Raw genomic sequence first — 56,676 nt, 5'->3', positions numbered from 1 at the left:
GTCTCCGGGATCGGCGTCGGCGAGTTGACGCAGGTGGAGGCGCCGGGCAGGGAAGTGGTGATCGTGCCCGTGCATGATGCGGGCGAAGCGGTGCACCGCACCGTGCAGCTGGTCGCGGACTCGATCCCGAGGGCGATCGGCGTGCCCGCCGCGCAGACCCAGGTGATCACCGCGGGCCACGGCGGCGCCGCCGGTACGCGGTCGCTCAACGCGGTGTTGAAGGAACGTCTCAATCCCGGCCCTGGCCGGTTCGCGGGCTTCGACCCCGGCGACCGGGTGGTGTACGAAGCGGCGGCCGGCCGGGCCGTGCCCGGCGTCGTGGTCTCCGCCGAGGCCGGGGGGCTGCGCCTGGAGTGCGAGGGCGCCGCGGTGCTGGTGCCCCGTGACCGAGTGGCCACGGCCGTGCGGCACGGGTGGGCGGTGACGGCCCAGCAGGCCGTCGGCAGGCGGTGGCGCGCCGTGGTCGTGGTGCTGCCGGGGGACGCCGCCGCTGGCCTGACCCGCAGTTGGGTCTACACCGCATTCGGCCGCGGCGAGCGTCATCTGTCGGTCGTGCACGGCGTGGAGCAGGCGCTGCCTGGCGTCGTGGCCGAAGTGCCGGCCAAGGAGCGCACGACCCGCCTGCGGACGATCCTGCGGGATCAGGCCGAAGGGATATGAGCGGCGTGGCCGCCGGGCCGCTCAGCTCTCCCGGCTGATCCGGCCGGTCACGTCGTCGGCATCGCTGTCCCCACCGCCCTCGTCGTCGTCCGCTTCGCCTTCCTCGTCCTCGTCGTCGTAGACGGCGCTGATGTCGAAGCGGCAGACGGTGAGTTCGGGGTCCGCCTGGTCGAAGGGGGCGGCGAGCCACTCGCCCGGCTCGGCGGGATCGGCAGCCTGCACCCACAACGTGGAGTCGCCTTCCTCGAGACCGAACTCCTTGTGACGGGAGGCGATTTCGTCCGGCTCGTATTCGCCGAACAGGGCTCCGATCGCGGCGCCGACGCCCGTACCGGCTCCGGTGACCTCGTCGGCGACCCGCGCGGCCTGGGCGATCAGCCGCTGCGGCTCGGCGACGGCGTAGTCGCGGCGGATCAGCACGCTGATCGCACCCGGTTCCGCGGGGCCTCCGTAGGCGGGAAGCGAGTCGCCTGCGGGCACCTCGAAGGGCGTCACCTCGTCATAGGCGTCGTAGAGCAGCTCGTCGTACGCCTCGGCCGCCGAGGCGAGGGCGTCGAAAGCGGCGTAGACGGCGGGGTCGTCCTCGCCCGTGCGGTTCTCGATCGCAGCAAGGTGGCGGTCGATCGCTGCTTTGACCGCCTCGGCGGCCGCTCGCACCTCGGCCACGGGGGGCTGTACGACATCAGACATGGAGCAGACGCTATCCGTACCGGCCCGTCTCCCGCACAATAGATGCGATGCCGGAATACGAATTTCAAGACGTGTATGTGCCGCGTGGGGTCTCCCGCAACGCGACACGGCGCATGCTGACCGATCATGCCGAGTACGGCCACTGGGAGCTCGACCGCCTGCGCCTGTATCCGGACGGCAGCCGCAAGGTGCGGTTGCGAAGACGGATCATCCGCCAGGTCAGGGCGACCTGGTAAGCAGATGTGGGGCCCTGCGACCGCAGGACCCCACATCCGTTATGCCGTGCTCGTCGAGCTTTTCCTGCTCTGCGACCTCAGCCGCGAGCAGCGCTGCGACGGCCCCGGCGGTAGAGCAGGACGCCGCCGATGAGCAGACCCGCGCTGGCCGGGATGGCGGCCAGGCCGAGCATGTCCGTACCGGTGTGCGCCAGCTCCGGGCCGCCGTGCCACACATGGTGGTCATGGTGGTACGGCGGGATCCACGGCACGGTCTCCGACGGCCGGTGGTGCCGACGCGGGATGTGGCGGAGCGGCGTGTGGGAGCGAGGCGTGTACCCGGGGGACGACTCGTTCTGGCAGTCGTCGCCGAAGGCGGGGTTGAGCGCCCCGATCACATCCACCGAGTTGCCGCACGCGTTCACCGGCACATGCACCGGAACCTGCACGTTGTTGCCAGACCCGACGCCCGGCGATCCCTTCGCCACGCCCTCGGCGTCGGCCTCGCTCCGGGCGCTGCCCTTGCGGTGGCTGGAGGAGTTGACACAGTGGTTGCCGAAGGTGGGGTTGAGCGCCCCGATGACATCCACCGTGTTGCCGCACGCGTTCACCGGCACGTGCACCGGGATCTGCACCTGATTCCCGGACAAAACGCCCGGCGAGTCGGATGCTACCCCCTGCGCACCAGCGTCGGCGTACGCCAGTCCGCTGGTCACGGCGAGCACGCCGCTCGTCGCGACCATCGTCATCAGGCCCTTCTTCGCGACCTGTCTCATCAATTTCCCTGCCTTCTGGTTCTGCGGGATTGTTCGCGGACATTTGCCGCACGCGGACGTGTGCCGCAATGAGGAACAGACGAAATTCCGATTTCCTGCGCGGTTCCCCGAGTATCGCCAGTGGCCCCGGAGCGCTTTGCGCTCACTCCGGGGCCTACCGGAGTCAGACCTCAGCGGGCCTGACGCGACGTCACTTATCGACGCAAGGGTTGCCGAAGGCGGGGTTGAGCAGCGCGATGACGTTCACCGTGTTGCCACAGACGTTGATCGGCACGTGAACCGGGACCTGGACCAGGTTGCCGGACAGGGCGCCGGGGGAGCCGGGAGCGGCACCCTGCGCACCGGCGTTGGCGGCGGCCACGCCCGCACCAGCGAGCAGCAGACCGCTGGTGGCAGCCGCGGCGGCGACGACCTTCTTGATCATTATTCCTCCTTGTTGGCAGTGCGGTCCCAGCCGCGGACCGCACACCACCCAACGAGGAGAGAAGGGGCAAGCTACGTCCCCGATGATTCATTCACTCTTTCGGCTTGGCGAAGACACCCGCCCTGCCCAGCAGTGTCGTTTCGCCATCCAGGGCCCTCACCGACCTGTTCAGCTGTTTTTCCGCCAGTTCTTCGGTCGGCTCATCACTCAGCACTGGTCGAGAAAACGATCGAGCACACGTACGCCGAATTTCAGCCCGTCAATCGGCACCCGCTCGTCCAGACCGTGGAACATTCCGGCGAAGTCGAGCTCCGGCGGCAGCTGCAGCGGCGCGAAGCCGAAGCAGCGGATGCCGAGATCCGAGAACGACTTGGCGTCCGTGCCGGCCGACAGGCAGTACGGGACCGCCCGCGCGATCGGGTCCTCGGCGCGCAGCGCCGACTGCATCGCCTCCACCAGCGCACCATCGAAGCTGGTCTCCAAGGCCTTGTCGGAGTGGACGTCCTCGCGCTTCACACGCGGACCGAGCACTGTGTCGAGCTCGGCGAGGAACTCCTCCTCCAGCCCCGGCAGGAACCGTCCGTCCACGTGAGCGGTGGCCTGACCCGGGATGACGTTCACCTTGTAGCCGGCGCCGAGCATCGTGGGGGCCGCGGTGTTGCGCAGCGTCGCGCCGATGAGCCGGGCGATGCCGCCCAGCTTGGCGAGGGTCGCGTCCATGTCCTCCGGGTCGAGCTCCACCCCGAGCGCGTCGGAGAGCTCGTCGAGGAAGGACCGCACGGTCTTGGTCACCCGCACCGGGAATTTGTGGCGCCCGAGCCGGGCCACGGCCTCGCACAGCTCGGTGATCGCATTGTCGGTATTGGTCATGGAGCCGTGCCCCGCCGTGCCGTCGACGGTGAGCCGCATCCAGTGCATGCCCTTCTCGGCGGTCTCGACGAGGTAGAGCCGCAGGTTCTCGTTGACGGTGAACGAGAACCCGCCGACCTCGCCGATCGCCTCCGTCACGCCCTCGAACAGGTCGGGATGGTTGTCGACCAGATGCCGGGCGCCGAAGACGCCGCCCGCCTCCTCGTCCGCCAGGAAGGCGAGAACCACGTCGCGAGGAGGTTTGCGGCCGCTGCGCAGCCTGTCCCGGACGACGGCGAGCGTCATCGCGTCCATGTCCTTCATGTCGACCGCGCCGCGCCCCCACACGCATCCGTCGGCGATCTCGCCGGAGAACGGGTTGTGCGTCCAGTCGTCGGCGTTGGCCGGTACGACATCGGTGTGCCCGTGGATCAGCAGCGCCGGCCGGGATGGGTCCTCCCCCGCGATCCGGGCGACGGTCGACGCCCGTCCCGTGTGCGATTCGAAGATCTGCGGTTCGAGGCCGGCCTCGGCGAGCTTCTCGGCAACGTACTCGGCAGCCGCGCGCTCCCCCGGACCGGAGTGGTCGCCGTAGTTGCTGGTGTCGATGCGGATCAGCTCACGGCACAGATCGACGACCTCGTCCTCACCAGTGACCGTCCGTGCCGGATTCGACTCGCTCACGCTGCCTCCTCGTTCGTACCGCACTCATCCCCGCCCGGCCGCGCCCGGCCGAACGGGACTCGTCCCGCCATCCTCCCCCGCGGGACGCGGGAGTCCCAAGGCCCCTCCCGGCCGTCACACGCTCGTCACAGGACGAGCCCCGCCGGGCCGCCGACGGGGTGATCGGGGACGTCCAGATCTTTGCTATCGTTTACCCCGTCGCCGCGGCAGCCGCCCCGAACAGGGCAGGCACATCCGAGGCGGCAACCCGGTCCGGGTGGCGGAATGGCAGACGCGCTAGCTTGAGGTGCTAGTGCCCTTTATCGGGCGTGGGGGTTCAAGTCCCCCCTCGGACACGTACCTTTCACCAACGGAATGCGGGTCGGGAGCGATCTCGACCCGCATTTTGCGTTGCGCACGGTTGTACGGCTGCGACGGGCCGGCGGTCTTCCTGCCCGCGTTCCCTCAGGGGGCTTCTCGGGGTGGCAGCCGTGTCGCGCTTCCCTGCCGATCAGCGAAGGAGAGGACCACGCCACGCCAGTGGCTGGTCTCTGGTACCACCGTCGCACGACACAGCGGGAAGCAAGCTGCGGACCTTCACGAGGTGATGCGGGAGGAGGCTGGCCAGCTGCGGCGGACGGGGAGGCATCCGACGGCTGCCGCAGAGAACTCCGGGAGACTCACACAAGCCGTCGCTCAAGGGATCCGCCATGCCGAACGCGCTCAGGACTCCTGCCGAAGCAGGTACTTCTGGATCTTGCCGGTGGAGGTCTTGGGCAGGGGACCGAAGACGACCGTTTTCGGCGCCTTGAACCGGGCAAGCCGTTCCCGGACGAACGCGATCAGCTCGCCCTCGGTCACGACGGCCCCGTCGTGCAGCGTCACATAGGCCGCGGGTACCTCGCCCCAGCGTTCGTCGGGCCTTGCGACGACCGCCACCTCGAGCACCGCAGGGTGTTCGGCGATCACTTGCTCCACCTCCACGGAGGCGATGTTCTCTCCACCGGAGATGATCACGTCCTTGCTCCGGTCCCGCAGCTCGACGTAACCGTCGGAATGGACCACCCCGAGATCACCCGTGCGGAACCAGCCGTCCAGCACGGCACGCCGGGTGGCGATCTCGTCCTTGAAGTAGCCGAGCATGACGTTGTTCCCTCGCAACGTGATCTCGCCGAGGGTCCGCCCGTCGGCGGGAACCTCCGAGCCGTCTTCGGCCACCACGCGGGCCTGGCACGAGATCATGTTCCCGACCCCCTGCCTCGCCTTGAGCCGGGCCTGCGTGTTTGCGTCGAGGTTGTTCCACTCCGGACGCCAGTCACAGATCATCGCGGGGCCGAACGTCTCGGTCAGCCCATACAGATGCGTCACCTCGAAGCCGAGTTCCCGCATCCGGCGCAGTATTGCCGGGCTGGGCGGTGAACCTCCCGTCGCCACCCGCACGGTCGTCCCGACGGGTTCGGCCTCCGGCGCATACGCCAGCATGGAAAGGACGGTCGGAGCGGCGTTGAGGTGGGTGACCCCCTCTTCGTGGATCAGCCGCCACACCTCGGCGGGCTCCGGTTTCGGCAGGCACACATGAGTGGCGGCGGCCGCCGTCACCGCCCACGGGAAACACCAGCCGTTGCAGTGGAACATCGGCAGCGTCCACAGATGCACCGCCGACGGCGACAACCCGGTGTGCCCCACCATCGCCAGCGCCTGGAGGTAGGCACCACGGTGGTGATACATCACGCCCTTCGGCATGCCGGTGGTGCCCGAGGTGTAGTTGATGGACAGCAGGGACCGCTCGTCGTCGGCCCTCGCCTGACGAGGAGCGGCGCCGGCGAGCAGCTCCTCGTACTCCGCCCCCGCATTGATCGTGAGTGGCGCCGTGTTCGCCCGTGCGAGCGCAGGGCCGACCAGCGGCTCGAACGCCGGGTCGTAGACGAGTACGGCGGCCCCCGAATGGCCGAGGATGTAACCGATTTCGCCCGCGGACAGGCGGGTGTTCATCGCGACCAGTGGTACCCCCGCCCAGGGCACGCCGAAATGCGCCTCGAGCAGTACGTGTGTGTTGGGAGCGAGCACGGCGACCGGGCGGCCGCCGGTGAGCGGGTGGAGCGCACCCGCCAGCTGTCGGCAGCGGCGGTGCAGCTCTGCGTATGTCCAGCGCTGGTCGCCGTCGATCACCGCGACCCGATCACCATGCGCGGCTGCCGCCCTTTCGAGGTATGCGGTCGGGGTCAGTGGCTCGAACGACAGGGCAGCCAATCCGGCGTCGAGATCGGCTCGCATGGATGGCCTCCTTGACCTGTTGACGGACGGAACGACGCCCGGCGCCTCGGACGGCTGCCGGGTGGGTGTGGTCAACCCAGTGCAAACAGCTCCAGCTGGATGGTGTCGGGGTCTCGGAACACCAGGACCGAATAACGGAACGGCTCGGTCATATCGGTGATGGGCGAGTGATCGACGCCCAGCTCGTCCAGCCAGTTCACCCACGAGGTCAGCTCGTCCCGGCCGGCCACGGAGAACGCGATGTGGTCGAGCCCTGTGCGTCGCTCGTCGAAGCGTTCGCCGGCGTTCTCGTCGTGATGGTGCAACCCGATGGCGATTTTGGAGTGCGGGTCGGTCAACAAGACGGCGTACCCCGCGTTCTCGTCCTCGTAATGCGGGAATTTTACCGGAACACGTTCGAGGCCGAAGACGCGCTGATACCACTCGATGCTGCGGTCGATGTCGGTGACGGTCGGCGAAAAGTGGTGCACGCCCTCGATCTTCGGGCGGTTCTCGATGCTCATCGATACCTCGTCATCTCCCGGGGCCGCATACGGGTCAACCTCGATCGAGGACGGTGGCGGCCCTTACCGCGGAAGGACACTAGCCGTCGGGCTGCTTCACGGCTATGCGGAATCCTGCTGCGAATGTGCCCATTCGATGCGAGAACGCGGGCCGGGCGGAGAGCCGGTCGCCGATATCGCCAGGTGCGCACCTCGTGGCGGCCCCGACAAATCCGAATGGGTTGGGGGCCGTGGTTATCACTACGCCCCCGGTCGGTCCCGGTGTTCGCACAACAACTCGGCGCGGGCCCGCGACGGACGGCCCCGGTGGGGCGGCTCGGGGCGGGACGTCCGACCGGGGCGTTCGCTAGCGGTTGGTGCTGCGTCGTGCAACGCCGGTGGAACCCGCAGTATTTCAGCGGTAACCGGCATCGTCACAGCCGCCGCGTTGTCGTAGCTTCTGAGTCATCTGCCGTTACGGGTAGCGCGAACGCCCTCCTCGAGGCCGGGGTCGTACCCGTCGATGACGTCGGAGGAACGCGACCGTGACTGATGCGCTTCACCTGCTCGACGAGACCCACACATCCGGAGACCTGCTCGCGGAGATCCGCACCCGGACCCCGGAGATCGGCGGCAACCTGGGCGGATGGCCGGGGCTGACCCTCTACCGGTTCACACAGCCGACCGCGCCTCACTGGGACGAGGTGAAGTCGTTGTCGTTGTGCATCGTCGCGCAGGGCCGGAAGTGCGTCGTGGTCGACGACCGGGAGTATGTCTACGACGCGTTCAACTACCTCGTGCTGAGCAACAGCCGTCACTTCACCGCCGAGATCCTCGAAGCCACCCAGGCGAAGCCGTTCCTGTCGCTGGTGCTGCAGATCGATCCCAACCTGGTACGGCGCATCTCGGCCGACATCTTCGACCGGCGTACGACGACCTTCGGCCGGCCGCCGCAGGGAAAACCCGAGAGCACGTTCGTCACCCCGCTCGACCGCAGCCTCGTGGGCGCGATGGTCCGGTTCCTCCGCGCCACCGACACCGGAGCGGACCGGCGCGTGCTGGCCCCGGTGTACCTCCAGGAGATGGTGTACCGGGTACTGCAGGCCGAGCAGTATTCCCGGCTCCTGGAAGTGGCGGCCACGGAGGTGGCGAGCAATCCGCTCAGCGAGGTCATCTCCTACGTGCAGGAGAATATGTCACAGCCGCTGACGGTCAGTGACCTCGCGGAGCGGGTGGCGCTGAGTCCGTCGGCGTTCTCCCATCTGTTCCGCGACGTGACGGGGAAGTCGCCGTACCGGTTCGTGAAGGAGATGCGGCTCAACCGTGCGCGAGAGCTGCTGCTCGAGGGCGAGCTGAGCGTCACGCAGGTGTCCCGCGCCGTCGGCTACTCGAGCACTTCGCATTTCATCAACGAGTTCCGCGACCGGTTCGGCGCCAGCCCGCGTGCGTACTGCGACTTCGATTCGCTCAGGAGGGACCTGCGCGTGCGGAAAGCGTGAGCGCGCCGGGCGGGGTGCCCGGAGAAAGGGCACCCCGGCGCTGCCAGTGCCCCGGCAGGCAGCGTTCTCCCCGCCCAGCTCTGCCCCAAGCTGCTTCGAGCAGGGGCCGCACTCGCCGCACCCGCCGAAAGCCCAAGTACGTCCAGTACGAGGACTTCCGGCCGGCACGCCGAGAGCACGCACCGGACGACGCTCCTTGACGGGCAAACGTTGCCTGCCGCGGCGCTAGCGAGCGGCGCCGAGCGTGGCGTGCTCTGCGACGAGCCGGTCGGCGAGGGGAGTGGAGGACGCCGGGTTCTGTCCGGTGTAGAGGTTCCCGTCCACCACGACGTGCGGCTGCCACGGGGTACCGCTCTGCTCGAACCTGCCGCCGGAGCTCAGGAGCCGGTCCTCCAGGCACCAGGCGGCCTTCTCCGCCAAACCCACCTGTGCCTCCTCCGTATTGCTGAAACCGGTCACCCGGCGGCCGGCGAACAGCCAGTTCCCGCTCGCGTCCCGGGCGGGCAGCAAGGCGGCGGGGCCGTGGCACACCGCCGCGACGGACTTGCCCGCCTCGGTGAACTCGCGTAGCAGTGTGCCGAACGCCTCGGACACGGCCAGATCCTCCATCGGGCCGTGCCCGCCGGGCACGAAGACGAAGTCGAAAGCAGCCGCGTCCACCCGGTCCAGGTCCGCCGGCGCGCGGAGTTCGCCGGCGATGCTGTCCAGGTAGGCGCGGAAACGCCGGCCCGGCTCCTCGGAACCGCCGTTCATCGCGGCTGTGAAGCCGGCCTCGTCCGCGGTGGGCACGGCCGCGCCGGGAGTGGCGATCGTGAGGTCGAAGCCGGCCCCCCGGAAGATCTCGTGCGGGACGGCCAGTTCCTCGGGCCAGAAGCCGCACGGGTGCCGGGTGCCGTCTGCGAGCGTCCAATAGTCCACGCCGGACACGGCGAAAAGTACGCGTGTCATGAAAAGCCTCTCTGCTTCGGATGGCTCGGAGGTCTCTCGTTCCGAATGGGGAAACCGGGACCGATGGTAACCGCGCAATGCCGCCGGACAGGCTTCTTCAACCGGAATCCGGTACAGCTCAGCCGGATCACGCACCCTTCGCCGTCGCCGTGTCGGAATACGCACAACTCCCGCAGGAATGTTTGATTCGGCGAACGCGACAGCGCGGATACCGTTCCTCAACGGTCGCCGCTCCCCGCTGGACAGGAGTTGTCATGCCCCGTATTGCTTATCTCGTCTCGAGTGCAAGCGAGATCGCTCTCGCCGACGGCGCCACCCATCCCACCGGCTACTTCGCCGAGGAGGCCATCAAGCCCTACGAGAGGTTCGTCGCCGCCGGAGCCGACGTCGTCGTCCTGACTCCGGACGGTCGGCCGCCGACGGCCGACCCCTACGGGCTCGAGTACTTCTTCCACTTTCCCGAGCAGGACATGGACTTCTTCGCCTCGGTGACCCGTACGTTCCACCACGACCCGGACGACATCCGGATCACGCTGCACCACACGACGGAGCTGGGCCTGGTCGCCGGCCGCCGCATCACCGAGAGGCTCAGGGAACGCGGTGCCACCTTCGCCGACGCGCACGCGCTCGTCAGCAGGGCAGCGAAGATCGCGTGGCGGGAGGATCGCCAACTGCCCGAGGTGATGGTCACCGAGGCACTCGACGGAGGACTGTCCCGGGCGGAGATCCAGGCGGCCGTGGACGAACTCGAGGAGGACGCCCGTGCGCTGTCGGCCGAGCGCGAGGGCAAGCTCGACGCGATCCCCGGCTTCCGCGCCCCGGTCTCGCTGGCAAGCCTGAGCGACTCCCGACTCGGCGAGTTCGACGCGGTGTTCGCCCCGGGCGGGCACGGGCCGATGGTCGACCTCGCGGACAACCCGGACGCCGGACGGCTCTTGAAGATCCTGCACGACAAGGGCGCGCCGATCGCGACGCTGTGCCACGGCCCGGCGCTGCTGCTGTCCGCGCCGGAGCGCGAGGACGGTCAGTGGCTGTTCGACGGCTACCGGATGACCTGCTTCACCGACGAGGAGGAGGACCAGACCGCGCCGGGCCGGATCGGTATGCAGTGGTACCTGGACGCCGCGCTGAAGAACGCAGGCGCCGTGTTCGACGACGCCCCTTCGGCGTGGGTCTCGCACGTCGTGGTCGACCGCAACCTGATCACCGGCCAGAACCCGGGCTCGACCGAGGCGACCGCCGATGCCGTGCTGAAGGCCCTGGGCATCCGGTGACGTTGTTCAGGCGCCGCCCCCGGCCGACCGACACCCAGGAGTGGAAGAAAGTGGACATGACACCGGAACAGACCGTGCAGGCCTTCCTCACCGCGTTCCAGCTCGGTGACGTGGAGACCGCGATGTCCGTAGTGGGCGGTTCAGTACAGGCCGACGTGTTCCCGCTCGGCGTGCGGGCGGGCGGGTTCGACGACCTGCGCGGCCTCCTGGGCGAGATCGTGGCCGCGTTCCCCGACCTGCGCGTGACCGTGCTCAACGTCATCCCGACGGGCTCCGTGGTCACCGTCGAGCTCAAGGTCGAGGGGACCCAGGCCCGCGACTACCTCGGGGTGGTCAACCAGGAGAAGCACCTCGACCTCGACGAGGCGTGGCGGTTCACCGTCGCCGCCGGGCGGATCACAGCAGTCGGCGTGTACTGGTGCCAGGGCCAGCTCTACCGGCGCCTCGCCGTCAAACGGGTCGACCAGATCGCAATCGTGTGAGGACGAAGATGACAACCACGGACATGACGAGTCGCAGCCGGATCGCCGCCCAGGTCGTCTCCGATTTCTTCGGCGCCTACCGGCGCCACGACATCGAGGCGATGGTCGAGAAGTGCACGGACAACGCCGACTTCTCCTACGTCCCCTTCGAACTGTGGGGAAAGCAGCGCGTGCTGCGCGGGGACGGGAAGGTGCGGACCATCGGCAAGGTCATCTGGACCGGGCTGATCAACTCCTTCCCCAACCTGTTCAACGAGGTGCACAGCGTCGATGCGAACGAGCACGGCGACGTCGTGGTGACCTGCGACATCGGGGGCACGCAGCAGATCGCGTGGGCGCTGGCCGCCCCGCAGGGCAAGAAGTTCCGCGAACCCCACCTGTTCCTCTTCCACGTCGACGAGTCGGGACTCATCGACAAGGTGAAGGCCTACTGGAACAACGCCGGCATCAACACCCAGCTCGGGCATCTCGAAGTCGACTGAGAAAGAAACCGAGGGACACCAGATGAGCCTGCTGAGGCGAGAAGAGTGGCAGCACTTCGTCCGCGACGTCGACTGGGCTTTCTCCTACGTCGACGACGAGGCGGTGTATCCGGAATGGCACAGCGGCACCGGAAAGGTGCCGCGGGAGGCCTGGCTGAAGTGGGAGGAGGACTACAAGGTCACCTACCCCGAATACGTAGCGACCCAGCGCGAGAAGGAGTCCGCGGCCTACGCGGTGAAGGCGGCGCTGCAGCGGTCCAGTTCGTTCGACACCCTCGACGAGGGCTGGAAGTCCTCCACCAAGATGCACTTCGGCGGTATTGCCCTCGTCGAGTACGCCGCGATGCTGGGCGAGCTGAAGATGGCCCGCTTCGGGCTCAACGGCGCCTGGCGGAACATGGCCACCTTCGGTCAACTGGACGAGCTGCGGCACTCGCAGATCACCACCTTCTTCGGGCACGAGTTCGTCGGCAAGGACCCGCAGTATGACTGGACACAGAAGACGTTCCACACCAACTGCTGGGTGCCGATCTCGCTGCGGAACCTGTTCGACGGCATGATGATCGCCCCGAACGTGGTCGACCTGGCGATCGAGCTGCCGTTCACCTTCGAGACCGGCTTCACCAACCTCCAGTTCGTCGCTCTGTCGGCGGACGCGCTGCAGTCCGGCGACGTCAACTTCGCGAACATGATCTCCTCGATCCAGACCGACGAGGCACGCCACTCCCAGCAGGGCGGCCCGACGCTGGAGATCCTGGTCGAGCACGACCCGGTGCGCGCCCAGTGGGTCATCGAGAAGAGCTTCTGGGGCTCCGCCCGCGCGTTCGCCGCGCTCACCGGCCCGGCCATGGACTACTACACCCCGCTGGAACACCGTAAGCAGTCCTACCGGGAGTTCATGGAAGAGTGGATCATCGACCAATACATACGGACCATCCAGGACTACGGACTCAAGAAGCCCTGGTTCTGGGACGAGTTCATGCGCGGCCTCGACACCTGGCACCACGCGCTGCACATGGGCCTCTGGTTCTGGCGACCGACCATCTGGTGGCGGCCGAAGGCCGGGGTGAGCAAGGACGAGCGTGAGTGGCTGCGCGAGAAGTACCCGAACTGGGAGGGCGTCTACGGCGACAAGTGGGACGTCATCATCGACAACATCAACGCCAACAACGTCGAGGCGACGCTGCCGGAGACCCTGCCCTGGCTGTGCAACATGTGCCACCTGCCGGCGTGCAACCCGACACAGTCCCGCGACGGCAGCTGGCGCGTACGTGACTGGTCGCTGAAGTACGACGGCAAGACCCACCACTTCTGCACCAACGCCTGTCGGCAGATCTGGTGGAAGGACCGCGACAACGTCAATCACGAGACGGTGATCGACCGGTTCCTGGCCGGCCAGATCCAGCCCATGGACGTCAGCGGCATTCTCGGCTACATGGGCCTGACCCCGGACGTGATGGGCGACGACCCGGACTACGCCGCCTGGACGAAGGACTACGTCGGCCGGTCCGCGACCGGTCTGGCCCTGGCCCCGGCCGAGAGCGAGGAGTCATGACCGACAACTCCACCGCCGAGCGCGACCTGCAGGACCAGCCACCGCAGCTGGTGCCGCTCAACGCGATCTTCGCCACCGACTTCGTCCAGATCCTGGTGCCGGTCACCACCGCGAACACCGTCCGCGAGGTCGCCGCGGCGGTCGCGCACCACGTCGAAGGCAAGCGGGTGCGGGCCCTGCCTCACGAGAAGGTGGTCTTCCACCGCGGCCGGCGTCTGCCCCCGGAGATGACGGTGGCCGAGGCGGGAATCGAGCCGCACGACCACGTCCGTGTCGAGTACGACCTGCCGAAGGGAACGAAGTGAAGAATCCTGTCGGCCCCATCCTGCGCATGGGGGACGAGATCGACAAGGTCGTCGCGGCGATCGAAGACGACAACCCCGGAAAGGAGATCGAGGTCATCGACCGCGGCTCCTACGTCCGGGTGCAGGCAGAGGACCGCATCACCCTCACCCAACAGACCCTGCGCGCCTACCTGGGCGCCGACTACGCGATCCGCTCGCTCGAGGCGATCATGTCCTCGTTCAACGGCCGGATCATCACCACGAGCGACTCGATCACCTGGGAGAAGGTGTCCGCCCGCCGCGACGCCCTGGCGGGAAGGGAGTGACCCGATGACCGTTCCGGCGAAGAAGCCGCGTCCCCGCCGTACGTTCAGCGCCTTCGGCGACGTCCGGAGGATGCCGAGCGAGTACGAGGTGATGACCCACGCCCAGAACTGGACGACCCGGTCGAACCGGCTTGCCGCGTTCGAGCAGAACCCGTCGTCGCCGGCGAACCTGTGGTTCCTCACCTACCGGGAGAACTCGCCACTCCAGGCCGAGGACTGGGAGCAGTTCCGCGACCCGGACTCACTGACCTACCGCGCCTACGTCTCGATGCAGGCCGACGCCGAGGCGAAGACCGGCGGCGTGCTCGAGGAGTACGCCGAGGCGGAGGCGGACCGCGCACTCTTGCCCGGGCAACTGGCCCTGCTGCGTTGTCTGTACACCCCGTCCCGGTACCTGGTCCACGGTTGCCAGCAGATCGAGGCCTACGTCGGGTACATGGCGCCCACGTCCTACATCACGAACGCCGCGGGGTTCGCGGCCGCGGACTTCCTGCGGCGGGTCACGCTCACCGCGTACCGCACCAGGGAGTTGCAGCTCGCCCACCCGGACTCGGGGATCGGCGAGAGTGAGCGGCGGATCTGGGAGACCGACGGGAGCTGGCAACCAGCCCGCCGGGCGATCGAGAAGGCGCTGATCGCCTATGACTGGGGCGAGGCGTTCACGGCGCTCAACCTGGTGCTCGCGCCCACCCTGGACGACGTGCTGATCCGCCAGTTCCGGGAGGTCTCCCGTGACAACGGCGACCAACTGTCGTGGCTGCTGGCCTCGTTCCTGCAGGCGGACAGTGACCGGCGCAACCGGTGGAGCGCCGCACTGGTGTCGTTCTGCGTGGAGCAACAGCCCGGCAACGAGGAAGCGCTGCGGCGCTGGATTCGGCGCTGGACCCCGATCGCCGACGAAGCCGCCGCGGGGCTGGGCGGGCTCCTGCAGACACGGCCGGAGCGCGGTCACGACGCGAGCCAGGTGGCCGCCGGTGCCCGGGCCGCACGCGAGGCCTTCCACGCCAGGGTGTTCGAGGGATTGCGATGAGCAGCGCGATGACCGGTCAGTGGCAGGAAGCCATGGCGCTCGAGGACCTCTGGGAAGGCGAGAAGGAGCCCGTCGAGATCGGTGGCAAGAAGATCCTGTTGGTCAACGTGGACGGTGAGATCCGCGCCTACGAGAACAAGTGTCCGCACCAGGCGTGGGCGCTCGACGAGGCCGACTTCGACGGACAGGAGATCACCTGCATGCGCCACATGTGGGTCTTCGACGCCCGCGACGGCCGGGGCGTCAATCCGGACAATTGCCACCTGACCGCTTTCCCGTGCCGGGTGAACGAGGACGGCATGATCCTGGTGGACGTCGGATGAGCACGCGGCGCTACCTGCTTGTAGGAGGCGGCGTCGCGGCCGCGTCAGCCGCCTCCCATCTGCGCCGGCGCGGGTTCGACGGGCAGATCGCGCTGATCGGCGAAGAGCCGGATCTGCCCTACGAGCGGCCTTTGCTGTCGAAGGGGTTCCTCGCAGGGACCGCGGACTTCGGCGAGCTGCAGGCCCGCGAACCTGCCTGGTACGGCGAGCAGGAGGTCGAGCTCCGGTTGGGCACCCGGGTCGCGTCGTTCGACCCGAGTGCGCGGTCGGTGACGCTGTCCTCCGGCGAGCGGCTGGGCTACGACGCGTTGGTGCTCGCCACCGGCCTACGGCCACGGAAGCTGCCCGGATTCGACGGTGAACGCGTGCACCATCTGCGCACCGCCGCGGACGCGAGGCGGCTGCACGCCGAACTCGCACGGTCGCAGCGCCTTGTCGTCCTCGGCGCGGGCTTCGTGGGCTGCGAGGTCGCCGCCACCGCGGCCGGGCTCGGCAAGCACGTCATCGTGCTCGAGCCGGCCGGCACTCCGCTGGAGCGGGCTCTCGGTTCGGCGATCGGGACCGTTGTGACGGAGGTCCACCGGGAGCATGGCGTGGATGTCCGCCCGGGCGAGTACGCCACCTCGCTCATGCGCACCCGGGACGGGCTCTTGCTGACCACCAACCTCGGCAAGCGGGTGGAATGCGATCTGGTGCTGGTGAGCGTGGGATCCGAGCCCAATGTGGAGCTCGCCGTGCGGGCCGGGCTCGCCACCGGCAACGGGATTGTGGTCGACGAGTACGGACGGACCACGGCGCCCGGGGTGTACGCGGTCGGGGACGTCGCTGCCCAGTACCACCCGGTCTACCGCAGCCGGATCCGCGTCGAGCACCACGACAACGCGCTGCGCCAGGGCGCGAACGTCGCCGCCACGCTGACCGGCGCGAGCGAGGGGCACGCCGACACCTACTGGTTCTGGTCCGACCAGTACGAGCACAGCCTGCAGGCGGCAGGCCGGCCGCGGGATCCGGACGGCCTGGTGATCCGCGGCTCGATGGCGGAGCGGAGCTTCTCCGCCTTCTCCCTGGCCGGCGACCGGATCCGGGGCGTGGTCTCGCTGAACCGACCCGGCGACGTGCTGGCGGTGCGGCGCCTGCTGTTCGAGCCGCACCAGGTGAACGCCGAGCAGCTGCGGGACGAGTCGGTCCCGCTCAAGCGGCTGGTGCCGCGGACCCGCGGGGCGGCCGCCCGAGTCTGATCCCACGACCGGAGAAGGAACCACCATGACCAGTATCGGAGTGTTGACAGTCCACGAGCGGCAGGCCCGGGTCGCTGCGGCCGACGCCAGCGCCGCGCTCGAATCGGTCAGCGGGCTGACGGCCGTCCAGGCCGTGGCGAAGCTGAGGCTCGGCCCCGGCCGGACCTGCGAACCGGTGGCACGACTGATCGACAAGGCACTCGCCCGGGCAGGACGGGCCGGCCTCGGCGCCGAGCAGCTGGTCGTGCTCGGCGGCACTGCGGAGACGGCCGAGGACATCGTCCGGGTCCGCCGCAAGGCACACGGCAAGGCCGACTGGATCAGCAGTCCCACCTCCGACGTGCGGATCGAGCTGCGGCCGGCAGGCCTGCACGGTCTTCCCGGGGATGTCGCTGCAGAGCCGGCCCCGCGGGAGGAAGCGCCACCCGCCCCCCCGGCGGCCGGTCCGCCCGACATCCGTGCCGTCGCGGTCCGTGACGCCCTGTACCAGGTGATCGACCCGGACCTCGGTGTCAACATCGTGGATCTGGGCTTCGTCCGCGACATCCAGGTGGCCGCCGGCGGTGACGCGATCATCACGATGACCCTGACCTCGGCCGCCTGCCCGCTGACCCAGGTGATGCGCGACCAGATCCGCACGGTGCTCCTGGAGGAGTCCCGTCTCGTGACGGACTTCCACATCGAGTGGTCCTGGCTGCCGGCCTGGCGGCCGGCCGACATCAGCGAAGACGGCCGCGATCAGCTCCGCGCCATCGGTTTCACCCACTTCTGACGAGAAAGGACACAGTCATGCCCCACGTGGTCATCGCGACCTGGAAGGCCAAGCCCGGCCGGGCCGCGCGCATCCGGAAGATCCTGGAGACGGTGGCGCCGCTCAACCGCGCTGAGGAAAAGATGCTGCAGTTCGAGGCGCACGTGAGCGCCGAGGATCCGGACACCTTCGTGCTGTACGAGAAGTACACCGACGCGTCCGGTTACGAGGAGCACCGGGAGACCGAGGCCTTCAAGTCCTACGTCCTCGGCGAGGCCCTGCCCGAGCTGGCGGAGCGCAGCGTCACCCGGTTCGAGGTGATCGTCTGACCGCATGATGTTGACGGACAGCGTCTCCTCGTCGGCCTCGCCACAGCCCGCACCGCCGACGGAGAGGGTTCCCAGGTCAGCTCTTCTCCATCCCGGAGTGGCGGTAGGAGTAGCCGAAGTACACCAAGAGCCCGATCAGGAACCACACCGCGAATCGTGCCCACGTCTGCCAGTGCAGAAAGGTGATCAGCCAGAGGGAGAACACCGCGCCGATCCCGGGCACCACCGGCACTCCCGGGCAGCGGAACGACCGGGGCAACTCGGGCCGCCGGTAACGCAGGACGATCACAGACACGCTCACCACCACGAAGGCGAGCAGGATGCCGATGTTCGTCAGCTCGGCAGCCACGGTGATCGGCAGCAACCCGGCGAGGACGGCTGAGGCGACACCGACGATCCAGGTGACACGGGTCGGCACATGGTGCGTCGGATCGGTCTTGGCGAACCACCTGGGCATCAGCCCGTCCCTGCTCATGGAGAACCACACCCGCGTCACCCCGAACATGAAGGTGAACATGACGGTCAGGATGCCGATGATCGCGCCCAGCGCGACCACGTTGGCGATCCCGTTCAGGCCCACAGACTTGAACGCGCTGGCGAAGCCACTCACCGGGTTGATGAACCGGTAGTTCTGCATGCCCGTCAGCACCAGGCACGCGAGGACGTACAGCACCATCGAGATGGCGAGCGAGTAGACGATCGCCTTGGGCATGTGGCGTTGCGCGTCCTTGGATTCCTCGGCGGCGGTGCTCATCGCGTCGTACCCGAAGACCGCAAAGAAAACGGTGGCAGCGCCCGTGAACGCGCCGCCGACGCCGAAGGGGAAGAACGGGTGGTAATTGGCGGTGGTGATGTGAAAGAACCCGACCGCGATCACCAGCAGCACCACCAGCACCTTCAGGGCGACGACGGAGGTCTCGAAGCGGGCCGCGTTCCTGACGCCGCGCGTCAGCAGAAACGCGATGAGCAGGCAGAGCACGGCCGCGAACAGATCGATCCTGCGGCCTGGTCCGGTGCCGGGCGCGCCCTGTATCCACAGCGGCAGGTGCACGCCGAGCTGGCTGATGAGGAACTCGAAGTACCCGGCGATGCCGATGGCGACGACGGCGACGATTGCCGTGTACTCCAGCAGCAGGTCCCAGCCGATGCACCAGCCGACGATCTCGCCGAGCACTGCGTACCCGTAGGTGTAGGCGGATCCGGCCTTGGGGATGAGCCCGGCGAACTCCGCGTAGGAGAGCGCGGCGGCCCCGCTCGCCACCCCGGCGATGAGGAACGAGATGACGACTGCGGGCCCAGCGGTTCTGTGCGCCACCGCTCCGGTGAGGGCGAAGATCCCGGCGCCGATGATGCCGCCGACGCCGATCGCGGTGAGCTGCCACAGCCCGAGGGAGGCGGTCAGCTTCCCGCCCGCCCGTTCCTCCTCGAACCTCTCGGATGTCTCGTCCCGCTCGATCGGTTTGCGGCGCAACACGCCATGTCCGGCCCGGAGCGCGTTCATGAGCAGTCCCTCCGACGACACCTGACGGCGGCCCATCATCGCGATACCGCGGGACCTGCGGAAGCCGCCGCGCGGGGCCGTACGGGCGAACGACGGTCAGCCCACGCGCGACTGCCCGCGGCCCGCCCTGGGCTCACCCAGGTGGGATCCGCGAGTGCCTTCGGATTGAGGACGTCCAGGCCGGCCGGCGCGGGCCGGCCTGGACGTCGTGATCAGATGAGGTCGAACCGGTCGAGGTTCATCACCTTGTCCCACGCCGCGACGAAGTCGTTCACGAACTTCTCCTTCGCGTCATCGCTCGCGTAGACCTCCGCGAGCGCGCGCAGCTCGGAGTTCGACCCGAAGACGAGGTCGGCACGGCTGCCGGTCCACTTGACCTCGCCCGTAGCGGCGTCGCGACCCTCGAACGTGTTCGCGTCCCCGGACGTCGCCTTCCACGTCGTGCCCAGGTCGAGCAGGTTGACGAAGAAGTCGTTGGTCAGCGACCCGGGGGTCGTGGTGAAGGCGCCCAGCGGCGACTGCTGGTGGTTCGCGCCCAGGACGCGAAGGCCACCGACGAGGACCGTCATCTCGGGGGCGCTCAGGGTCAGCAGGTTCGCCCGGTCGACCAGCAGGTACTCGGCCGGCAGCCGGTTGCCCTTACCGAGGTAGTTGCGGAATCCGTCAGCGGTCGGTTCGAGCGCGGCGAACGACTCCACGTCGGTCTGTTCCTGCGACGCGTCCACGCGGCCCGGCGTGAAGGGGACCTCGACGTCGAAGCCGGCGTCCTTGGCGGCCTGCTCGACGGCAGCACACCCGCCGAGCACGATCAGGTCGGCGAGAGAGACCTGCTTGCCGCTGGTCTGGGTGGCGTTGAAGGCTTCCTGGATCGCTTCCAGGGTGCGCAGCACCGTGGCCAGTTGGTCCGGGTCGTTGACCTCCCACCCGCGCTGCGGCTCGAGGCGGATGCGCGCACCGTTGGCACCGCCGCGCTTGTCGCTGCCGCGGAAGGACGAGGCCGACGCCCACGCGGTGGACACGAGCTGGGACACCGACAGGCCCGAGCCGAGGATCCGGCCCTTGAGGGAGGCGATGTCCTCAGCGTCGATGAGCTCGTGCGTCACCGCGGGGAGGGGGTCCTGCCACAGCAGCGTCTCAGTCGGGACCTCCGGGCCGAGGTAGCGCACGATCGGGCCCATGTCACGGTGGGTCAGCTTGAACCACGCCCGGGCGAAGGCGTCCGCGAACTCCTCGGGGTTCTCGAGGAAGCGCCGCGAGATCTGCTCGTAGACCGGGTCGAACCGGAGCGCGAGGTCGGTCGTCAGCATCGTCGGGGCGTGGCTCTTCGACGGGTCGTGGGCGTCGGGGACTGTGCCCGCCCCGGCGCCGTCCTTCGGCTTCCACTGGTGCGCACCGGCGGGGCTCTTGGTCAGCTCCCACTCGTAGCCGTAAAGGATCTCGAGGAAGCTGTTGTCCCACGTCACCGGGGTGTGCGTCCACGCGCCCTCGAGACCGCTGGTGATCGCGTCGCCGCCCTTGCCGGTGCCGTAGGCGTTCTTCCAGCCGAGGCCCTGCTCCTCGAGCGAGGCACCCTCGGGATCGGGGCCGACGTGGTCCGCCGGGCCCGCACCGTGGGTCTTGCCGAAGGTGTGGCCGCCCGCGATCAGGGCGACGGTCTCCTCGTCGTTCATCGCCATCCGGCGGAACGTCTCACGGATGTCCCGGGCCGCGGCGAGCGGGTCGGGGTTGCCGTTCGGGCCCTCCGGGTTGACGTAGATGAGGCCCATCTGGACCGCGGCGAGGGGATTCTCGAGCTCCCGCTCGCCGGTGTAGCGCTCGTCGCCGAGCCAGGTGGACTCCGGACCCCAGTAGACGTCCTCGTCGGGCTCCCAGACGTCCTCACGACCGCCGGCGAAGCCGAAGGTGTTGAAGCCCATCGACTCCAGGGCGACGTTGCCGGCGAGGATCATGAGGTCGGCCCACGAAAGGTTCTGGCCGTACTTCTTCTTGACCGGCCACAGCAGGCGGCGGGCCTTGTCGAGGTTCGCGTTGTCCGGCCAGCTGTTGAGGGGGGCGAAGCGCTGCTGGCCGGCCCCGGCGCCGCCGCGGCCGTCACTGATCCGGTAGGTGCCCGCGCTGTGCCACGCCATCCGGATGATGAACGGACCGTAGTTGCCGTAGTCCGCCGGCCACCAGTCCTGCGAGGTCGTCAGCACCTCCGCGATGTCCCGCTTCACCGCCGGGAGATCGAGGGTCTTGAACGCCTCCGCGTAGTTGAACTCCTCGCCGAGGGGGTTGGCCACGGCGGGGTTCTTGGCGAGGACCTTCAGGTTGAGCCGCTCCGGCCACCACTGGCGGTTTCCGCCGCCCTGAGTCGGGTGCGGGGCACGGCCGTGTGCGACGGGGCAGCCACCTCCGCTCTCCGTCGCCGCGTCTACGACGTTTGCGTCATGGTTCTCGGGCATGGGAATCCTTCCGGACTAGACGGATCACGGTGTTCAGGCACTGCGGGCGGTGGAACAGCCGGGGCACAGGCCCCAGTGGATGACCTCGGCCTCGTCGATCGAGAAGCCGTGGTCGTCGGACGCGGTCAGGCAGGGGGCCTCGCCGACCGGACAGTCGACGGCAGCGACGACACCGCACGACCGGCACACGACGTGGTGGTGGTCGCCGACGCATCCCTCGAACCGGGCCGGGCTGCCGGCCGGCTCGATGCCGCGTACGAGTCCCGACCCGGTGAGCGCATGGAGGGCCTCATGGGGTGAAGGGAGATACGGCCTACGCGATCGCGCACCCCCGGAGTGCGATCGCCTAGACGTCGAGGTGGGCACCGTCCAGGCGCCGGCGCCGCGCTGCTCGCTGTTCTGGTTGTCCGCGCCCGGGGCACCGGATTCGGTGGTGGGCGGACCCGTCTCCTGAACCGTCACGTGCGTTCCCTGCTGTTGTCCTGTCCCTTGGCTGCCGCCGGACCCGATCCTACGATGGACTCAATCCAAGTCAATACGGCAACCAGACCCGTACGGATTCATTCATCAGACGCTGCACTGTTAGGTTGGTGGGCATGAGTGACCTGCTGGAACGGCTTCGCGGACGTGGCTGGCGGATGACCGCCCAGCGCCGGGTGGTCGCCGAGGTACTCGACGGCGAGCACGTTCACCTCACGGCCGACGAGGTGCTCGCGCGCGCCACCGCCCGGCTGCCGGAGATCTCCCGCGCGACCGTCTACAACACCCTCGGCGAGCTCGTCGCGCTCGGCGAGGTGATCGAGGTGGCCACTGACGGCCGCGCCAAGCGCTACGACCCGAACGCCCACCGCCCCCACCAGCACCTGGTGTGCTCTGGCTGCGGCGCCATTCGGGACGTCCGCCCCGGCGGCGACCCACTGGCCGATCTGCCCGCCTCCGAGCGGTTCGGCTTCACCGTCTCCGAGGTCGAGGTGACCTACCGGGGCCTGTGCCCCGACTGCGCCCGTGCCTGATCCGGCCCGCGCATCCCGTCCCGTCCCCCGCTGATCAGCGGCGGCTCGCCATCCGTCGGGTCTCGCCAGGCCGACGACGACCACAACGCCTCCCGGTGCCACCACATCCCGGAGTCCGGTCGAGGGAAACGGCGAGACGGGCAGGGCGGCAGCCACGCGGCTTGCACCTTCTGGTGCCCCGGACGGGCTCATGGGGCGCGGTCCACCGCGCCGCAACCCGTACGGGCATGTGCTCCGGCCCCCGTCGGCAACGGTTCCCCCGTGCGGGTCGCCACCAGTCGCGGCCCTGGGCCTCGCGGCGCAGGCTGAGGTGAGCGGCTACGGCTTCACCGGCCCGCCGCCCGCCCGGGATCCGAGGAGATATCTTGACCAGAGGCGAAACGCGCACCGCTGCCCGCCGCGACGAGCTGCGGACGGCAGCGCTGGCTTCCGGCGCCGGGGTGGTGGCCGCAACCGGAATCGCGGCAGGCATCTCGGCATGCACCAGCAGCTCGACGAGCAGGCCCGGCGGTGCGCAATCTTCGGCGGCCTCGACGGCCGCCTCCGCCTCTCGGGCGGCGGCGCCCAAGGTGGTCAAGGCCCAGCGCTACTGAACCTGCGGGACCAGCGCGGGTACGGATGCAGGCGCGGCGCGCCACTGCACGGCGAGATTGATGAATATGAACGAGCCACGCCGGACGCGACACAGCAGCCACTGCATGGACGAGGCCATCGTGGAGGCGCTGTTCACCAGGGGGACCGTCGGGCTGTTCGTGTTCGACCCGGACCTGCGGCTGGTGCGCATCAATGCCGCTGCACACCGCATGCTCGGCGTATCCGACGAAAGCCTTGGCTTGCGTCTCGGCGAGGCGGTCCATGGCATCGACAGCGCAGGGCTGGAGCGGATGCTGCGGCAAGTGCTGAACTCCGGCGATCCGAGCCTGGACGTCGAACAGCCGGGCTTTCCGCCCAGCGACCCCGGACGCGAACACGTGATATCCGTGTCGGCCTATCCGATGTACGACCACGAGGGCCACCCGTTGGGCGTTGTGGCCTCGGTGCGCGATGTCACCGACAGCTCCCGCGCCCGCGTACGCTCGGATCTGCTCCGGCAGGCCGATGCTCGGATCGGCACCGTACTCGACGTGACTCGGACTGCCGAACAACTTGCGGAGGTCGCCGTTCCCGCACTGGCCGACACCGTGGTCGTCGACGTGCTGGACGCGGTCATTCACGGCGAGCTCCCTGCGCCCGGGCCGAGGGCCGGCACAGCCCTCCTTCGGCGGGTGGCATACCAGTCCGTGCGCGACACGGCCGCGCAGGCGTCCCCCGCAGTGGGCGAACCGGTGACCTACCCCTTCCCCACGCCCCACACCCAGACCCTGAGCGATCTGCGGCCGCGCCTCGTGCGCGACCTGGCGAAGGGCGACGGCGACTGGCTCGAGACCGGCACCTCACAGCTGATCGAGGCGGGCGCCCACTCACTGATGCTCATCCCGCTCTCCGCCCGCGGAGCCGCGCTCGGCCTGGTGTGCTTCTCCCGGTCGCAGCGTCCCAGCTCCTTCGACGAGGACGATCTCACCCTTGCCGCGGAAATCGCCAGTCGAGCCGCCCTGAGCATCGACAACGCACGCCGCTACACGCGTGAGCACAGCACGGCGTCCGTTCTCCAGCGCAGCCTGCTGCCTTCCCGGCTGCCCGAGCATCCCGCCGTGGAAGCCGCCCACTGCTACCTGCCCGGCGCCGTCAACGGCGTGAGCGGTGCCGGCGGCGACTGGTTCGACGTCATCCCGCTCTCCGGTGCACGGGTGGCACTGGTCGTCGGCGATGTCGTAGGCCGCGGCCTGTATGCCGCGGCCTCCATGGGCAGGCTGCGGGCAGCGATCCGCGCCATGGCGGCACTCGACCTGCCACCCGACGAACTGCTCGCCCATCTCGACGAGCTTGTCATCCGGCTGGCGGACGAGCCGCCGGACCCGTTCGACGAGCGGGCCTCCGCCGAGCAACCGCTGGCTGCCACGTGCGTCTACATGGTGTACAACCCGATCACGCTGCGTTGCACCATGGCCCGTGCGGGCCACCCGCCGCCCGTCCTCATCAGCCCCGACGGCACCCCCGATATTCTCGACGCGGCTCCCGGTCCCCCGCTCGGAGTCGGCGGCCTGCCTTTCGAAATGACGGAGCTCAGTGTGAGTGAGGGAAGCCTCCTCGCCCTCTACACCAACGGCCTGTTGTCCGCCCACCCCGGCGAGGCCGACGAAGCGCTCGACCAGCTCTGCCGCGTACTGGCCGAACCCGGACGTCCCGCTCAGGACGTGTGCGATGCCGCCGTCTACGCGCTGTTGCCGACACCGCCCAAGGACGACGCCGTCATTCTCGCGGCCCGGACCCGAGCGCTCGGCCCTGACCGGGTCGCGACCTCAACGCTGCCCGCGGACGCAGCAAGCGTCTCCACCGCGCGCACTCTGGTCCGACAGCAGCTCCACGCCTGGGGACTCGAAGCGCTTGTGTTCTCCACCGAGTTGATCGCCAGCGAGCTCGTGACGAACGCCATCCGGTACGCCTCCGGCCCCGTGCAACTGCGGCTCATCCTCAACCGAACCCTGATCTGCGAGGTCTCGGACGGCAGCAGCAGCGCACCCCACCTGCGCCACCCCCGAACCAGCGACGAGGGCGGCCGAGGGCTCTTCCTCGTCGCCCAGCTGGCACAGCATTGGGGTGTTCGCTACACCCGACAGGGCAAAACCGTATGGGCCGAACAAGCACTACCGGCACACAACAGCCACACTCTTCCGTGAGTTCTTCGGGGTCGCCGGCCGCGGCCGTCCGTCAGCCCAGGGCACGGTCCAGGTTGAAGGCGGCACTGACCAGCGACAGATGAGTGAATGCCTGGGGGAAGTTGCCGAGTTGTTCCCCCGTCGGTCCGATCTGCTCGGCGTACAGGCCGAGATGGTTGGCGTAGGTGAGCATCTTCTCGAAGGCCAACCGGGCCTCGTCCAGGCGTCCTGCCCGGGTGAGTGCCTCGACGTACCAGAAGGAGCAGATCGAGAAGGTGCCCTCCAGCCCCGGGAGGCCGTCGGGGCTGGCCGCGGGGTCGTAGCGGTACACCAGTGAGTCGGAGACCAGGTCCGTGCTCAGCGCATCCAGCGTCGCCAGCCATTTGGGGTCGACGGGCGAGATGAACTTGGCCATCGGCATCATCAGCACGGATGCGTCGAGGATCTGGTCGTCGAGGCACTGGACGAATGCCTGTCGACCCTGCGACCAGCCGCGTTGCATGATCTGCCGGTAGATCGCGTCACGGCACTGGCGCCAGCGCACGAGGTCGGCGGGCAGCCCGCGCCGGTTCGCCATCCGGATGGCCCGTTCGATCGCCACCCAGCACATGAGCCGTGAGTAGAGGAAGTTCTTGCGCCCCCCGCGGGTCTCCCAGACGCCCTGGTCGGGCTGATCCCAGTGGTCGCACACCCAGTCGACCAGGTAGCCCACCTCGTCCCAGCGGTCGCTGCTGATCGGCTGTCCCCATTTGTCGTACAGGTAGATGGAGTCGATGAGCGCCCCGTAGATGTCCAGCTGGAGCTGGTCGGCCGCGGCGTTGCCCACCCGCACCGGAGCGGACTCCAGATAGCCCTCCAGATGCGGCAGTCGGCGCTCGGTGAGATCGGCGCGCCCGTCGATCCCGTACATGATCTGCAGCGGGCCTGACGAAGCCTGATGGCACATGATGCAGCGTTCGGAGAGGAAACCCATGAACGCCTCGGCCTCACCGGTGAACCCCAGTCTGAGCATGGCGTAAATGCAGAACGCGGCGTCACGGACCCACACATAGCGGTAGTCCCAGTTGCGTTCGCCTCCGATCTGCTCCGGCAGGCTGGTGGTGGGGGCGGCGACGATGGCGCCGGTTGGCGCGTACGTGAGCAGCTTCAGCGTCAAGGCCGAGCGGTGGACCATCTCACGCCAGCGTCCGCGGTAGCTCGATCCCGCCAGCCAGTGGCGCCAGAACGCGACAGTGCTCTCGAACTCGCCCTCGGCCTCGGCATGCGGGCAGGCCCGCGTCCTGACCTCTCCGCCGACCTGATCGAGGGCGAAGACGGCGGTCTCGCCCTCGACGAGCTTGAACCGCGCTACCACATCCGCACCGTCCTGCTCGACGGTCACAGTGGAGGTCAAAGCGAGCGACAGCGCCGATGACCGGAACAGCGCCTCGTTGGCCTGCACCTGCACCGTGTGCGGCTCTGTGCCGTAGTCGAAGCGCGGGGCCACTCGCACCCGGAACGGCAGCGTCCCCCGCATGCACGCCACCCGGCGGATTATCCGGTGCCGGCCGGCCTCGCGCGACTCACCGGCGATGGGCATGAAGTCCTGGATCTCGGCCACGCCGTCAGCGGCGAAGAAACGTGTGATCAGGACATTGGTGTCGGGAAAGTAGAACTGGCGGGTCCGCGTCGGTACGTCCGCCGTCAGCTCGAACGATCCGCCCCTATCGGCGTCGAGGATCGAGGCGAACACGCTGGGCGAGTCGAACGTCGGGCAGCAGTACCAGTCGATGGTGCCGTCGGTGCCCACGAGCGCCGCCGTGCGAAGATCGCCGATCAGTCCGTGTTCGGCGATCGGCAGATAGCGTGAGCCATCCGTCGTCCGCCCGAATCCGGCATCTGCGAATGTCATGCCGGCCTCCTTGGCAGTACGGAGCCGTCACGGAACGGCATCCGCATTTCATCGTAAATCCGGACTTGTCCAAGGGCTCGGGTTCGCTTGTCGGCGGTGCCCTCGGTGTGCGTCACTGAAAGAGCAGCGGAACGCGGGCACCCGGCGCCCGCCGAGGACTGCAGACGGACTGCCCATGGGACTGATCAGCGTCATCGGACTGGTGCTCCACCCGGAGCGGAACTGCGCCCCCACCGTGGACGCCGTCGTTCGCTGGGCCCGCGCCCGCGGCGGGAAGGTCCTCGGGCTCGCGGACGAGGTGGGGCGGATCGGCTGCGAAGCGGTACCGGTCGGGGACAAAGAGCTGGCCTCCGCTGCCGACCTGCTGGTCAGCCTGGGCGGGGACGGCACCATGCTGCGGGCGATGCGGCTGTCGGTCGGGGGCCGTGCGCCTGTCCTGGGCGTGAACGTCGGACGCCTGGGTTTCCTCGCGGAGATCGACGTTCCCGAGCTGTCCGACGCGCTCTGCGCCATCGACGAGCAACGGTTCACGGTGGAGACCCGGTCCGGCGTGCTGGCCCGCTTCGGGTCCGGGCAGGAGACGGCGCTCAACGACGTCGTCCTCCTCCGCAGCCCCGGGCACAGGTCGGCGGCGGTCGCGGTACGGGTGCAGGGCCACCCCTTCGTGAGGTACACCGCCGATGCGGTAGTCGTCGCCACGCCCACCGGTTCCACCGCCTACAGCTTCTCCGCGGGCGGCCCCATCGTCTCCCCCGGCTCCGAAGGACTGCTGATCACGCCGGTGGCCCCGCACTCGGCGTTCAACCGGTCGGTGTTCCTCTCCAGCGGCGAGAAGCTCTCCCTGGAGGTCCTTTCCAACAGCGGCCATCTCGCCGTCGAGGCCGACGGGCGCCTCGTCGGGCACGTCCCTCCCGGCGAAGTCGTCGACGTGACCATGCTGCCCGCTGCGGCACGCGTCGTCCGCCTCGGCCGTACCACCTTCTACCAGCGCGCCCAGCGCAAGCTGCGGCTCACCGGCTCGGTCGAACCCGAGTGAACAGCCACCGGACGACGGCGCACGTCACCGCGCACCGGTATTGCGGACCGGCATTGTCGAGACGTCCCGGACTCTCGGACGGCTCCTGGGCCGTGCAGCCGTCCATGTCCACGCCGACGGCCGGGTGGACGGGCGTGGAGATCAGTGATCCTGAGCGGATCTTGATCCACAGTGCGTCGATGGAGATGGCCGGCCGGATCGCATTCCAGCCGGATTCCAGCCGGTGCGGCCCAGGTGCCGGCCGATGGAATCCAGCGTGGTCCACAACCCGGGTGCGAACGATCAATACCTATAGACCAATCCCGATAAAATGAACGTGCCGGAAGGGCGGTCAGGCCGCTCAGGAGGTGCGATCATGGCCAGGCAGAGCAAGCAGATCACCTACCGCCGGGTCTACGAGGAGACCTCGCCGACGGACGGCAAACGGGTGCTCGTCGATCGCGTCTGGCCGCGAGGGATGCGCAAGCAAGAGGCGCACCTCGACGAGTGGCTGCGCGATGTCGCCCCCTCGACGGAACTGCGCAAGTGGTACGGCCACGAGCCCAGCCGTTTCCCGGAGTTCCGCCGCCGCTACCTCGACGAACTGCGTGACTCGGGGCACCGGGAGGCGGCGGGACATCTGCGTGATCTCGCCGGCCACGACAAGCTCACGCTGCTGACGGCCACCAAGGATGTGGACCACAGCCAGGCGGCCGTGCTCGCCGAGTGGCTGACAGGTTCGGGACGATCCACCTGACGCCCTACGCCGCCATGACGAGCAGGAGCAGCGCCACACCGACGACCAGCCAGCTGACGTAGTCGCCGAGGTGGCCCGAGTGCAACCGGCGCAGCGGAAGCACGACACTCCGCCCGGCGGCTCGGAGCGCCGCGCGGGCAGTGCCCATGCCCCGCCACGCAAGCGCGGGACCCCAGATGGCCGCGGCGGCGAGGAGGGCGGCCAGGACGGTCGAGGCGAGCGCCAGGGCGACACCCTCGGTGCTCCAGCCGACGTCCGGGACCGCGGCGGCCGGTGCGATGGCGTGCCCCTGGACGGCGGCGGCGTACGCGGTGCGATCGGTGAACTGCCGTGCAGCGCGAGCGAGTGACCCGGCGAGCGCGGGCAGCACCCCGACGGCCAGCGACGTGCACAGCAGGATGGCGGGAACGGCGAGCATGGGGGCCGGGATACGCCGCTGCGGATCGCGGATCTCGGGCTCCTCGCCGCTGCCGGTGGTCTCGGGTCCGGCGTAGTGCTCTTGCGGCCGGGGCCCGGCGCCGCCGAAGATGCGGGCGGCCGCCCGCAGTACGGCCCCGCCCGTCGCCGCCGAGACGACAACGAACACGGCGGAAAGCCAGGGGAATCGGCCTTCAGCCGCGTGTTCGGTGACCGCCTTGCCCAGTGCGGTGCCGAACGGCGGCAGCCCGGCGAGCGCGAGCCCGCCGAGGGTGAACATCGCACCGGCGAGCGGCAGATCGCGTCCGCGGCCGTGCAGTCCGTGTTCGTCGACGGATCCGTGCCGGTCGAGGAGGACGCCCGTGGTGCCGAAGAGGGCCGCCTTGACGCCGGCGTGAGCCGCGACGTAGAGGGCCACCCCTGCCGTCCCGGCGGGCGTGAGCAGCGCCATCCCGGCGAGGAAGAGTCCGACATGGCCGACGGTGGAGAAGGCGAGCATGCGCTTGAGGTGGCGCTGTTGCCAGCACATCACCGCTCCCACCAGCGCGGTCAGCACACCCGCGGCGACGAACGCGGTCCGCAGATGTGGGTGCGGGATGCCGTGCGGGCCGGAGAAGACGGTCCAGTAGACGCGCGCGGCGCCGTAGACGCCGAGTTCGACCATGACGCCGGAGAGCAGCATGCACACGGGAGTCGGTGCGACGGAGTGGGCATCCGGCAGCCAGAAATGGAACGGCACCACCGCCGCCTTGACCAGCAGTCCCGTCATGACGAATACGAACGCGACCACCTCAAGGGCGTCCGCCCGATGCGTCTGCAGTGCCGACCCGATCTGTGCGAGACCGAGTTCCCCGGTGCGGGCGTAGAGCAGGCCGATGCCCAGCAACGAGCAGTAGGCACCGATTGAGTTGACGATGCCGAAGATCAAGGCGCCCTGCACCGGACGCGGGTCCTCGATGCGGTACCCGGTGAGCGCGTAGGCCACCGCGCCCATGAGTTCGAAGAAGACGAACGCATCGAACAGATCGCCGGTGAGCGCGAAGCCGCACATGCCGGCCTCGAAGAGGAGGATCAGGGCGGGGAAGGTCCCCGCGTGCTGCGCGGGCGGCTCCTCGAAGTAGCGCCAGGAGTAGACGATGACGGCGAGGACGAGCGTGGCGGTCAGCAGCGCCAGGCCGATGCCGATCCGGTCGCCGGCCAACACGATCCCGACGCTCTCACCGCGCCGCGGATACCAGCCGCCGAGCCAGGAGACGCTGTGGCCGTCGCCGGTACCCGCCCAGAGCCAGGCCAGATCGGCGACGTCCATCGCCGCCCAGACGGTGGCCAGGGCGTCGGTGGCCACCCGTGGCAGCCACCGCCCGCCGATGACGAGAGCGACGGCGCCGAGCAGCGGGACGGCGACGGCGAGCGGCAGCAGATCCGCGGTGCGCACCTCGTCGGCCCGCCCTAGCCCTTGAGCCCGGTGAGGGCGTCCGGGTCGACCGTGCCGTGCCGCTTGCGCACCTGCATGGCGAGTCCCAGCAGCAGTGCGGTGACGGTCGCGCCCACCACGACGTCGGTGAGGGCGAGGGCCTGGACGACGGGATCGACGACGCGCGTGCGCAGCGAGGTGTCGGAGAAGTACGGTGCCGTGCCGCCGCGCCGGAATCCGACGGCCAGCAGCAGCACGTACGTCGACGACTGGGCGACGGCAAGGCAGCCGACGGCATGGATGGCGTTGCGGCTGGTGACCATCCCGTGCACCCCGGCGAGGAAGATCCAGCCGGCCGCCAGGAAGGGCAGGATCGTCATCCGCCGCCTCCGGTGCCGTGCTCCTCCGGCGACCTCACCTCGACGGCCTGGTCGAGGAAGAAGGCGAGCAGCACGATGACCCCCGCACCGACCTCGACGCCGACCGCCGCATTGACGACGGGGACCAGTCCGCCGGAGGAGAGCTGCCCGAAGGTGCCGAGCGGCAGCACGTTCTGCAGATAGGCGCCGCCCGCGACCAGCCCGGCCAGGCCGAGCGCCGCGAACGCGCCCGCGCCCGCGGCATCGGCCGCATCGAGAAAAGCCAGCGGCCGGATCCGCTTCAGGACGCGGTAGTCCGCGGCCACGTACGCCAGATGCAGTCCGGTGGCGAGAATGACGCCGCCCTGGAAGCCGCCTCCCGGCGACAGTTGGCCGTGCGCGACGATGTAGACACCGGTGAGCAGGGTGACCGGCAGCAGCACCATGCCGAGCAGGCGGGTGCTGGGCAGCACCCGTCCCGGCCTCGGCCGGCCGGTGCGCTCGTCGCGTGCGTGGCGCAGCAGCACGATAGTGCCCAGCACCGCGGCGAACAGGATGGATTCCTCCCCGAGGGTGTCGAAGGCTCGCTGGTCGAAATTGACGGAGGAGACGACGTTGGCGGTGCGCTGGTGGAGGGCCGCCGCCACCGCGCGGGTGGCGTAGGGATGCGCCAGGGTCCCGAAGCGCGGCAGTCCCGTGCAGGCGGCCGCATACGCGACGGCGAAGACCACCGCCGCTGCCCAGAAGAGCCGGATGCGCGCGGTACGGCTCATCGGCGCGCTCCGTCCCCGCGCCGGTCCCGGCCGTTGCGCGGACCGGGGGCGCGACGCACCTTCCGTACCGTCAGCAGGATCAACAGCGGCGTGACCGCTGTCCCCACCGCCAACTGGGACAGTGCCACGTCGGGCGCCTGCAGGAGCGTGAAGAGCACCGCGAGGGACAGACCGAGCATGGCGAGCAGTACGGCCTGACGCACCGGATCCCGGGTGAGCGCCGCCGCGGTCGCGCTCACCGTCACCAGCAGCAGTGCGACGACGATCAGATACTCGTCGACGGCCCCGTTCGCTGCGCCGTTCATTGCGGGGAGTCCCTCGGCAGCACGCGGTCGTGCTGGGCCGTCGCCCTGCCGATTGCCATGGTGGTGACCGGGCCGCCCAGGGCGATCAGTGCGGCGATGAGGATCAGCTTGACGGCGGCGCGCCCGGGCCCGGTGTCGACGGCCGCGGCGAGTGCGACGAGCGGCGCGCCGACGGAGGTGGCGGGGGTGAGAGCGTGCAGCCGCTGGTACGGCCGCGGGAGCGCCACCAGGCATGCGGCCGACAGCAGCAGTACGCCGATCCCGCCGACGAGCAGGACCAGTGCGCACACATGACGCAGCGTCATCTCATGCCTCCGTGTGCGGCTCGGTGTCGGCGGCGTCCATCGAGCGTCCGCCGAGGAAGCGGGCGAAGACCAGGGTTCCGGCAGGTCCCAGAACGGCAAGGACGAGGGCGAGGTCGGCATAGGAGCTGCGGCCGAAGCCCTGCGCGGTCACCAGGAAGAGCACGGTGGCAACGGTGGTCGCCAGGTTGAGCCCAGCGAGGCGTTCATGCGCGGGCCCGCGGCTCGCCGCCCACAGGCACGGCGGCAGCCCCAGGGTCAGCAGGACCGCGGTCGCGAGCAGCCACGCGTTCACCGGCGCCCTCCAGCGGTGAGCACGCGTTCCAGCCGCGTCCGGTCGTCGATCACGACGTGGACGACGAGCGCCTCCCCGGCTCCCGGCTGCTGTCCGCGGACGTCGACGACGTACGCGCCGGGAGTGGACGACAGCAGGCCGCAGGCCCATGCCGCGCCGGTTCCGGACACAAGCGTCACGGTCTGCCACCGGCCCTCGACCGGGCGGCCGCACAGGGTGCGTGCGGTCACGGCGAACAGCCGCACGGTGTCGGTGAGCACCGCGCCGGGCCACGCGAGAGCCGCCGCGCCCCACCGCCGGGTACCGCCCGGCCCGGCGCCCGATACGGTGTGCACGCCGCGGGCGGCGACCGCGGCGATCGCCGCTCCCCCTGCGGCCACGACGAGTTCGAGCACCGAGACCGTGCTGATGAACATCAGGTCGACAACGACCAGCAGGGCCCACCACACCAGCGCCTCGCGCAAGGCTCCGAGCCACGAACGCCGCATCGCCCCTCCTCACCGGTACGCCCGGGAACAGACCAGCAACGTGTACCCCGCTCGGCGTTTCCGATGCCTTGCGCACGCCGGGGAGGGCGGCCGAGCGGGCGGAGCATCACCGTGATGGAGCAGCACCATGGGTGCTGCGAGGATGGATGCATGGATGAGACGGACGGACCGGAAGGCGGCGATCCGGCGTGCTGGCTGGCCCGGGTCTGTGCCGACTGCGGCAGCTTCCGGGAGGAGTTGTCGCTGGACCACTGCCAGAACTGCGGGGCGCCGTTGGGCGACGAGGAGCGGGACTGACGCGCTGCCGCGCGCCCAGCGACTGACCGCGCCCGCCGCCGGTTCCGCGCCGCCCGTCAGCCGTCCACCGGCAGGAAGTGCGGTTCCTTGATGCGCTTCATCACGATCTGCGAGTTGACCTCGGTGACGCCGGACAGGGTGGTGAGCCGTTCGATCCACAACTGCTCGTAGGCGGTGATGTCGGCGACGGCGATGCGCAGCAGGCAGCCGGGGCTGCCGAAGAGCCGGTACGCCTCGATGACGTCCGGGATGTCCTGCAGGGCGGCCTCGACCGCCTCGACCGCCTCACGGTCTCGCTTGACCTCGATCGAGACGAGCACCTCGAACCCCCTGCCGACGGCCTCGGGGTCGATCACGGCGCGGTAGCCCTGGATGACGCCGTCCTGTTCCAGCTGGCGGACTCTGCGCATGCAGGGGGAGGCGGTGAGCCCGACGCGCTGCGCCAGTTCCTGGTTGGTCAGCCGGCCGTCCTTCTGGAGCTCGCGCAAGATATTGCGATCGATTTGATCCATAGCGCAATTATCAGCCCCGCTCTGGCGCCATTGCGCGAAAACCAGCGATCACATTGCGCGCGGTTTGCCCTATTGTTGCGGCGCACATCCGGCACCATCCGTATGATCCGTATGAGGGGCAGGGGAACGTGGGACGCGTCGTCGTCATGAGCACCGGCGGGACGATCGCCAGCCGCTGGCAGGGCTCCGGGTACGTCGCCGAGGCCAACGGCCACGACGTGCTCGCCCGTGCGGCGGTTCCGGAAGGGATCGTGACGGAGGTCGTCGACCTTTTCAGCGTGAACAGCTCCCGGCTGACCACCGCGCACCAGCTCACCCTGATGCGCGCGGTGCACGCCGCGCTCGCCGACCCCGATGTGGACGGCATCGTCGTCACGCACGGCACCGACACCCTGGAGGAGTCGGCCTTCCTGCTCGACCTCCACCACGACGATCCACGACCTGTCGTCTTCACCGGTGCACAGCGGCCTCTCGAAGCCGCGGACGGCGACGCGGCGGGCAACCTCCACGACGCCCTGCTCACCGCGGCCTCCGTTCGCGACCTCGGCGTGCTGGTGGCGTTCGACGGTGTGGTGCACGCAGCCCGCGGCACCGTGAAGATGCACACGCTCGCCCCCAGGGCGTTCGACGACCCGTCGGGTTCGCATGTCGGAGAAGTCGGCTTCGGCGGCGTGTGCATACGCAGGCGGCCCGATCGGCCGGAGCCGCTGCCTCTGCCGCCGGCGGACGTGACCGCGCCGCGCGTCGACATGATCATGCACCACTGCGACGCCGACCCGCTGTTGCTGAAGGCGGCGGTGGCCGCAGGCGCGCAGGGCATCGTGGTGGTCGGCACCGGCGCGGGCAACACCACCCCCGACATCGCCGAGGCCGTGGCGGAGGCGGTCGCATCCGGGGTGGTCGTGGCGCTGACGACCCGTGTTCCCGAGGGCCCCGTCGCCGAGATCTACGGCGGAGGCGGAGCCGTCGACCTCGCCGCGGCCGGTGCGGTCCTCACGGGCACCCTGCGTGCGGGGCAGGCACGGACGGCAGTGCTCGCCGCCCTGCTGGCCTCCGACACGCCGTCCGCACGCGTCACGACGCTCCGCCGGTTGCTCCACCTCCCCTCCACCATCCCGTCCTGAACAGGAACCGACATGCCAACCGCCGCACCGCACCGCACGGAGCACGACCTGCTCGGTGACCGCGAGGTCCCCGCCGCCGCATACTTCGGCGTCCACACGCTGCGGGCCACGGAGAACTTCCCCATCACCGGCACGCCCGTCTCCTCCTGCCCCGACCTCGTCGTCGCCCTCGCCTGTGTGAAGCAGGCCGCGGCCCGTGCCAATCGCGAACTCGGCCTGCTGGACGCCGGCAAGGCGTCAGCCATCGAGGCGGCGTGCGAGGAGATCCGCGCCGGGCGGCTGCACGACCACTTCGTCGTCGACGTCATCCAGGGCGGGGCGGGTACGTCCACCAACATGAACGCCAACGAGGTGATCGCCAACCGTGCGTTGGAGCTCCTCGGCCACGAGCGGGGCGACTACAAGCACCTGCACCCCCTCGAACACGTCAACGCCGGGCAGAGCACCAACGACGTGTATCCGACCGCCGTCAAGGTCGCGCTGCACCTCGTCGCCCACCGTCTGCTCGACGCCATGAACGTCCTGCGGGAGTCCTTCGAGGCGAAGGCCGAGGAGTTCGCGGACGTCCTCAAGATGGGCCGCACCCAGCTGCAGGACGCGGTGCCCATGACGCTCGGCCAGGAGTTCGCCACGTACGCCGTCATGCTCGACGAGGACCGGCTGCGTCTGGAGGAGGCCTGCGACCTGATCCGTGAGATCAACCTCGGCGGGACGGCGATCGGCACCGGCCTCAACGCCCATCCGCGCTATGCGGCGGTCGCCCGTGACCACCTCTCAGCGATCACCGGCATACCGCTGAGGAGCGCCGGAGACCTCGTCGAGGCCACCCAGGATGCCGGGGCGTTCGTCCAGTTGTCGGGCGTGCTCAAGCGCATCGCGGTGAAGCTCTCCAAGACCTGCAACGACCTGCGCCTGCTCTCGTGCGGCCCGCGGGCCGGCTTCGGCGAGATCAATCTCCCACCCGTACAGGCCGGTTCCAGCATCATGCCCGGCAAGGTCAACCCGGTGATCCCCGAGGTCGTCAACCAGATCGCCTTCGAGGTGATCGGAAACGACGTTACCGTCACCTTCGCCGCGGAAGCAGGGCAGCTGCAACTCAACGCCTTCGAGCCGGTCATCGTCCACAGCCTGCTCAAAAGCCTGGACCACCTGCGGGCCGGGTGCTTGACGCTCGCCGAACGCTGCGTCTGCGGCATCACCGCCAACCGCGACTACCTTGCGCAGCTCGTGGGGCGTTCGATCGGACTGGTCACCGCACTCAACCCGCACATCGGCTACGAGCGGGCCACTGCCGTTGCCCAGGAAGCGCTCGCGACCGGCGGCACCGTCCACGACCTGGTCCTCGCCAAGGGGCTGCTGAGCAAGGAACGGCTGCAGGAGATCCTGCGGCCGAAGAACCTGGCCAACCCGGTCTGATTCCGGCCGACCTGCGCGCTCACAGCGCCGCCCGGCCGGCGTACATCCGTGCGATCACGTCCTCGATCGCCGGTTCCCGCACGGACAGGTCGACCAGCGGATAGCAGGCGGCGAGCTCGGCGACGAGAGGCGCCGCGCTCGCCGACGCCGGGAAGGCCAGCCACTGCCGCGGGCCCTCGACCTTGACCGGCCGGGCGCCTGCGATCCGCACCGGGGGCAGCTCCCGCTCGAAGTCCACCACCAGGGTGCGTTCGCTGTCGCCCGCGCCGTGGAGGCCGGCGAGATCGCCGTCGTGGACGAGCCGCCCGTGGTCGATCACCATGACCCGGGTGCACAGCTGCTCGATGTCGGTGAGGTCATGGGTGGTCAGCAGAACGGTCGTGCCACCGTCGTTGACCTCCCGCAGGAAGCCGCGCACCTTCGCCTTGCTGACCACGTCGAGGCCGATCGTCGGCTCGTCCAGATACAGCACCTCCGGATCGTGCAGCAGCGCCGCCGCGATGTCGCCGCGCATCCGCTGGCCGAGCGAGAGCTGGCGCACCGGGACGTCCAACAGCGGCCCGAGGTCGAGGAGTTCGACGCACCGCGCGAGGTTCCGGTCGTACCGGGCGTCCGGGACGCGGTACAACCTGCGCACCAGCTCGTACGAATCGCGCAGCGGCAAATCCCACCACAGGGTGGTGCGCTGCCCGAAGACCACCCCGATCCGGCGTGCCACGCGTGTGCGCTCACGCGCCGGATCGATCCCGGCGACGCGCACCCGGCCGCCGCTCGGCACCAGGATCCCGGTCAGCATCTTGATGGTCGTCGACTTGCCCGCACCGTTCGGCCCGATGTAGCCGACCATCTCACCGCGCGCGATGTCGAACGAGATGCCGTCCACTGCCCGCACCTCGGTGCGCACCCGCCGCAGCCTTCCGACCCTGCGCCGCACCTTGAAGACCTTCTCGACCCGTTCGAGACGGATCAGCGCGTCCACGTCCGCATCCTCCCTCTCAACTCCCTGTGCTCCGGTACGCCCTCAGGCCCGCCCGCCAGGCGAGCCCGGCCGCCGCGCACGCCGCCGCGGCCACCAGCGGCGAGCAGAAATCCAGCCAGCCGGGCAGGCCCAGCGGGTCGGCCCGCCGCAGGATGTGCAGCGCCGGCAGCCAGTTGACGAAGGCGAGCGGCACGACGAACGTCGCGCCGCGCAGCAGGTCCTTGGCGAAGACCGTCGGCGGGTACTGCGTCAGCGCGTTACCGCCGTAGGTGAACGAGTTCTGCACCTCCGCCGCGTCGGTGGCCCAGAACTGGAACGCGGCACCGGTGACGAACACCGCGCTGAAGATCGCCGCACCGCTCACCAGCATCACGGGCACCAGCAGCACGTCGACCGGCGTCCAGGCCGCCTTGAGGGCTGTCAGCGACCATGCGAGCACCAGCACCGACTGGCTGATCCTCCCCAGCCTGCGCAGCGCGAACCGGTCGGCGGCGGCCTGGGCGAACACCGGCACCGGCCGCACGAGCAGCGTGTCCAGCGTCCCGTCCCGCACCCGCTGCCCCAGCTGGTCCATGCTGCCCAGCACCAGGTCCGCCAGTCCCAGGGCGCAGCCCGACGTCCCGTACAGAAACGCTGTCTCGGGGAGGGAGAAGCCGCCGAGCACCCGCGTGTGCCCGAAGATGATGGCGATCGCCGCGAAGTCGAGCGCGGTGGCGAGGAAGTTGCCGACCGCCATCATCACGAAGGAGAACCGGTACGCCATCGTCGAGCGCACCCACATCCCGACGATCAGGGCATAGGCGCGCAGCCCGTCAGCCACCCTGCACCACCACCTTGCGCGTCGCGGCCGCCTGCACCAGCCGTCCGGCACCCAGCAGCGCCAGCGCCCACCCCGCCTGGAAGGCAAGGCCGGCCGCCACCGCACCACCACTGCGCCGTCCGAGGAAGATGTCGGCGGGCACCTGCAGCAACGACGACCACGGCAGGGCGCGGGCCACAGTGCCCAGCCGGCCCGGGAAGACCGACAGCGGCAGCAGCATCCCGGAGAAGAACGTCCCGCTGAGCATGGCGAGGACCGTCAGTCCGGACCCGTCGAGCAGCCAGAACGCGGCGAGCGCGATCAGGTACCGGATGGCATAGCTGACCACCGCTCCCAGCGCGACGGAGACCAGGAAGTACCCCCACGTCAGCGGCCGCCCGGGCCACGCGAGCGGAAATGCCAGCGCGCCCACGGCCATCGGCAGTACGCCGCGTCCGAGCAGGTGGAACCCGGCCCGTCCCAGATCGGCGGCAAGCCACCACATTTGGAGGTCGGCGGGCCGGTAGAGGTCGATCGCCACGTCACCGGTCCTGATCCGCTCGATCAGATCCGCCTCGAAGCCGCCGCCCATGATGGCCGTCGTCGCCAGCATCGCCTGGCCGAGCCAGACGTACGTCACCGCGTGTGGCAGGTCGTAGCCGCCCAGGTGCGGACGCATCGTCCACAGGGCGATGAAGGTGTAGGCGAGGATGAAGCCGAAGACGCTGTTGGTGAAAACCCCTGCGAGCGTCGCGACCCGGTAGGTCGCATACCGCCGGAATCCGCGCAGCGCCACGGCACCGTACACACGCATGTCCCTGGAGCTCCTTGCCCGTTGCCGAGCGCAGGAGCTTACGGGCCGGCCGGAGAGCGGCGCCAACGGTTTTCCGGGCCAGTCGAGCCGGGCGAGAGCCCACAGATGGCCGGTGCGGCCTGTGTCCCCGTGCTCGTCGGCAGTCCGGGCGGCCTGGGCGGCTTGCGCCGCGGTGGCCCGGTACTGGACGTCGAGCCCGTCGGCGGTGACCGGTGCGGGAAGAGGAGCCGAGGCGAGGGCGGCATGGGCCGGGGGCCGGGTGGGCGGCTGCCGCCGCCGGAACCGCAAGCGCGGTCGCGACGAGGGCGGCAAGCACGCTGCGCCGCAGGCACACGGCCGCACCGCATCACCCGAACACCAATGACAACAAATCGGCTAAAATCCCTCAATGGCGGCAACGGGCGACTCTGGGCGGAGGTTATCTCCACGCCCCAAGCTGTGAACCAGCAATGCCGCCGTCGGCGTCATCACACACATGAAGCCGTTGAAGATCGGGTGCGCCGTCGTCGTGCTGGTAGTGGTCCTGGGGGCGCTGGCCGCCTCGTGCGGCGGCCGTTACCTGTATCACCGTCACTACCCGGTGCGGCACGCGATCGTGCGGCACATCGTGACGCACCACGTCTACCACCACCTGAGCCTCCGGCGGCACTGAACGGGTTTGACGGCGACGCCCGAGGGGAGGATTGGCGGCAAATCCGGCGGACCGTCGACCAGGAGGGCAGGAGGGATCTGCAGTGCGCCCGTGGCTGCGTCGAGGGCGAGCGGTGCTCCTGTACGCGGTGGCGTTGCTCGCCCTGACTGCGGCCTCGATCTGGCTCGCCGTACGCGTCACGCCACTGCAGTCGGTGTCCGTCGCGGGTCAAACCGTGAGCGTGGGAGCGACCTCACCCGTTCTGAGCGGTTCCGGCCCGGGAGAGCTCGATCTCTTCGGGCAGGTGATGCCGACCAGACCGCAGTTCCCCGGCCCGATCCGCCCGCGCCTCGAACTCGACCGCATCGCCATCGACCCTCAGGTCGCCCAGCTGATGCAGCACGGCGACCACGGCGCACTCGAACTGCCCGTCACCAGCGACCTGCTGGCCGGGTGGAAGCGCTACTACCTGTGGGAGACGCTCATCGCCGCGGGATTCGCGGCCCTCATCCTGGTCACCGCCGCCGGTATCCGCCGGGCCTCGCGCCGCACGACGATCACCATGCTCGTCACCGGCCTCGCCGCCGTCTGCCTGGTCAACACCACCGGCATCGTTCTCATGGCCTCCAGCGCGCCGGGCATCCTCCGCCAAGTGCACACGCTGGACGACCTGGTGGGCGGCAGCCCGTTGCAGCCCATCCCCGTCGTCCAGGGACCTGCACTGCACGGGGTGCACGCCGTGGTGATCGGCGACTCGACCGCCGCGGCGATGGGCAACCCGCTCGTGGACGATCCCAGTGCCCTGGACCGGGCGTGCGAGCGCAGCAAGGACTCCTACGCGGCGGATCTTGCGGCGGTGAACGGCTGGAACGTCCTCAACGTGGCGTGCAGTGGCGCCAGCGTCCGCAATGGCGTCCTCGGGGTGCAGATCCTCGGCAACCAGGTGGCCCCGCCCCAACTCGCACTCGCCGAACGGGCCACCGACGCCTCCGTGATCATCGTGAGCATCGGCGCCAACGACGTCCACTGGTCCGTGCTCACCCAGTTGTGCGCCGCCGCTCACGACTGCAACGACAAGGCCTCGACCGCATACTTCCAGGACCAGCTGAACGGTTTCACCCGCGACTACTACCAGCTCCTCGGCCGCCTCGCCGGCCTCCCGCAGCACCCGACCGTACTGATCAACGAGTATTACGACCCCTTCGGCCGCAATGTCGACTGCCTGAAGGCGGACGGGCTGACCACGGCGAAGACACAGGCCCTCACCTCGCGCCTGGACCAGCTGAACACGGTGCTCGGCCAGGGAGCTCAGGCCTTCGGTTTCACGGCAGTCCCGCAGCACTTTGGCGGGCATGAACTCTGTACGAGCCAGCCCTTCGTCCAGGGGCCGTCCGACAACGCGCCCTTGCATCCGACCGTCGCAGGCGAGCTCGCCATCGCACTCGCCGACCAGCAGGCTCTCCCCCATGCCACTGCCACGTCCTCACCTGCCTCGCCGTCGCCGAGCGGGAGCCCATGACCGGCCCCTGACCGGAGTCCCCGGCATACCGCGAACGCGGTATGCCGAGGACCCGACCTGCGGAGGACAAAATTCCGGAACGGGTGGGGCATCGTGGGACACTGCCACGCCCGCGACGGCTTTCAGCCACCGACTGCAGTATCTTCGCGGGCGGCCCGTCGCCGGGGGCGGCGAGCTCGTCGACGAGGAGATTTGCTGTGCATTCCGTGTTTGCCGCCATCGGCCGGTTCTCGGTCCGGTTCCGATGGCCGGTTGTGGTGTTGTGGATCGCTGCGACGATCGCGGCTGCGCATTTTCTGCCGTCGTTGTCGAGTGTGACGCAGAACAACAACACGAATTTTCTGCCGGCGAGTGCGCCGAGTCAGCATGCGGCGAGCCTTGCAACGCCGTTGGAGCCGTCGGGCACGGTGAACATCCCGGTGGTGGTGGCGCGTTCCAGTGGTCAGCTGAGCTCGGCGGACACCGATGCGATCAACCGGTTGCAGAAGGAGCTGGCCGCCGAACCGACCGTGTCCAAGGTCAAGGACGTGGGCCGGGCACAGGACGGGCAGGCCGAGCAGCTGCAGGTGGTGGCGGGCCAGCCGGCGAAGGGCGGCAGCAACCAGCAGCAGGCCGATGAGACGCTGGTCGACAACCTGCGCTCGGCTGTCTCCAAGGCGTCGATGCCCGGTGATCTGCAGACGCACCTGGCCGGTCAGATCGCGGCGAATGTGGACAACAGCAAGCAGGGCGGCAAGACCGGCAACCAGATGCAGATGGTCTCGATGCTGCTGATCGTGGTGCTGCTGCTGTTGGTCTTCCGCGCGTTGCTCGCCCCGCTGGTCACCTTGCTGCCGGCGGTGCTGGTGGTGACGATGGCCGGTCCGCTGGTGGCCGAGGCGGCCAAGCACGGGCTGAACGTCTCCTCGCTGGCGCAGGAGATGCTGATCATCCTGGTGCTGGGTGCGGGCACCGATTACGGGTTGTTCCTGGTCTTCCGGGTGCGGGAGGAACTGCGGGCCGGGCTGCCGCCGAAGGAGGCGGTGGCCAAGGCGGTGGCCCGGGTCGGTGAGTCGATCACCTTCTCCGCCGGCACGGTGATCGCCGCGCTGCTGTCGCTGCTGGCGGCCAGCTTCGGGATCTACTCCAACCTCGGCTACCCGCTGGCGATCGGCATCGGGCTGATGCTGCTGGCCGGACTCACCCTGCTCCCCGCCCTCCTGGCCATCCTCGGCCGCGCCGTCTTCTGGCCCAGCAAGATCCGCCCCGGAGTCCAGAAGGTGGGTCTTTGGGGCCGTATCTCCGGCGCCGTCGTACAGCGGCCGGTGGCCACGTTGACGGCCGGGCTGCTGCTCTTCGGCGGACTCGCCTACTTCGCGACCGGATACAGCTCGGGCGGCTTCGGCGGGTCGACCTCCGCACCCTCGGGAAGCGATGCGGCGGCCGGTCAGACGCTGCTGGCCCAGCACTTCCCGCGGACCGCGGCCAACCCGACGCAGGTGGTCTTCCAGCTGCCCAAGGCGGCCTGGGACGACCCCGGCGTGCTGGCCACCGCGCAGCAGAAGCTGCAGTCCGCCTCTGAGTTCAAGGACGTCACCGGCCCGCTCGACCCCAACGGACTGGCCCTGACACCGTCCCAGTACACCGAACTGCACACCGCCCTCGGCCCCGCCCAGGATCTGCCTCCGGCACCCCCCGGTCTGACCGCCCCCAAGGGCGCGGGCGCAGCCACCGTCGGCAAGGAGCGCACCGCGCTCGCCAAGGCCGCCGCTGCCGGTCAGGGCGCCACGGCGCGGAGGGCGCCGCTGGTCGATGGCAGGTTCACGGTGAGCGAGTACGAGGCGTACCGGGCGACGGCGTCGTACGTCAGCGCGGACGGCCGCACGGTGCAGTACTCCACGGCGCTGACCGCGGGAGACGCCTCGTCGACGGCCGCGATGAACGCCGTGCCCTCCATCCGCGCCCAGGTCGCCGATGTCGCCAAGACCATCGGCGCCACCGACAACGGTGTGGTCGGCCAGGCTCCCGGCCTGTACGACGTCAGCAACACCTCCAACAACGACATGAAGAGCGTGATCCCGATCGCGATCGCGGTGATCGGTGTGCTGCTGGCGCTGGTGATGCGCAGCCTGGTGGCGCCGCTCTACCTGATCGTCTCGGTCGGGCTGTCCTACCTGGCCGCGCTCGGTCTGTCGGTGCTGCTGTTCATCAAGCTCGGCCACTCCGGCGGACTCGTCTTCATCCTGCCGTTCCTGATGTTCATCTTCCTGCTCGCGCTGGGGGAGGACTACAACATCCTGGTGATGACCCGCATCCGGGAGGAGGCCCACGACCTGCCGCTGCGCGAGGCGGTCAAGCGGGCGCTCAACGCCACCGGCACCACGGTGACCTCCGCCGGCCTGGTGCTGGCCGGCACCTTCGCGGTCTTCGCGATCGTCGGCGGCAGCAGCCCCAACGGCAGCCAGATGCGCGACATCGGAGCAGGACTGGCCCTGGGCATCCTGATGGACACCTTCCTGGTCCGCACCCTGCTGGTCCCCTCCACCGTCGTCCTCCTCGGACGCTGGAACTGGTGGCCCTCCACACTCCGCCACCAGAACGACTTCAGCGCGTCCCGCACCACCTCGCCGGAGGCCGTCACGGCCATGGCGGGCACCGGGACGGGCGGCGACACCGGCAGCGACACGGGCGGCATCCGCGGTCGGGTGCTCGACGGCGCGGGCTCGCCCGTCGCGTCCGCCGCGGTGACCCTGATCGACGCCCAGGGCAGGCAGCACGGCCGTACCGCCTCCGACGGCGACGGCCGCTACCGCATCGACGCCCCCGGAGCCGGGATGTACGTCCTGATCGGCTCCGCAGCCTCGCGCCGCCCGCAGGCGACCGAGGTGTCCGTGGATCACGCCCCCGTCGAGCTCGACCTGGTACTCAGTGGTGCCACGGGCCTGACGGGCTCGGTGCGCGAGGCGGACGACGGCGGCCCGCTGCCGGGCGCGCTCGTGGTCGCCACGAACGAGCACGGCGAGGTCGTCGCCTCCTCCACCGCTGACGGCGAGGGCGAGTTCGAACTGGTCGAGCTCCTCCCGGGCGTGTACACCCTCGCGGTGAGTGCGGCCCGGCACCGCCCGGCCGCACTGCCGGTCGAGGTCGTGCAGGACGCCGCAGACCGGCACGAGATCCTCCTCGAGCGGCTGCACTTTGCGGTGGGCCAGGAGCCGCGCTCCAGGTGACGATCGCCTGATCCCCTGCGCAGGGCAGTGGCACTCCCCGTCCGCTGCCCTGCGCACTGCCACGTCGCCACGTCGGCACGTCGCCACGTCGCCACGTCGGCACCTCGGCACCTCGGCACCTCGGCACGTGTGCGGATGCGATACACCCGATATGCCATGCATGCGGGTGATCTGATGCATCATGCCGTGTTCTGGATCGGATGCCGTGGTATCCACGTGTCTGCTGCTGGGCGGTCTGATTTCACGGGGAGCTACGTTGCGCAATATCGCGATCGTCGGCATGGGATGCAGATTTCCCGGGGCGAGGAGCCTGCCGGCGTACTGGCGGATCCTGCGCGAGGCCGAATCCCAGTTCCGGGTCCTCCCGCCCGAGCGCTGGGACCACTCGCTGATCCACACCCCGCAGGACCGGCGTGCACGTGCCGGGACGTACACCGACCGGCTCGCGACGATCGACGGCGTCGATCGGTTCGACGCACGCCACTACCGCATGTCGCCGCGCCGCGTCCAGGCGATGGACCCGCAGCACCGACTGCTGCTCGACGCATCACTGCGCACCGGTGCGGTTCACCGACGCCGTACAGGCCGCGTACGACGCGGGCGCGCGGCTGTTCGTCCAGGCCTGCGGCGGGCGCAATCTGATGGGCGCGGTCCGGCAGAGCCTGACGGACCCCGGCGCGGCGACGTACGTGGCGCTGACGGGCGACGGCCCGGACGATGCGCGGACCTGTCTCGCCGCGCTCGGCGAACTGGCGGTGGCCGGAGTGGACCTGGACGCAACGAAGCTCGTGCCCGAGGGCACGCCGCTGGTCACCTTGGAGCCGTCGCCGCTCACGCCGGACTCCCACTGGTACCCGAGGGTCGCCTCGCGTGTGCCGCCGCGGCCCACCGTCCCCGGCCTCGGGGCGGCCGAGCAGCCGAGGACACCCGGCTCCCCCGGCGTCGCCGCACTCCCGGACGCGCCCGGCCCCCGCAGACAGGAACACTCGTTGGACGACGTGGTCACGCTGCTCAGGCAGCAACTGAATCTGCTGCAGAGCCTCGGCGTCGCGGCTCCCGGAACGGACGCCACCGCGTCGAGCCTGCCGCAGTCCGGTCGCGGCGACAGTTACCACCAGGTGCGTGCCCGGGTCTACGCCGAGATCTCGGCGGTCAGCGCCTTCAGGGCGGATCAGCTCTCCGACGACCTGCTCATCGTCCAGCAGCTCGGTCTCGACTCGTTGACGGTGGCGGAGTTGACGGAGCGTCTGCGGCGAGCCTTCCCCCAGGCTGCGGCGCGCATCACCGAGGGCTTCCTGCCGCCGCGGCCCACCGTCGCCGATGCCGTCGAACTCACCGCCGGGCTGCTGGGCGCCGGCACGGGCGACGCCGTTCCCGCCATCGCTCCCCCGGCCGGGCCCGCGACCGTGCCCGCGGCCGCGCCCGCGGAACGCCGTATCGAGGACTTCCCCGAGCTCATCGCACTGGAGCGGCGCATCGCGTCCAGCCGTCACAACCCGTACTTCCTGCTGCACGAGGGCACGCTGCGGGACACCACCGTCATCGACGGCCAACAGCTGATCTCCTTCTCCGGATACAACTACCTCGGCCTGTCGGGCCACCCGACGGTGATCGCGGCGGTGAAGGACGCCGTCGACCGGTACGGCACCTCGGTCTCGGCCAGCCGGTTCCTCTCCGGTGAGCGGCCGCTCCACCGCGAGCTGGAGGCGGAGCTGGCCGCGCTCACCGGTTCACAGGCGGCGATCGCCCTGGTGAGCGGCCATGCCACCAACGTCACGGTGATCGGGCACCTGGTGGGCCCCGGCGATCTGATCCTGCACGACGCCCTCGCGCACGACAGCATCCTGCAGGGGTGCACGCTCTCCGGGGCGCGCCACCGGTCGTTCCCGCACAACGACATGGCGGCGCTCGACTCCCTGCTGCACAGCGTCCGCGGCCAGTTCCGACGGGTGCTGATCGTGGTCGAGGGCGTGTACAGCATGGACGGCGACATCGTCGACCTGCCCGCGCTGATCGAGGTAAAGGAGCGGCACGGAGCCATCGTGATGATCGACGAGGCGCACAGCATCGGCGTACTCGGGAGCAACGGCGGTGGCGTCGGCGAGCACTTCAGCGTGGAGCGGCAGGCGGTCGACCTGTGGTCGGGGACGCTGCCGAAGTCGCTGGCGGGATGCGGCGGCTTCGTCGCAGGAACGCAGCGGGTGGTCGACTACCTCAAGTACTCGGCGCCCGGGTTCGTCTACAGCGTCGGCATGACCCCGGCCAACGCCGCCGCGTCCCTGGCGGCGATCCGGGTCATGCGGGACGAGCCCGAACGGCTCAAGCGGCTGCGCGAGAACGCGGAGCTCTTCCTCTCCACGGCGCGCGACGCCGGGATCGACACCGGCGGCAGCGACGGGACACCGGTGATCCCGGCCATTGTCAAGGACTCGCAGAAGGCGGTCCGGCTGGCCTCGGCGCTGTTCGACAACGGGGTGAGCGTCAACCCGATCCTGCACCCGGCGGTGGCGGAGGATCTGGTCCGGCTGCGCTTCTTCGTGACCAGCGAACACACCGCCGAACACATCAAGTACAGCGTCGCGGCCGTCGCCGAGCAGTAGCATCTGTTGCGGCCGACTCGATCGGAGGGCCAGTGAACCACCCCGCCGCATCCTCCGTATCCGCATCCTCCATCTCCTCCGCCGAGCCGGTAGCGGATATCCGGGCCGGCGCCCGCGGCGGCCCCGACGCGGGGCGGCCGGACCGTCCGGGCACCCCGGGCCGCCGGCCGCTCCCACTGCGCCATCCCCGCGCCGTTCTCGCGGCCTCGCTGCTCTTCCTGCTGGTCGCCGCGGTCGTTGCCGGTGGCACGCTCAAGGCGCTGAAGTCGGGCGGCTTCGACGATCCCTCCTCCGATTCCGCCGCCGCGGCACAGTTGCTGCGCGAGAAGTTCCCCACCGCGCAGCCCAACCTCTTCGTGCTGGTGCACGATCAGGGCGGCAACGCCGGGAGCCCGGCCGCCACTCGCGTCGGCCGGTCGGCGGTCGAGCAGTTGTCGCGGCAGCACGGAGTCCACCTCGTGGCCTCGTACTACCTCACCCCGGCCGCCGCCCTGCGCTCGGCGGACGGCTCGGTGGGCCTGACAGCTGTCAATGTGACGGGCGATCAGGACGCCGCCGGACGCATGGTCGCCGGCCTGCACGCGAAACTCGCGGGCGACCGGGACGGGGTCCGGGTGCGCTTCGGCGGCAACACCCAGATCAACAACGACCTCAACAACCGCACTGCGCAGGACCTCGAAGTCGCCGAGTCCGTCGCCCTCCCGCTCACCCTGCTCCTGCTGGTGCTGGTCTTCCGGGGGGTCGTGGCGGCGCTTGCGCCGACGGCCATCGGCGTGGTGGCGATCGCCGGTGCCCTGGCCGTGCTGCGCTGCGTTGCGGCGCTCACCTCGGTGTCGGTCTTCTCCACGACACTGATCACCGCACTCGGTCTCGGTCTTGCCGTGGACTACAGCCTGCTCATCGTCGCCCGTTACCGCGAGGAGCGCGCCCGCGGCGGAGGTGATCTCGCGGCGTTGCAGCGCACGTTGCGCACCGCCGGGCGGACGGTGCTGTTCAGCGCCACCATCGTGGCCACCGTGCTGCTGACCCTGGTCGCCTTCCACCTGTACTTCCTCCGCTCGTTCGCCTACGCGGGCGTGGCCACCGTGGCGATCACGGTGCTGGGCGCGCTCGGGCCGCTGCCTGCCCTGCTGCTCCTGCTCGGGGACCGTGTGGACGCCTGGCGGGTGGGCAGGGACCGGGCGCGCCGCACGCCGCCCGAGGAGAGGCTGTGGGGACGGATCGCGGGCGGCTCGATGCGGCGTCCGGCCCTGTGCGGGCTCGCGGTCGCCGCCGGTCTGGTGGTGCTGGGCCTGCCGCTGGGCCACGCCCAGTTCGGCATCCCCGACGAGCGGGCACTGCCGAAGGATGCCGAGAGCCGTCAGGCGGCCGACCTGCTGCGCAGTGCCTTCCCGGGCAGCCAGGACGGGGGCACGGTCACCGTCGTCGCCCCCGCCTGGACATCGGATCCCTCGGGCGCCGGGCTGAGCACATACGCCCGGGCCCTGTCCGGCGTGCCCGGGGTCGATCGGGTGGACAGTCCGGTCGGTGACTTCGCCGGCGGCCGGGTGGTCGGCCCGCCGTCGCCGGGCCTGCGGGCGGGTGCGGCACTCCGGCTCGCTCTGCACTCGCGGGTGGTGCCGTTCTCCGCCCAGGGCAGCCGCCTGGCCGGACGGGTGCGCGGCGTCCCGGTCCCCGGCGGCCGGAGAGTGTACGTCGGCGGCCTGGCGGCACAGTTGGCGGACACCACGTCGTCCCTCGCCGGCGGGCTGCCGTTGGCGCTCGGCCTGACGGTCGTGATCACGCTCGTGCTGCTCTTCCTCGCCACTGGGAGCGTGCTGCTGCCGGTCAAGGCCGTGCTCTTCAACGCGCTCGGGCTGACCGGTGTGATGGGCGCGATGGTGTGGGTGTTCAACGACGGCCACCTGTCCGGTCCGCTCGGTTTCACCCCGTCACCGCTGGCGCTGACGATGCCGGTGCTGCTGGTCTGCGTCGCCTATGCGCTCTCCATGGACTACGAGGTCTTCCTGCTCTCCCGGATCAAGGAACGGCACGACGCGGGTGACGACACGGAGCTGTCGGTGCGGGCCGGTCTGGGCGAGAGCGGTCCCGTCATCAGCGCCGCCGCCGGGCTGCTCGCCGTCTCCTTCTTCGCGATCGGCCTGTCCGGCGTCTCGCTGGCCAAGTTCTTCGGGCTGGGCACCGGCATCGCCATCGTCCTGGACGCCGTACTGATCCGCGGGGTGCTGGTTCCGGCGTTCTTCCGGCTGGCCGGTCCCGCGGCGTGGTGGGCACCGGCGGGGATCCGCTGGAAAGCCGGAAAGGGCTTGACTCTGGGTAAATAGGGAGCAAACTGTCTAATACACCAGAACACCGGAGAGAGCCGCACCGTCGACGGAGACGTCTGTCGGCACGAGTGACCCCCATCAAGGCTCTGGCTAGGCCCTCGGTAGCGCGTATCGGGCCGGAGTCGTCAGCGACGACTGAGACTCACGGCATCGAGGCGAAGCACCGAGGGCCGCCGTATGCCCGCCGCCAACCGCTCCGCGCCTCGCCGCCTCCGCGCCACTCACCCGCACCCCCCGTGGACGCCCGCTGGATTGCGCACTAATTTAGTTTACGTGTGCTAAATAGTTTCCTGTCGTGCGAGCGAGGCGGAATACGGGAGGCGGACGCCGATGGCCTGGGTCGGGGTGGATCATCCGCGGTACAAGTGGGTGGCGCTGTCGAACACCACGCTGGGGACGCTGATCGCGACGATCAACACCTCCATCGTGCTGATCTCGCTACCCGCCATCTTCAACGGGCTCCGCCTCGATCCACTGCAGCCGGACAACGTCAGCTATCTGCTGTGGATGCTGATGGGCTACATGCTGATCACCGCGGTGCTGGTGGTGACCCTCGGCAGACTCGGGGACATCTGGGGCCGGGTGCGGATCTACAACGCCGGCTTCCTCATCTTCACCGTCACCTCGGTAGTGCTCTCCCTCGACCCCTACCACGGCGGCACCGGCGCGCTGTGGCTGATCGGCTGGCGGGTCGCGCAGGCGATCGGCGGCTCGATGCTCATGGCCAACTCGGCCGCGATCATCACCGACGCCTTCCCGTCCCGTCAGCGCGGAATGGCTCTCGGCGTCAACATGGTGGCGGGCATCGCCGGTTCGTTCATCGGCCTCGTCCTCGGCGGTCTGCTCGCCGAGTGGAACTGGCGGTCCATCTTCTGGGTGAACGTGCCGATCGGCGTGCTGGGCACCCTGTGGGCCTACCGATCACTGCACGAGGCCGGGGTGCGCAAGCCCGCGCGGATGGACTGGTGGGGCAACATCACCTTCGCCGTCGGCCTGACCGCGCTGCTGGCGGGGATCACCTACGGCATCCAGCCGTACCGCGGGCACACCATGGGATGGACCAACCCCTGGGTGCTCGCCGGGCTCATCGGCGGCGCCGTGGTGCTCGCCGTCTTCTGCCTGGTCGAAAGCCGGGTCACGGAACCGATGTTCCCGCTGGGGCTCTTCCGCAACGCGATGTTCGCGGGCGGCAACACGGCGACCCTGCTCGGCTCGATCGCCCGCGGCGGGCTGCAGTTCATGCTCATCATCTGGCTGCAAGGCATCTGGCTTCCGCTGCACGGCTACGACTATGCCGACACCCCGCTGTGGGCGGGAATCTATCTCGTCCCGCTGACCGTCGGCTTCCTGGCGGCCGGTCCCGTCGCCGGGCATCTGTCGGACCGGCTCGGCGCACGGCTCTTCGCGGCCGCCGGATTCGTGGCGATGGCGGCCTCGTTCGCCGGGCTGCTCCTGCTGCCCACGGACTTCGGCTACCCGCTCTTCGCCTTCCTGGTCTTCCTCAACGGAATCGGCGGCGGACTGTATGCGGCCCCCAACACCTCGGTCATCATGTCGAGCGTGCCGGCCGACGCACGGGGCGCGGCCTCCGGAATGCGCGCCACCTTCCAGAACGCCGGCATGGTGCTCTCCATCGGGGTCTTCTTCTCCCTCATGGTGGCCGGGCTCGCCGGGTCGCTGCCGGGCACGCTCACCGCCGGGCTGACCGCCCAGGGCGTACCAGCCCATGCGGCGCACGCCCTCGCGGGCGTTCCGCCGGTGGGCGTCCTGTTCGCCGCCTTCCTCGGCTACAACCCCATCCAGCAGTTGCTCGGCCCGCACGTGCTCGGGGCGCTGCCCGCGTCCAACGCCCGCACACTGACCGGACGGGAGTTCTTCCCGCACCTGATCTCCGGCCCGTTCCACAACGGCCTCGTCGTGGTGTTCTCGCTGGCCATCGCCATGGCGCTGGTGGCCGCGGCTGCGTCACTGATACGCGGCCGTACGGCACCCGCGACGCCGGACCTGCCCGTCCAGTCCATTCCCGGAACGCGGATCAGCGGTGTCCTGCGCGACGGCGCGTCCGCGGCCCTTCCCCGCGCCGCCCTCACCCTTGTCGACCCGAACGGGCGGCAGATCGCGCGTGGAACGGCGCGCGGTGACGGATCGTACGAACTGACCGTGCCCGCTCCCGGCTCGTACGTCCTGATCGCGGCCGCCGACGGACACCAGCCGCAGGCGGTGCCGGTCGCCGTGGACGGCCACACGCTCTCCCGCGATCTGACACTCGCGGCGCTGCGGCCCGGCGCCCGGATACGCGGCACCGTCCGGGCCGCCTCCAGTGGGCGTCCGCTCGCCGACGCGCGGGTGACCCTGGTCGACGCGGAGGGCGAAGCCGTCGCCACCAGGACGACGGGCCCGGACGGCTCGTACGGCTTCACAGGTCTGGCCGCTGGCGAGTACACCGTGATCGCGAGGGGGTATTCGCCCGTCAGCACGGCCGTGACCCTCGACGGCATGGGAGAGTCGGGGTTCGACCTGCTGCTCGGTCGCGCCGATGAGGCCGATACGTGAGATCCGTGAATGGAGATGTTCCGGCGATGACCGACTCCGCGGAGCACCACCGTGCAGCCGCCGCGCGGACGGCGGCCGACGACACGCTCGACCCGTCGGTCGTCGCCCGGCTCCGGCTGGTGATCGCGCGGCTGTACCGGCAGATGGCACAGGCCGCCAGCGATCGGAACTTCACCTTCGCTCAACTGTCGGCGATCGCACGGGTCGAGGAGCACGGTCCGCTGCGGCTCGGTGAACTGGCCGCGCGGGAGCGGGTGGCGGCGCCGTCGATGACCCGCACCATCGCACCGCTGGTCTCCGAGGGGCTGATCGGCAAGGAGCCGGACCCGAACGACGGGCGCTCATTCCTGGTCACCATTACGCCTGACGGGCGCGAACTGCTGGGCCGGACACGGCGTGAACGCTCCGAACTGCTCGCCCGACGCATCAGCCGGCTCACCCCTGAGCAGCGAGAGACCCTCGAAGCGGCCGTCCCGGTGCTCGAACTGCTCCTCGCCGAATGAGCGAATGAGCAATTGAGCGAGTGAACGAATGAACGACGCCGCCCGCCGCAGCGATGGTTCGCTGGGCGGGCGGCGCCCAAGAGCCGCAGCCTGTCAGGACTTCAGCGGCTTGATTGCGGTGGGTGCGTGGCCCGGTTCGGTGGCCAGCTCCTCGAACTCCGTAACGTCGCTGATGTCGGCCGTCTTGCTCATCGCGATGTTGGTGATGCGCTCCAGGATCGCCTCGACGACGACCGGGACGCGATGCTCGGCGGCGAGCTTCTTGGCCTCCTCCAGGGCGGCGCCGAGCTCGTTCGGGTCGGTGACCCGGACCGCCTTGCAGCCCAGTCCCTCGACGACCTTGACGTGGTCCACACCGTAGACGCCGATCTCCGGGGAGTTGATGTTCTCAAACTCCAGGTTGACCTGGAAGTTGATGTCCAGGCCGATCTGCGCCTGACGGATCAGGCCCAGGTAGGAGTTGTTCACCAGGACATGGACGTACGGGATCTTGTGCTGGGCGCCGACGGCCAGCTCCTCGATCATGAACTGGAAGTCGTAGTCACCGGAGAGCGCGACGACGGGGGCCTCCGGGTCGGCAGTGGCGACGCCGAGCGCGGCCGGGATGGTCCAGCCGAGCGGGCCGGCCTGGCCGCAGTTGATCCAGTGGCGCGGCTTGTAGACGTGCAGCATCTGCGCGCCGGCGATCTGGGAGAGGCCGATGGTGGTGACGTAGCGCGTCTCCGGGCCGAAGGCCTTGTTCATCTCCTCGTAGACGCGCTGCGGCTTCATCGGGATGTCGTCGAAGTGCGTGCGGCGCTGCAGCGTGGCCTTGCGCTCCTGGGTGGAGGCGACCCACTCGGAGCGGTCGGGCAGCTTGCCGGCGGCCTTGAGCTCCTTGGCGACCTCGACGAACAACTCAAGGGCGGCCTTGGCGTCCGAGGCGATGCCGTAGTCGGGGGCGAAGATCTTGCCGATCTGGGTGGGCTCGATGTCGACGTGGACGAACTTGCGGCCCTTGGTGTAGACGTCCAGCTTGTAACCGGTGTGGCGGTTGGCCCAGCGGTTGCCGATGCCGAGGACGAAGTCGGACTCCAGGAAGTTCGCGTTGCCGTAGCGGTGTGAGGTCTGCAGGCCGACCATGCCGGCGTTGAGCTCGTGGTCGTCGGGGAGGACGCCCCAGCCCATCAGGGTCGGGATGACCGGGGTGCCGGTGAGCTCGGCGAACTGCACCAGCAGGTCGGAGGCGTCGGCGTTGATGATGCCGCCGCCCGCGACGATCAGCGGGCGCTGTGACTGAAGGAGGAAGGAGATCGCCTTCTCGATCTGGGCGCGGGTTGCGGACGGCTTGTACACCGGCAGCGGCTCGTAGGTCTCCGGGTCGAACTCGATCTCGGTCAGCTGGACGTCGATCGGCAGGTCGATCAGGACCGGGCCGGGGCGGCCGGAGCGCATCAGGTGGAAGGCATGCTGGAAGACCCCGGGGACCTGCGCGGCCTCCAGGACCGTGGTCGCCGCCTTGGTGACCGGCTTGGCGATGGAGGCGATGTCGACGGCCTGGAAGTCCTCCTTGTGGATCACGTTGGTCGGTGCCTGACCGGTGATGCACAGGATCGGGATCGAGTCGCCGATCGCGGAGTACAGACCGGTGATCATGTCGGTGCCGGCCGGGCCGGACGTACCGATGCACACGCCGATGTTGTCCGGGTTGGCCCGGGTGTAGCCCTCGGCCATGTGCGAGGCGCCCTCGACATGTCGGGCCAGCGTGTGGTCGACCCCGCCGCTCTCCTTCAGCTCGCGGTAGAAGGGGTTGATGGCGGCGCCGGGCACACCGAACGCCTTCGTCACGCCCTCACGCTTGAGGATCTCCACTGCCGCACGAGCGGCGGTCATACGAGGCATTCAGTCCTCCCGGGTTGCAGCCGTTGCCCTGCAATTTCACATCGCGGAAAATGACTTCTATCTTGCGGAATGAATGTAAGGTCGCACGACGCAAGCGTCAAGCGAGGAGGCGGGCGATGGATCATGCCGCCGGCCGACCGCCCCCATGACCGGCGATGGACTTGACAGAGCGGCCAGCCTCCTACAGGCTTCCAGTAAGCAGAAAATATCTTCCGCGATACGGAAACGGAAGGGAGATCATCCCGGTGGGATTCTCCGACGCGCGCTACGACGTCAACCTCTCGATCCTGTTCACCGAGCTGCCCCTGCTCGAGCGGCCCGCCGCTGCCGCCGCCGCGGGCTTCACCGCCGTTGAGCTGTGGTGGCCCTGGGTCGACGCCCCCGTCCCCGAGCAGGCCGAACTCGATGCCCTGCGCACGGCCCTGAACGAGGCGGGCACCCAGCTGGTGGGCCTGAACTTCTACGCCGGACAGCTGCCCGGCCCGGACCGCGGCGCGCTGTCGATCCCCGGCGAGGAGTCGGAGAAGTTCCGCGCCAACATCGATGTGGCCGCCGACTTCGCCCAGTCCCTGGGATGCACAGCGCTCAACGCCCTCTACGGCAACCGCGTCGACGGCGTCTCGCCCGAGGAGCAGGACGCGCTGGCCCTGGAGAACCTCCAGCTGGCCGCCCGCGCGGCGCACCGCGTCGGCGCCACCCTGCTGATCGAGGCGCTCAACGCGCCCGAGTCGCCGAAGTGCCCGATCGTCAGCGCCCCGAAGGCGATCGAGATCGTGGACAAGGTCAACGAGTCGACCGGTCTCGGCAACGCCAAGTTCCTGATGGACCTGTACCACCTGTCGATGAACGGCGAGGACCTGCACGAGGCCATCGACCGCTACACCGCCAAGACCGGTCACGTGCAGATCGCCGACAACCCCGGCCGCAGCTACCCCGGCACCGGTGAGCTGGACTTCACCGACCTGCTGGACCGCCTGGGCAAGGCCGGTTACGACGGCTGGATCGGCCTGGAGTACAAGCCCACCGGCCCGAGCGCGAGCAGCTTCGAGTGGCTCCCGGCCCCGCTGCGCGCCGCCAAGCACTGACGACGACTTCTTCTTCCGAGTTACCGAGGGACACGCATATGAGCACCGCACTTCCGAAGATCGCATGGATCGGCCTCGGCATCATGGGCTCCCCCATGGCCGAGAACCTGATCAAGGCCGGCTACCAGGTCACCGGCTACACCCTTGAGCAGGACAAGCTCGACCGGCTCGCCAAGAACGGCGGCACCGCCGCGTCGTCGATCGCCGAGGCGGTCAAGGGCGCCGAGGTGATCATCACCATGGTCCCGGCCTCCCCGCAGGTCGAGGCCGTCGCCTACGGTGAGGCCGGCATCCTCGCCAACGCCAAGTCTGGCGCCCTGCTGATCGACATGTCCTCGATCACCCCGCAGACCTCCATAGACCTGGCCAAGAACGCCAAGGAGAAGGGCATCCGCGTCCTGGACGCCCCGGTCTCCGGCGGCGAGGCCGGCGCCATTGAGGCTGTGCTGTCCATCATGGTCGGCGGCGAGCAGGCGGACTTCGACGAGGCCAAGCCGATCCTCGAGGCTCTCGGCAAGACCATCATCCTGTGCGGCCCGCACGGATCCGGCCAGACCGTCAAGGCCGCCAACCAGCTCATCGTCGCCGTCAACATCCAGGCGTGCGCCGAGGCCGTGGTCTTCCTGGAGAAGTCCGGCGTCGACCTCAAGGCCGCGCTCGAGGTCCTCAACGGCGGACTCGCCGGATCCACTGTCCTGACCCGCAAGAAGGACAACTTCCTGAACCGCGACTTCAGGCCCGGCTTCCGCATCGACCTGCACCACAAGGACATGGGCATTGTCACCGACGCCGCCCGCACCGTCGGTGCGGCCCTGCCCGTCGGCGCCGTCGTCGCCCAGCTCGTCGCCTCCCTGCGCGCCCAGGGCGACGGCGGCCTCGACCACTCCGCGCTGCTGCGCGCCGTCGAGCGCCTGTCGGGCCAGAGCGTTCAGGCGTAACGCGTAACGCTCCCCCAGATCCTTCGCCCGGTGGCGCGTTGACCTGTCCTGTCGCGCCCATGGCGCGCCACCGGGCGAAGCATGCCCCACCGTCGGCTCATCGCGTGCCGACGGCAGCGGGGCGTCCCTCGTCACCGCTCCGCACAAGCACGACGCGATACGGAACTTCGCTTTCACCTCCCATACGGAAGGTCGCAATGCCCAAGCA

General features: G+C 69.5%; 53 protein-coding genes, 1 tRNA gene and 2 pseudogenes (1 of these 56 only partly in view). 33 read left to right on the top strand and 23 right to left on the bottom strand.

Going from position 1 to position 56,676, the window contains the following annotated elements:
- Positions 1-660, top strand: the end of a protein-coding gene (locus NGB36_RS27225) for a helix-hairpin-helix domain-containing protein (protein WP_372509541.1). The gene continues 1,389 nt to the left of window position 1, outside the view; 660 of the gene's 2,049 nt are visible here — the last part of the coding sequence; the start codon falls outside the window, past its left edge; its stop codon occupies positions 658-660.
- 21 nt (positions 661-681) lie between these two features.
- On the opposite strand, the gene NGB36_RS27220 is transcribed toward NGB36_RS27225, so the two are convergent.
- Positions 682-1,350: a hypothetical protein gene (locus NGB36_RS27220; RefSeq protein WP_255923176.1), complete on the bottom strand. Its 669-nt coding sequence runs from the start codon at positions 1,348-1,350 to the stop codon at positions 682-684.
- A gap of 47 nt (positions 1,351-1,397) precedes the next feature.
- Here NGB36_RS27220 and NGB36_RS27215 point away from each other — a divergent pair, with 47 nt between their 5' ends.
- Positions 1,398-1,586, top strand: coding sequence for a DUF5703 family protein (locus tag NGB36_RS27215; RefSeq protein ID WP_255923175.1), 189 nt, complete (start codon positions 1,398-1,400; stop codon positions 1,584-1,586).
- 77 nt (positions 1,587-1,663) lie between these two features.
- Here NGB36_RS27215 and NGB36_RS33250 read toward each other — a convergent pair whose 3' ends face one another.
- From NGB36_RS33250 to NGB36_RS27195, 3 genes are all read right to left on the bottom strand, one after another.
- Positions 1,664-2,341 (bottom strand): chaplin, encoded by a 678-nt coding sequence (locus NGB36_RS33250; RefSeq protein ID WP_269470620.1) that lies wholly within the window; start codon positions 2,339-2,341, stop codon positions 1,664-1,666.
- Positions 2,342-2,531: 190 nt separating this feature from the next.
- A complete protein-coding gene (locus NGB36_RS27200; RefSeq protein WP_255923174.1) occupies positions 2,532-2,765 on the bottom strand; it encodes a chaplin in 234 nt (77 codons plus the stop codon).
- 207 nt (positions 2,766-2,972) lie between these two features.
- Positions 2,973-4,298 carry a M20/M25/M40 family metallo-hydrolase gene (locus NGB36_RS27195; protein WP_255923173.1) on the bottom strand — a complete coding sequence of 442 codons (1,326 nt, stop codon included), beginning with the start codon at positions 4,296-4,298 and terminating at the stop codon, positions 2,973-2,975.
- A 250-nt stretch (positions 4,299-4,548) separates the two neighbouring features.
- Between NGB36_RS27195 and NGB36_RS27190 the strand changes: the two genes are divergently transcribed.
- A tRNA-Leu gene (locus NGB36_RS27190) sits at positions 4,549-4,633 on the top strand.
- 367 nt (positions 4,634-5,000) lie between these two features.
- Here NGB36_RS27190 and NGB36_RS27185 read toward each other — a convergent pair.
- Both NGB36_RS27185 and NGB36_RS27180 read right to left on the bottom strand, forming a co-directional pair.
- Positions 5,001-6,551: an AMP-binding protein gene (locus tag NGB36_RS27185; RefSeq protein WP_255923172.1), complete on the bottom strand. Its 1,551-nt coding sequence runs from the start codon at positions 6,549-6,551 to the stop codon at positions 5,001-5,003.
- Between the two features lie 71 nt (positions 6,552-6,622).
- Positions 6,623-7,054, bottom strand: a complete 432-nt coding sequence (locus NGB36_RS27180) for a VOC family protein (protein WP_255923171.1) — start codon at positions 7,052-7,054, stop codon at positions 6,623-6,625.
- A 524-nt stretch (positions 7,055-7,578) separates the two neighbouring features.
- Between NGB36_RS27180 and NGB36_RS27175 the strand changes: the two genes are divergently transcribed.
- Positions 7,579-8,532 carry an AraC family transcriptional regulator gene (locus NGB36_RS27175; protein WP_255923170.1) on the top strand — a complete coding sequence of 318 codons (954 nt, stop codon included), beginning with the start codon at positions 7,579-7,581 and terminating at the stop codon, positions 8,530-8,532.
- 225 nt (positions 8,533-8,757) lie between these two features.
- Here the strand turns inward: NGB36_RS27175 and NGB36_RS27170 are convergent, their stop codons facing one another.
- Positions 8,758-9,480, bottom strand: coding sequence for a type 1 glutamine amidotransferase domain-containing protein (locus NGB36_RS27170; protein ID WP_255923169.1), 723 nt, complete (start codon positions 9,478-9,480; stop codon positions 8,758-8,760).
- A 254-nt stretch (positions 9,481-9,734) separates the two neighbouring features.
- Here NGB36_RS27170 and NGB36_RS27165 point away from each other — a divergent pair, with 254 nt between their 5' ends.
- The 11 genes from NGB36_RS27165 to NGB36_RS27115 are packed head-to-tail and all read left to right on the top strand — an operon-like array spanning position 9,735 to position 17,554.
- A complete protein-coding gene (locus NGB36_RS27165) occupies positions 9,735-10,754 on the top strand; it encodes a DJ-1/PfpI family protein (protein ID WP_255923168.1) in 1,020 nt (339 codons plus the stop codon).
- A gap of 56 nt (positions 10,755-10,810) precedes the next feature.
- Positions 10,811-11,236: a nuclear transport factor 2 family protein gene (locus tag NGB36_RS27160; protein ID WP_255923196.1), complete on the top strand. Its 426-nt coding sequence runs from the start codon at positions 10,811-10,813 to the stop codon at positions 11,234-11,236.
- A gap of 23 nt (positions 11,237-11,259) precedes the next feature.
- On the top strand, positions 11,260-11,718 hold the full coding sequence (locus NGB36_RS27155) for a nuclear transport factor 2 family protein (protein WP_255923167.1): 459 nt from the start codon (positions 11,260-11,262) through the stop codon (positions 11,716-11,718).
- 22 nt (positions 11,719-11,740) lie between these two features.
- The gene (locus NGB36_RS27150; RefSeq protein ID WP_255923166.1) at positions 11,741-13,273 is read left to right on the top strand and encodes a ferritin family protein; all 1,533 of its coding nucleotides are present in this window, start codon (positions 11,741-11,743) and stop codon (positions 13,271-13,273) included.
- On the top strand, positions 13,270-13,578 hold the full coding sequence (locus NGB36_RS27145) for a toluene-4-monooxygenase system B family protein (protein ID WP_255923165.1): 309 nt from the start codon (positions 13,270-13,272) through the stop codon (positions 13,576-13,578). Before NGB36_RS27150 ends, NGB36_RS27145 begins: the two co-directional genes overlap by 4 nt.
- Positions 13,575-13,883, top strand: a complete 309-nt coding sequence (locus NGB36_RS27140; protein WP_255923164.1) for an MmoB/DmpM family protein — start codon at positions 13,575-13,577, stop codon at positions 13,881-13,883. The genes NGB36_RS27145 and NGB36_RS27140 overlap by 4 nt, the downstream gene beginning before the upstream one ends.
- 4 nt (positions 13,884-13,887) lie before the next feature.
- The gene (locus NGB36_RS27135) at positions 13,888-14,913 is read left to right on the top strand and encodes a ferritin family protein (protein ID WP_255923163.1); all 1,026 of its coding nucleotides are present in this window, start codon (positions 13,888-13,890) and stop codon (positions 14,911-14,913) included.
- A complete protein-coding gene (locus NGB36_RS27130) occupies positions 14,910-15,236 on the top strand; it encodes a Rieske (2Fe-2S) protein (RefSeq protein WP_255923162.1) in 327 nt (108 codons plus the stop codon). The genes NGB36_RS27135 and NGB36_RS27130 overlap by 4 nt, the downstream gene beginning before the upstream one ends.
- Positions 15,233-16,474, top strand: coding sequence for an NAD(P)/FAD-dependent oxidoreductase (locus NGB36_RS27125; protein ID WP_255923161.1), 1,242 nt, complete (start codon positions 15,233-15,235; stop codon positions 16,472-16,474). The genes NGB36_RS27130 and NGB36_RS27125 overlap by 4 nt, the downstream gene beginning before the upstream one ends.
- Before the next feature lie 25 nt (positions 16,475-16,499).
- Complete coding sequence (locus NGB36_RS27120) at positions 16,500-17,246, top strand: iron-sulfur cluster assembly protein (protein WP_255923160.1); 747 nt, start codon at positions 16,500-16,502, stop codon at positions 17,244-17,246.
- A gap of 17 nt (positions 17,247-17,263) precedes the next feature.
- Positions 17,264-17,554: a putative quinol monooxygenase gene (locus NGB36_RS27115; RefSeq protein ID WP_255923159.1), complete on the top strand. Its 291-nt coding sequence runs from the start codon at positions 17,264-17,266 to the stop codon at positions 17,552-17,554.
- Positions 17,555-17,630: 76 nt separating this feature from the next.
- Here NGB36_RS27115 and NGB36_RS27110 read toward each other — a convergent pair whose 3' ends face one another.
- The 3 genes and pseudogenes from NGB36_RS27110 to NGB36_RS27100 all read right to left on the bottom strand — a co-directional run.
- Positions 17,631-19,055: an amino acid permease gene (locus NGB36_RS27110; protein ID WP_255923158.1), complete on the bottom strand. Its 1,425-nt coding sequence runs from the start codon at positions 19,053-19,055 to the stop codon at positions 17,631-17,633.
- Between the two features lie 212 nt (positions 19,056-19,267).
- On the bottom strand, positions 19,268-21,499 hold the full coding sequence (gene katG / locus NGB36_RS27105) for a catalase/peroxidase HPI (protein WP_255923157.1): 2,232 nt from the start codon (positions 21,497-21,499) through the stop codon (positions 19,268-19,270).
- A 33-nt stretch (positions 21,500-21,532) separates the two neighbouring features.
- Positions 21,533-21,831 (bottom strand): annotated as a pseudogene (locus tag NGB36_RS27100) (Fur family transcriptional regulator); the annotation flags it as partial.
- 264 nt (positions 21,832-22,095) lie between these two features.
- Between NGB36_RS27100 and NGB36_RS27095 the strand changes: the two are divergent.
- From NGB36_RS27095 to NGB36_RS27085, 3 genes are all read left to right on the top strand, one after another.
- Positions 22,096-22,512, top strand: a complete 417-nt coding sequence (locus NGB36_RS27095) for a Fur family transcriptional regulator (protein ID WP_255923156.1) — start codon at positions 22,096-22,098, stop codon at positions 22,510-22,512.
- Positions 22,513-22,877: 365 nt separating this feature from the next.
- Positions 22,878-23,105, top strand: a complete 228-nt coding sequence (locus NGB36_RS27090) for a hypothetical protein (RefSeq protein ID WP_255923155.1) — start codon at positions 22,878-22,880, stop codon at positions 23,103-23,105.
- 105 nt (positions 23,106-23,210) lie between these two features.
- Positions 23,211-25,289, top strand: coding sequence for a SpoIIE family protein phosphatase (locus tag NGB36_RS27085; protein ID WP_255923154.1), 2,079 nt, complete (start codon positions 23,211-23,213; stop codon positions 25,287-25,289).
- Between the two features lie 31 nt (positions 25,290-25,320).
- Here the strand turns inward: NGB36_RS27085 and NGB36_RS27080 are convergent, their stop codons facing one another.
- A complete protein-coding gene (locus NGB36_RS27080) occupies positions 25,321-27,159 on the bottom strand; it encodes a glycoside hydrolase family 15 protein (RefSeq protein ID WP_255923153.1) in 1,839 nt (612 codons plus the stop codon).
- 175 nt (positions 27,160-27,334) lie between these two features.
- Between NGB36_RS27080 and NGB36_RS27075 the strand changes: the two genes are divergently transcribed.
- Both NGB36_RS27075 and NGB36_RS27070 read left to right on the top strand, forming a co-directional pair.
- A complete protein-coding gene (locus NGB36_RS27075; protein WP_255923152.1) occupies positions 27,335-28,195 on the top strand; it encodes an NAD(+)/NADH kinase in 861 nt (286 codons plus the stop codon).
- Between the two features lie 355 nt (positions 28,196-28,550).
- Positions 28,551-28,931 (top strand): DUF488 domain-containing protein, encoded by a 381-nt coding sequence (locus NGB36_RS27070; RefSeq protein WP_255923151.1) that lies wholly within the window; start codon positions 28,551-28,553, stop codon positions 28,929-28,931.
- A 4-nt stretch (positions 28,932-28,935) separates the two neighbouring features.
- Here the strand turns inward: NGB36_RS27070 and NGB36_RS27065 are convergent, their stop codons facing one another.
- From NGB36_RS27065 to NGB36_RS27035, 7 genes are read right to left on the bottom strand one after another with little or no spacing between them, the layout of a single operon-like run.
- The gene (locus tag NGB36_RS27065) at positions 28,936-30,783 is read right to left on the bottom strand and encodes a complex I subunit 5 family protein (RefSeq protein ID WP_255923150.1); all 1,848 of its coding nucleotides are present in this window, start codon (positions 30,781-30,783) and stop codon (positions 28,936-28,938) included.
- Between the two features lie 14 nt (positions 30,784-30,797).
- Entirely contained in the window at positions 30,798-31,142 is a 345-nt protein-coding gene (locus NGB36_RS27060) for a sodium:proton antiporter (RefSeq protein ID WP_255923149.1), read from the bottom strand.
- The gene (locus NGB36_RS27055; RefSeq protein WP_255923148.1) at positions 31,139-31,894 is read right to left on the bottom strand and encodes an MnhB domain-containing protein; all 756 of its coding nucleotides are present in this window, start codon (positions 31,892-31,894) and stop codon (positions 31,139-31,141) included. Before NGB36_RS27055 ends, NGB36_RS27060 begins: the two co-directional genes overlap by 4 nt.
- Positions 31,891-32,199: a Na(+)/H(+) antiporter subunit B gene (locus tag NGB36_RS27050; protein ID WP_255923147.1), complete on the bottom strand. Its 309-nt coding sequence runs from the start codon at positions 32,197-32,199 to the stop codon at positions 31,891-31,893. Before NGB36_RS27050 ends, NGB36_RS27055 begins: the two co-directional genes overlap by 4 nt.
- Complete coding sequence (locus NGB36_RS27045; RefSeq protein WP_255923146.1) at positions 32,196-32,504, bottom strand: monovalent cation/H(+) antiporter subunit G; 309 nt, start codon at positions 32,502-32,504, stop codon at positions 32,196-32,198. The genes NGB36_RS27050 and NGB36_RS27045 overlap by 4 nt, the downstream gene beginning before the upstream one ends.
- Before the next feature lies 1 nt (position 32,505).
- Positions 32,506-32,796 carry a monovalent cation/H+ antiporter complex subunit F gene (locus NGB36_RS27040; protein ID WP_255923145.1) on the bottom strand — a complete coding sequence of 97 codons (291 nt, stop codon included), beginning with the start codon at positions 32,794-32,796 and terminating at the stop codon, positions 32,506-32,508.
- Positions 32,793-33,284, bottom strand: a complete 492-nt coding sequence (locus tag NGB36_RS27035) for a hypothetical protein (RefSeq protein ID WP_255923144.1) — start codon at positions 33,282-33,284, stop codon at positions 32,793-32,795. Before NGB36_RS27035 ends, NGB36_RS27040 begins: the two co-directional genes overlap by 4 nt.
- A 150-nt stretch (positions 33,285-33,434) precedes the next feature.
- Between NGB36_RS27035 and NGB36_RS27030 the strand changes: the two genes are divergently transcribed.
- A complete protein-coding gene (locus NGB36_RS27030; RefSeq protein ID WP_255923143.1) occupies positions 33,435-33,581 on the top strand; it encodes a hypothetical protein in 147 nt (48 codons plus the stop codon).
- Positions 33,582-33,637: 56 nt separating this feature from the next.
- Here NGB36_RS27030 and NGB36_RS27025 read toward each other — a convergent pair whose 3' ends face one another.
- Positions 33,638-34,093 carry an Lrp/AsnC family transcriptional regulator gene (locus NGB36_RS27025; protein WP_255923142.1) on the bottom strand — a complete coding sequence of 152 codons (456 nt, stop codon included), beginning with the start codon at positions 34,091-34,093 and terminating at the stop codon, positions 33,638-33,640.
- A gap of 128 nt (positions 34,094-34,221) precedes the next feature.
- Between NGB36_RS27025 and NGB36_RS27020 the strand changes: the two genes are divergently transcribed.
- Together NGB36_RS27020 and aspA are read left to right on the top strand one after the other, a co-directional pair.
- The gene (locus NGB36_RS27020) at positions 34,222-35,217 is read left to right on the top strand and encodes an asparaginase (protein ID WP_255923141.1); all 996 of its coding nucleotides are present in this window, start codon (positions 34,222-34,224) and stop codon (positions 35,215-35,217) included.
- A gap of 12 nt (positions 35,218-35,229) precedes the next feature.
- Positions 35,230-36,633 carry an aspartate ammonia-lyase gene (aspA, locus tag NGB36_RS27015; RefSeq protein WP_255923140.1) on the top strand — a complete coding sequence of 468 codons (1,404 nt, stop codon included), beginning with the start codon at positions 35,230-35,232 and terminating at the stop codon, positions 36,631-36,633.
- 19 nt (positions 36,634-36,652) lie between these two features.
- On the opposite strand, the gene NGB36_RS27010 is transcribed toward aspA, so the two are convergent.
- Genes NGB36_RS27010 through NGB36_RS27000 form a run of 3 tightly spaced genes read right to left on the bottom strand, consistent with a single transcriptional unit; the run spans position 36,653 to position 39,225 of the window.
- Complete coding sequence (locus NGB36_RS27010) at positions 36,653-37,612, bottom strand: ABC transporter ATP-binding protein (protein WP_372509539.1); 960 nt, start codon at positions 37,610-37,612, stop codon at positions 36,653-36,655.
- Between the two features lie 16 nt (positions 37,613-37,628).
- Positions 37,629-38,393, bottom strand: a complete 765-nt coding sequence (locus tag NGB36_RS27005) for an ABC transporter permease (RefSeq protein WP_255923194.1) — start codon at positions 38,391-38,393, stop codon at positions 37,629-37,631.
- Positions 38,394-38,424: 31 nt separating this feature from the next.
- Positions 38,425-39,225, bottom strand: a complete 801-nt coding sequence (locus tag NGB36_RS27000) for an ABC transporter permease (RefSeq protein WP_255923139.1) — start codon at positions 39,223-39,225, stop codon at positions 38,425-38,427.
- 475 nt (positions 39,226-39,700) lie between these two features.
- On the opposite strand from NGB36_RS27000, the gene NGB36_RS26995 reads away from it, so the two are divergent.
- From NGB36_RS26995 to NGB36_RS26960, 8 genes and pseudogenes are all read left to right on the top strand, one after another.
- Complete coding sequence (locus NGB36_RS26995) at positions 39,701-39,877, top strand: hypothetical protein (RefSeq protein WP_255923138.1); 177 nt, start codon at positions 39,701-39,703, stop codon at positions 39,875-39,877.
- 82 nt (positions 39,878-39,959) lie between these two features.
- Positions 39,960-41,375, top strand: coding sequence for an SGNH/GDSL hydrolase family protein (locus NGB36_RS26990; protein ID WP_255923137.1), 1,416 nt, complete (start codon positions 39,960-39,962; stop codon positions 41,373-41,375).
- A gap of 197 nt (positions 41,376-41,572) precedes the next feature.
- Positions 41,573-44,581 carry an efflux RND transporter permease subunit gene (locus NGB36_RS26985; RefSeq protein ID WP_255923136.1) on the top strand — a complete coding sequence of 1,003 codons (3,009 nt, stop codon included), beginning with the start codon at positions 41,573-41,575 and terminating at the stop codon, positions 44,579-44,581.
- Between the two features lie 181 nt (positions 44,582-44,762).
- Positions 44,763-45,125: pseudogene (locus NGB36_RS33920) on the top strand (beta-ketoacyl synthase N-terminal-like domain-containing protein); the annotation flags it as partial.
- Positions 45,126-45,141: 16 nt separating this feature from the next.
- Entirely contained in the window at positions 45,142-47,181 is a 2,040-nt protein-coding gene (locus NGB36_RS26980; protein WP_255923134.1) for an aminotransferase class I/II-fold pyridoxal phosphate-dependent enzyme, read from the top strand.
- Positions 47,182-47,213: 32 nt separating this feature from the next.
- Entirely contained in the window at positions 47,214-49,505 is a 2,292-nt protein-coding gene (locus NGB36_RS26975; RefSeq protein WP_255923132.1) for an MMPL family transporter, read from the top strand.
- Positions 49,506-49,838: 333 nt separating this feature from the next.
- Positions 49,839-52,061 (top strand): MFS transporter, encoded by a 2,223-nt coding sequence (locus NGB36_RS26970; protein ID WP_372509538.1) that lies wholly within the window; start codon positions 49,839-49,841, stop codon positions 52,059-52,061.
- A 26-nt stretch (positions 52,062-52,087) separates the two neighbouring features.
- Positions 52,088-52,564 carry a MarR family winged helix-turn-helix transcriptional regulator gene (locus tag NGB36_RS26960; RefSeq protein ID WP_255923131.1) on the top strand — a complete coding sequence of 159 codons (477 nt, stop codon included), beginning with the start codon at positions 52,088-52,090 and terminating at the stop codon, positions 52,562-52,564.
- A gap of 93 nt (positions 52,565-52,657) precedes the next feature.
- On the opposite strand, the gene gcl is transcribed toward NGB36_RS26960, so the two are convergent.
- Positions 52,658-54,445, bottom strand: a complete 1,788-nt coding sequence (gcl, locus tag NGB36_RS26955) for a glyoxylate carboligase (RefSeq protein ID WP_255923130.1) — start codon at positions 54,443-54,445, stop codon at positions 52,658-52,660.
- A 245-nt stretch (positions 54,446-54,690) separates the two neighbouring features.
- Here gcl and NGB36_RS26950 point away from each other — a divergent pair, with 245 nt between their 5' ends.
- Both NGB36_RS26950 and NGB36_RS26945 read left to right on the top strand, forming a co-directional pair.
- A complete protein-coding gene (locus NGB36_RS26950) occupies positions 54,691-55,530 on the top strand; it encodes a TIM barrel protein (RefSeq protein WP_255923129.1) in 840 nt (279 codons plus the stop codon).
- A gap of 38 nt (positions 55,531-55,568) precedes the next feature.
- Positions 55,569-56,468 carry a 2-hydroxy-3-oxopropionate reductase gene (locus NGB36_RS26945; protein ID WP_255923128.1) on the top strand — a complete coding sequence of 300 codons (900 nt, stop codon included), beginning with the start codon at positions 55,569-55,571 and terminating at the stop codon, positions 56,466-56,468.
- Positions 56,469-56,676: the final 208 nt, after the last annotated feature.

Source organism: Streptomyces humicola (genome assembly GCF_024436035.1).
In the GTDB taxonomy this organism is placed as follows: domain Bacteria; phylum Actinomycetota; class Actinomycetes; order Streptomycetales; family Streptomycetaceae; genus Streptantibioticus_B; species Streptantibioticus_B humicola.
The sequence above is the reverse complement of the archived record's forward strand: the minus strand, read 5'-3'. Positions and strand labels throughout refer to the sequence as shown.

Coding starts and splice junctions, on each gene's coding strand:
- NGB36_RS27150 (WP_255923166.1), top strand. CDS start 11,741: ATGAGCCTGCTGAGGCGAGAAGAGTGGCAGCACTTCGTCCGCGACGTC.
- NGB36_RS27170 (WP_255923169.1), bottom strand. CDS start 9,480: ATGACACGCGTACTTTTCGCCGTGTCCGGCGTGGACTATTGGACGCTC.
- NGB36_RS27220 (WP_255923176.1), bottom strand. CDS start 1,350: ATGTCTGATGTCGTACAGCCCCCCGTGGCCGAGGTGCGAGCGGCCGCC.
- NGB36_RS27155 (WP_255923167.1), top strand. CDS start 11,260: ATGACGAGTCGCAGCCGGATCGCCGCCCAGGTCGTCTCCGATTTCTTC.
- NGB36_RS27045 (WP_255923146.1), bottom strand. CDS start 32,504: ATGACGCTGCGTCATGTGTGCGCACTGGTCCTGCTCGTCGGCGGGATC.
- NGB36_RS27180 (WP_255923171.1), bottom strand. CDS start 7,054: ATGAGCATCGAGAACCGCCCGAAGATCGAGGGCGTGCACCACTTTTCG.
- gcl (WP_255923130.1), bottom strand. CDS start 54,445: ATGCCTCGTATGACCGCCGCTCGTGCGGCAGTGGAGATCCTCAAGCGT.
- NGB36_RS26960 (WP_255923131.1), top strand. CDS start 52,088: ATGACCGACTCCGCGGAGCACCACCGTGCAGCCGCCGCGCGGACGGCG.
- NGB36_RS27215 (WP_255923175.1), top strand. CDS start 1,398: ATGCCGGAATACGAATTTCAAGACGTGTATGTGCCGCGTGGGGTCTCC.
- NGB36_RS27070 (WP_255923151.1), top strand. CDS start 28,551: ATGGCCAGGCAGAGCAAGCAGATCACCTACCGCCGGGTCTACGAGGAG.
- aspA (WP_255923140.1), top strand. CDS start 35,230: ATGCCAACCGCCGCACCGCACCGCACGGAGCACGACCTGCTCGGTGAC.
- NGB36_RS27125 (WP_255923161.1), top strand. CDS start 15,233: ATGAGCACGCGGCGCTACCTGCTTGTAGGAGGCGGCGTCGCGGCCGCG.
- NGB36_RS33250 (WP_269470620.1), bottom strand. CDS start 2,341: ATGAGACAGGTCGCGAAGAAGGGCCTGATGACGATGGTCGCGACGAGC.
- NGB36_RS26945 (WP_255923128.1), top strand. CDS start 55,569: ATGAGCACCGCACTTCCGAAGATCGCATGGATCGGCCTCGGCATCATG.
- NGB36_RS27115 (WP_255923159.1), top strand. CDS start 17,264: ATGCCCCACGTGGTCATCGCGACCTGGAAGGCCAAGCCCGGCCGGGCC.
- NGB36_RS27145 (WP_255923165.1), top strand. CDS start 13,270: ATGACCGACAACTCCACCGCCGAGCGCGACCTGCAGGACCAGCCACCG.
- NGB36_RS27030 (WP_255923143.1), top strand. CDS start 33,435: ATGGATGAGACGGACGGACCGGAAGGCGGCGATCCGGCGTGCTGGCTG.
- NGB36_RS27060 (WP_255923149.1), bottom strand. CDS start 31,142: ATGACGATCCTGCCCTTCCTGGCGGCCGGCTGGATCTTCCTCGCCGGG.
- NGB36_RS27095 (WP_255923156.1), top strand. CDS start 22,096: ATGAGTGACCTGCTGGAACGGCTTCGCGGACGTGGCTGGCGGATGACC.
- katG (WP_255923157.1), bottom strand. CDS start 21,499: ATGCCCGAGAACCATGACGCAAACGTCGTAGACGCGGCGACGGAGAGC.
- NGB36_RS27050 (WP_255923147.1), bottom strand. CDS start 32,199: ATGAACGGCGCAGCGAACGGGGCCGTCGACGAGTATCTGATCGTCGTC.
- NGB36_RS27055 (WP_255923148.1), bottom strand. CDS start 31,894: ATGAGCCGTACCGCGCGCATCCGGCTCTTCTGGGCAGCGGCGGTGGTC.
- NGB36_RS27075 (WP_255923152.1), top strand. CDS start 27,335: ATGGGACTGATCAGCGTCATCGGACTGGTGCTCCACCCGGAGCGGAAC.
- NGB36_RS27025 (WP_255923142.1), bottom strand. CDS start 34,093: ATGGATCAAATCGATCGCAATATCTTGCGCGAGCTCCAGAAGGACGGC.
- NGB36_RS27110 (WP_255923158.1), bottom strand. CDS start 19,055: ATGAACGCGCTCCGGGCCGGACATGGCGTGTTGCGCCGCAAACCGATC.
- NGB36_RS27080 (WP_255923153.1), bottom strand. CDS start 27,159: ATGACATTCGCAGATGCCGGATTCGGGCGGACGACGGATGGCTCACGC.
- NGB36_RS26970 (WP_372509538.1), top strand. CDS start 49,839: ATGGCCTGGGTCGGGGTGGATCATCCGCGGTACAAGTGGGTGGCGCTG.
- NGB36_RS27120 (WP_255923160.1), top strand. CDS start 16,500: ATGACCAGTATCGGAGTGTTGACAGTCCACGAGCGGCAGGCCCGGGTC.
- NGB36_RS27135 (WP_255923163.1), top strand. CDS start 13,888: ATGACCGTTCCGGCGAAGAAGCCGCGTCCCCGCCGTACGTTCAGCGCC.
- NGB36_RS27035 (WP_255923144.1), bottom strand. CDS start 33,284: ATGCGGCGTTCGTGGCTCGGAGCCTTGCGCGAGGCGCTGGTGTGGTGG.
- NGB36_RS26995 (WP_255923138.1), top strand. CDS start 39,701: ATGAAGCCGTTGAAGATCGGGTGCGCCGTCGTCGTGCTGGTAGTGGTC.
- NGB36_RS27130 (WP_255923162.1), top strand. CDS start 14,910: ATGAGCAGCGCGATGACCGGTCAGTGGCAGGAAGCCATGGCGCTCGAG.
- NGB36_RS27165 (WP_255923168.1), top strand. CDS start 9,735: ATGCCCCGTATTGCTTATCTCGTCTCGAGTGCAAGCGAGATCGCTCTC.
- NGB36_RS27185 (WP_255923172.1), bottom strand. CDS start 6,551: ATGCGAGCCGATCTCGACGCCGGATTGGCTGCCCTGTCGTTCGAGCCA.
- NGB36_RS27000 (WP_255923139.1), bottom strand. CDS start 39,225: ATGCGTGTGTACGGTGCCGTGGCGCTGCGCGGATTCCGGCGGTATGCG.
- NGB36_RS27160 (WP_255923196.1), top strand. CDS start 10,811: ATGACACCGGAACAGACCGTGCAGGCCTTCCTCACCGCGTTCCAGCTC.
- NGB36_RS27005 (WP_255923194.1), bottom strand. CDS start 38,393: ATGTGGGTGCGCTCGACGATGGCGTACCGGTTCTCCTTCGTGATGATG.
- NGB36_RS27200 (WP_255923174.1), bottom strand. CDS start 2,765: ATGATCAAGAAGGTCGTCGCCGCCGCGGCTGCCACCAGCGGTCTGCTG.
- NGB36_RS27085 (WP_255923154.1), top strand. CDS start 23,211: ATGGACGAGGCCATCGTGGAGGCGCTGTTCACCAGGGGGACCGTCGGG.